The organism is Sporomusa sp. GT1 (assembly GCF_014634905.1).
Taxonomy (GTDB): Bacteria; Bacillota; Negativicutes; order Sporomusales; family Sporomusaceae; genus Sporomusa; species Sporomusa sphaeroides.
Genome location: NZ_BMBX01000020.1, coordinates 1 through 57,273, shown reverse-complemented (window position 1 = coordinate 57,273; position 57,273 = coordinate 1). Strand labels below are relative to the sequence as shown.

General features: G+C 46.7%; 47 protein-coding genes. 8 read left to right on the top strand and 39 right to left on the bottom strand.

Features of this window, described 5'->3' with window-relative positions:
- The 17 genes from GT1_RS17390 to GT1_RS17310 all read right to left on the bottom strand — a co-directional run.
- The coding region (locus tag GT1_RS17390; protein ID WP_188399764.1) for a dihydroxy-acid dehydratase at positions 1-500 on the bottom strand (500 nt) is incomplete at its 3' end.
- 34 nt (positions 501-534) lie between these two features.
- Positions 535-1,791 (bottom strand): lactate racemase domain-containing protein, encoded by a 1,257-nt coding sequence (locus GT1_RS17385; protein WP_188399763.1) that lies wholly within the window; start codon positions 1,789-1,791, stop codon positions 535-537.
- A gap of 23 nt (positions 1,792-1,814) precedes the next feature.
- Positions 1,815-3,083, bottom strand: coding sequence for a TRAP transporter large permease (locus GT1_RS17380; protein ID WP_188399762.1), 1,269 nt, complete (start codon positions 3,081-3,083; stop codon positions 1,815-1,817).
- Positions 3,080-3,559: a TRAP transporter small permease gene (locus tag GT1_RS17375; protein ID WP_188399761.1), complete on the bottom strand. Its 480-nt coding sequence runs from the start codon at positions 3,557-3,559 to the stop codon at positions 3,080-3,082. Before GT1_RS17375 ends, GT1_RS17380 begins: the two co-directional genes overlap by 4 nt.
- Before the next feature lie 83 nt (positions 3,560-3,642).
- Positions 3,643-4,647, bottom strand: coding sequence for a TRAP transporter substrate-binding protein (locus tag GT1_RS17370; protein ID WP_188399760.1), 1,005 nt, complete (start codon positions 4,645-4,647; stop codon positions 3,643-3,645).
- Between the two features lie 105 nt (positions 4,648-4,752).
- Positions 4,753-6,024, bottom strand: a complete 1,272-nt coding sequence (locus GT1_RS17365) for a four-carbon acid sugar kinase family protein (RefSeq protein WP_188399759.1) — start codon at positions 6,022-6,024, stop codon at positions 4,753-4,755.
- A 194-nt stretch (positions 6,025-6,218) separates the two neighbouring features.
- Positions 6,219-8,153, bottom strand: a complete 1,935-nt coding sequence (locus tag GT1_RS17360) for a sigma 54-interacting transcriptional regulator (RefSeq protein WP_188399758.1) — start codon at positions 8,151-8,153, stop codon at positions 6,219-6,221.
- Positions 8,154-8,340: 187 nt separating this feature from the next.
- Complete coding sequence (gene ilvD / locus GT1_RS17355) at positions 8,341-10,020, bottom strand: dihydroxy-acid dehydratase (RefSeq protein ID WP_188399757.1); 1,680 nt, start codon at positions 10,018-10,020, stop codon at positions 8,341-8,343.
- 99 nt (positions 10,021-10,119) lie between these two features.
- A complete protein-coding gene (locus GT1_RS17350; RefSeq protein ID WP_188399756.1) occupies positions 10,120-11,025 on the bottom strand; it encodes a dihydrodipicolinate synthase family protein in 906 nt (301 codons plus the stop codon).
- A gap of 35 nt (positions 11,026-11,060) precedes the next feature.
- Positions 11,061-12,629, bottom strand: coding sequence for a response regulator (locus GT1_RS17345; RefSeq protein ID WP_188399755.1), 1,569 nt, complete (start codon positions 12,627-12,629; stop codon positions 11,061-11,063).
- A gap of 67 nt (positions 12,630-12,696) precedes the next feature.
- A complete protein-coding gene (locus tag GT1_RS17340) occupies positions 12,697-14,265 on the bottom strand; it encodes a histidine kinase (protein ID WP_188399754.1) in 1,569 nt (522 codons plus the stop codon).
- A gap of 285 nt (positions 14,266-14,550) precedes the next feature.
- Positions 14,551-15,840, bottom strand: a complete 1,290-nt coding sequence (gene larA, locus GT1_RS17335) for a nickel-dependent lactate racemase (RefSeq protein WP_188399753.1) — start codon at positions 15,838-15,840, stop codon at positions 14,551-14,553.
- Positions 15,841-16,105: 265 nt separating this feature from the next.
- Entirely contained in the window at positions 16,106-16,939 is an 834-nt protein-coding gene (gene panB / locus GT1_RS17330; protein WP_075752987.1) for a 3-methyl-2-oxobutanoate hydroxymethyltransferase, read from the bottom strand.
- Between the two features lie 31 nt (positions 16,940-16,970).
- Positions 16,971-18,635: a dihydroxy-acid dehydratase gene (ilvD, locus tag GT1_RS17325; RefSeq protein WP_188399752.1), complete on the bottom strand. Its 1,665-nt coding sequence runs from the start codon at positions 18,633-18,635 to the stop codon at positions 16,971-16,973.
- 170 nt (positions 18,636-18,805) lie between these two features.
- Complete coding sequence (locus GT1_RS17320) at positions 18,806-18,991, bottom strand: hypothetical protein (protein ID WP_188399751.1); 186 nt, start codon at positions 18,989-18,991, stop codon at positions 18,806-18,808.
- Between the two features lie 39 nt (positions 18,992-19,030).
- The gene (locus GT1_RS17315) at positions 19,031-20,863 is read right to left on the bottom strand and encodes a bifunctional diguanylate cyclase/phosphodiesterase (protein WP_223226334.1); all 1,833 of its coding nucleotides are present in this window, start codon (positions 20,861-20,863) and stop codon (positions 19,031-19,033) included.
- Positions 20,864-21,120: 257 nt separating this feature from the next.
- The gene (locus GT1_RS17310) at positions 21,121-22,806 is read right to left on the bottom strand and encodes a methyl-accepting chemotaxis protein (RefSeq protein WP_188399767.1); all 1,686 of its coding nucleotides are present in this window, start codon (positions 22,804-22,806) and stop codon (positions 21,121-21,123) included.
- 95 nt (positions 22,807-22,901) lie between these two features.
- Between GT1_RS17310 and GT1_RS22575 the strand changes: the two genes are divergently transcribed.
- The gene (locus tag GT1_RS22575) at positions 22,902-23,033 is read left to right on the top strand and encodes a hypothetical protein (RefSeq protein ID WP_255430462.1); all 132 of its coding nucleotides are present in this window, start codon (positions 22,902-22,904) and stop codon (positions 23,031-23,033) included.
- A gap of 88 nt (positions 23,034-23,121) precedes the next feature.
- Entirely contained in the window at positions 23,122-23,670 is a 549-nt protein-coding gene (locus tag GT1_RS17305) for a site-specific integrase (RefSeq protein WP_181382917.1), read from the top strand.
- Positions 23,671-24,053: 383 nt separating this feature from the next.
- Here the strand turns inward: GT1_RS17305 and brnQ are convergent, their stop codons facing one another.
- The 5 genes from brnQ to GT1_RS17280 form a co-directional block, all read right to left on the bottom strand.
- On the bottom strand, positions 24,054-25,409 hold the full coding sequence (brnQ, locus tag GT1_RS17300) for a branched-chain amino acid transport system II carrier protein (RefSeq protein ID WP_223226333.1): 1,356 nt from the start codon (positions 25,407-25,409) through the stop codon (positions 24,054-24,056).
- 175 nt (positions 25,410-25,584) lie between these two features.
- The gene (locus GT1_RS17295; RefSeq protein ID WP_223226332.1) at positions 25,585-26,289 is read right to left on the bottom strand and encodes an ABC transporter permease; all 705 of its coding nucleotides are present in this window, start codon (positions 26,287-26,289) and stop codon (positions 25,585-25,587) included.
- 38 nt (positions 26,290-26,327) lie between these two features.
- Complete coding sequence (locus GT1_RS17290; protein WP_188399748.1) at positions 26,328-27,080, bottom strand: ABC transporter ATP-binding protein; 753 nt, start codon at positions 27,078-27,080, stop codon at positions 26,328-26,330.
- Between the two features lie 6 nt (positions 27,081-27,086).
- Complete coding sequence (locus tag GT1_RS17285) at positions 27,087-28,040, bottom strand: ABC transporter substrate-binding protein (RefSeq protein ID WP_188399747.1); 954 nt, start codon at positions 28,038-28,040, stop codon at positions 27,087-27,089.
- Positions 28,041-28,083: 43 nt separating this feature from the next.
- The gene (locus GT1_RS17280; RefSeq protein WP_188399746.1) at positions 28,084-29,286 is read right to left on the bottom strand and encodes an MFS transporter; all 1,203 of its coding nucleotides are present in this window, start codon (positions 29,284-29,286) and stop codon (positions 28,084-28,086) included.
- 315 nt (positions 29,287-29,601) lie between these two features.
- On the opposite strand from GT1_RS17280, the gene GT1_RS17275 reads away from it, so the two are divergent.
- From GT1_RS17275 to GT1_RS17265, 3 genes are all read left to right on the top strand, one after another.
- Positions 29,602-30,930 carry a hypothetical protein gene (locus GT1_RS17275; protein WP_188399745.1) on the top strand — a complete coding sequence of 443 codons (1,329 nt, stop codon included), beginning with the start codon at positions 29,602-29,604 and terminating at the stop codon, positions 30,928-30,930.
- Between the two features lie 175 nt (positions 30,931-31,105).
- The gene (gene hcp, locus GT1_RS17270) at positions 31,106-32,476 is read left to right on the top strand and encodes a hydroxylamine reductase (protein ID WP_223226331.1); all 1,371 of its coding nucleotides are present in this window, start codon (positions 31,106-31,108) and stop codon (positions 32,474-32,476) included.
- Positions 32,477-32,644: 168 nt separating this feature from the next.
- On the top strand, positions 32,645-33,193 hold the full coding sequence (locus GT1_RS17265; protein ID WP_188399744.1) for a hypothetical protein: 549 nt from the start codon (positions 32,645-32,647) through the stop codon (positions 33,191-33,193).
- 75 nt (positions 33,194-33,268) lie between these two features.
- Here GT1_RS17265 and GT1_RS17260 read toward each other — a convergent pair whose 3' ends face one another.
- From GT1_RS17260 to GT1_RS17235, 6 genes are all read right to left on the bottom strand, one after another.
- Positions 33,269-33,721, bottom strand: a complete 453-nt coding sequence (locus tag GT1_RS17260) for a hypothetical protein (protein ID WP_188399743.1) — start codon at positions 33,719-33,721, stop codon at positions 33,269-33,271.
- Between the two features lie 139 nt (positions 33,722-33,860).
- Positions 33,861-34,988 (bottom strand): PP2C family protein-serine/threonine phosphatase, encoded by a 1,128-nt coding sequence (locus GT1_RS17255; protein ID WP_188399742.1) that lies wholly within the window; start codon positions 34,986-34,988, stop codon positions 33,861-33,863.
- Positions 34,989-35,336: 348 nt separating this feature from the next.
- Entirely contained in the window at positions 35,337-36,113 is a 777-nt protein-coding gene (gene codY, locus GT1_RS17250; protein ID WP_075752963.1) for a GTP-sensing pleiotropic transcriptional regulator CodY, read from the bottom strand.
- A 190-nt stretch (positions 36,114-36,303) separates the two neighbouring features.
- A complete protein-coding gene (locus GT1_RS17245) occupies positions 36,304-37,128 on the bottom strand; it encodes a phosphoenolpyruvate hydrolase family protein (RefSeq protein ID WP_188399741.1) in 825 nt (274 codons plus the stop codon).
- A gap of 452 nt (positions 37,129-37,580) precedes the next feature.
- Complete coding sequence (locus GT1_RS17240) at positions 37,581-38,855, bottom strand: IS110 family transposase (protein WP_188399729.1); 1,275 nt, start codon at positions 38,853-38,855, stop codon at positions 37,581-37,583.
- A gap of 121 nt (positions 38,856-38,976) precedes the next feature.
- The gene (locus GT1_RS17235; RefSeq protein WP_188399740.1) at positions 38,977-40,194 is read right to left on the bottom strand and encodes a Tm-1-like ATP-binding domain-containing protein; all 1,218 of its coding nucleotides are present in this window, start codon (positions 40,192-40,194) and stop codon (positions 38,977-38,979) included.
- Positions 40,195-40,382: 188 nt separating this feature from the next.
- On the opposite strand from GT1_RS17235, the gene GT1_RS17230 reads away from it, so the two are divergent.
- Complete coding sequence (locus tag GT1_RS17230) at positions 40,383-41,372, top strand: pyridoxal-phosphate dependent enzyme (RefSeq protein WP_188399739.1); 990 nt, start codon at positions 40,383-40,385, stop codon at positions 41,370-41,372.
- Positions 41,373-41,952: 580 nt separating this feature from the next.
- Here GT1_RS17230 and GT1_RS17225 read toward each other — a convergent pair.
- On the bottom strand, positions 41,953-43,107 hold the full coding sequence (locus tag GT1_RS17225) for an aldo/keto reductase (protein ID WP_188399738.1): 1,155 nt from the start codon (positions 43,105-43,107) through the stop codon (positions 41,953-41,955).
- 222 nt (positions 43,108-43,329) lie between these two features.
- On the opposite strand from GT1_RS17225, the gene GT1_RS17220 reads away from it, so the two are divergent.
- Positions 43,330-44,658, top strand: coding sequence for an IS30 family transposase (locus tag GT1_RS17220; protein WP_188399737.1), 1,329 nt, complete (start codon positions 43,330-43,332; stop codon positions 44,656-44,658).
- A 225-nt stretch (positions 44,659-44,883) separates the two neighbouring features.
- Here the strand turns inward: GT1_RS17220 and GT1_RS17215 are convergent, their stop codons facing one another.
- The 10 genes from GT1_RS17215 to GT1_RS17170 all read right to left on the bottom strand — a co-directional run bounded on the left by GT1_RS17215 (position 44,884) and on the right by GT1_RS17170 (position 56,840).
- Entirely contained in the window at positions 44,884-46,098 is a 1,215-nt protein-coding gene (locus tag GT1_RS17215; protein ID WP_188399736.1) for an MFS transporter, read from the bottom strand.
- Positions 46,099-46,109: 11 nt separating this feature from the next.
- Entirely contained in the window at positions 46,110-46,748 is a 639-nt protein-coding gene (locus GT1_RS17210) for a DUF3786 domain-containing protein (RefSeq protein ID WP_223226335.1), read from the bottom strand.
- A gap of 78 nt (positions 46,749-46,826) precedes the next feature.
- Positions 46,827-47,000: a hypothetical protein gene (locus tag GT1_RS17205; protein WP_188399734.1), complete on the bottom strand. Its 174-nt coding sequence runs from the start codon at positions 46,998-47,000 to the stop codon at positions 46,827-46,829.
- 535 nt (positions 47,001-47,535) lie between these two features.
- Positions 47,536-47,715 (bottom strand): hypothetical protein, encoded by a 180-nt coding sequence (locus GT1_RS17200; RefSeq protein ID WP_188399733.1) that lies wholly within the window; start codon positions 47,713-47,715, stop codon positions 47,536-47,538.
- Positions 47,716-47,761: 46 nt separating this feature from the next.
- Complete coding sequence (locus tag GT1_RS17195) at positions 47,762-50,944, bottom strand: efflux RND transporter permease subunit (RefSeq protein ID WP_188399732.1); 3,183 nt, start codon at positions 50,942-50,944, stop codon at positions 47,762-47,764.
- 11 nt (positions 50,945-50,955) lie between these two features.
- The gene (locus tag GT1_RS17190; RefSeq protein ID WP_188399731.1) at positions 50,956-52,248 is read right to left on the bottom strand and encodes an efflux RND transporter periplasmic adaptor subunit; all 1,293 of its coding nucleotides are present in this window, start codon (positions 52,246-52,248) and stop codon (positions 50,956-50,958) included.
- Between the two features lie 28 nt (positions 52,249-52,276).
- Entirely contained in the window at positions 52,277-53,614 is a 1,338-nt protein-coding gene (locus tag GT1_RS17185) for a TolC family protein (protein WP_188399730.1), read from the bottom strand.
- A gap of 452 nt (positions 53,615-54,066) precedes the next feature.
- Complete coding sequence (locus GT1_RS17180) at positions 54,067-55,341, bottom strand: IS110 family transposase (RefSeq protein WP_188399729.1); 1,275 nt, start codon at positions 55,339-55,341, stop codon at positions 54,067-54,069.
- Between the two features lie 497 nt (positions 55,342-55,838).
- A complete protein-coding gene (locus GT1_RS17175) occupies positions 55,839-56,306 on the bottom strand; it encodes a DUF5662 family protein (RefSeq protein WP_188399728.1) in 468 nt (155 codons plus the stop codon).
- Between the two features lie 270 nt (positions 56,307-56,576).
- On the bottom strand, positions 56,577-56,840 hold the full coding sequence (locus GT1_RS17170; RefSeq protein ID WP_223226330.1) for a hypothetical protein: 264 nt from the start codon (positions 56,838-56,840) through the stop codon (positions 56,577-56,579).
- 159 nt (positions 56,841-56,999) lie between these two features.
- On the opposite strand from GT1_RS17170, the gene GT1_RS17165 reads away from it, so the two are divergent.
- Positions 57,000-57,200: a helix-turn-helix domain-containing protein gene (locus GT1_RS17165; RefSeq protein ID WP_188399726.1), complete on the top strand. Its 201-nt coding sequence runs from the start codon at positions 57,000-57,002 to the stop codon at positions 57,198-57,200.
- The last annotated feature ends 73 nt before the right edge of the window (positions 57,201-57,273 follow it).

Here is a 57,273-nt window from a genome sequence, read left to right as displayed (position 1 = left end):
TACTTGTCACCGGCTCCGTAGAGAATTTCGGAGGACATATAATTGGGACCGCTGAGCATGGAACCGCCGGTCACATGGAGAGTGGCCATATCAAGCCTCAGCATGGTCATTAATTGCGCGGGAACCGACTTGTCACAGGATGCCATAAACACAGCGCCGTCAAAGGGTGATGCCAGGGCATGGATTTCAAACATAAAGGACATGATTTCCCGGCTGGCCAGGGAGTAATTCATCCCGTCATGCGCCATGGCGATACCGTCACAGATATCAGTAACCGCATAAACCGCCGGCTTGCCTTGTGATTCGTAAACACCGATTTTTGCTTCGTCGGCCAGTCCCCCCAAATGGCTGCTGCCAGGATGGCTGTCGCCATGGACTGTATCAATTAAAATCTGGAGTTTCCCCAGATCCGGCTCGTCCCACTGCATTCCGGCCCGCAAGCCGTCTCCCTGATAATTGACTTTGCGTAATTGCTGGCTGCGGCTGCAACCACAACTCATAAAAATCGACCTCCCCCTAGTATATTAAATCTTATTAAATTGCTGCTGCCCATGATAATATTAAATTCCCATTACTATTAAACACTTCAGTTACAGCAGTATTTTCCACGACATATTCTGTCGGTATTTCCTTTATTAACGCCGGCGAAATATACATTTCGCTAAGCGATAACGTGTTTTTTATAAATACAATTCGTGCACTGTCCCAATTGACCGCACGACCACATGTTTTTAGGGCAACACGAACGGCTTGGTAATCGTCAGGCATTTTTACAGGTACGAAACACCGCTCTAAAAAACCCGACGTGATGGTGTTAATATACGTTTTTTTGAAATCTACTTTATTATACAAACGTTCAGTAATGACGTCCGGAATCCCCAATCCGACTGCGTTGCCGCCGGATTCCTTGGTTAAATCCAGCGCCACTATCCGTTTTGGCCCTCCCGGTTCATCAATTACTTCTTCGATGCGCATCCGTTTAGTAACATTGGGGTCTATCCCAACGCCGGAAATGTTTTTACCCATTTCCTGGACAACAAGTACATCTAAATTGTCAAAAGGAATTTGGGGCAGCAGTTTCTTCGATAATACCAGCAGCTCTTGCTCCCGGGCGAAAATATTATCAGCTCCTAGCACTTCGATAATTGCTGTTTCATCAAACTTGTTTTCCACAATAGCAACTGCCGCTATTAAAGGTATTCGTTTCTGCACAACGGCAGACACTTTCGGGATGAGCTCCCTGAGCCCTCTGATACCATGGCGATGGACAGCCTCGGCTTGCGCCCGTTTTCCGATGCCAATAGTTAACATTTTAACCACACCACTCTCATGGGGACCATGAAAATCGGTGTGTGCTTTTACTCTGTTAACAGGCACAACACCATCTAACGTCATCGCGTTTTTGTCAACATATACCGGATGACCGTTAACATTACCCACCTGTTCGACCTTCATGCCGGAAACAATGGGTACCCCAAGATACTCTTCAGTAATTCCATAATCAGCCAAAACAGCTTTCTGGCCTTCGGCTGTCGCCCCACCATGGCTACCCATGGCCGGCAGAACAACTACCTCTGCCCCGGCCGCCTGCAGCAGGCAGACAACATGCTTAACGATTTCCTTTATGTTACAGATCCCCCGACTTCCTGACAAAACACCGATTTTCTTACCTGCCAGTGATTTCCCCGCCGTTTGGCACCTAAAACCATCGTCAATATGGCGGAATATATCAGCAAGCTCTAATTTGTCCGGCTTCTCCATATCTTTGATTAAGTACAGTTCTTGTTTCATTTATACACCGCCTTCCAAGCCTATTACTTTCCGATTACCCAGGTAGTCATTTCAGGTACATAGGTAATTAGCATTAACACCAACAGCATAATACCGATAAACGGAAGAATGGCCCGGCTTAATGTTACTAAAGGAACTTTAGATATATTACTGGAAACATACAGGGCTGTCCCTACCGGTGGAGTCAACAAACCGATAGTTAAATTTATTACCATCATCAACCCAAACTGAACAAGGTTAACGTCCAGTGATTGAGCTACAGGTACCAGCACAGGCACCAGTAAAATGATGGCCGGCCCGCTGTCTAAGAACATACCGACAATAAGAAGCAGTACGTTAATCATAGCTAAAATAACAAGTTTATTGTCTGAAAGACTCAAGATTGACTGAGTGATTTGCTGCGGTATTTGTTCACAGGCTAACAACCAGCTAAATAACGATGCAGTGGCAATCAGAAAAGAAATTGTGGCTGTACTGATAACCGCCTTCCCAAAAATATCGGGGAAATCGCTCCAGTTTAATTCTTTGTAAATAAATTTACCAACTATAATCGCATATACAGCAGCAACAACCCCACCTTCGGTGGGCGTGAAAACACCAAAGCGAATACCAACGATAATAATTACCGGCATCATTAAGGCCCAAATAGAATCTTTAAAAGAAACCCACCGCTCAGGCCAGATCTTTTTGCCTTCAATTGGATAGCCCCGCTTGATGGCTATATAATGTGAATAAACCATAAAACCGCCAGCAATCAGTATACCGGGCACAAACCCGGACATAAACAAGTCACCAATGGAAGCGCCGGCCGACACTCCGTAAATAATCATGGCAATACTTGGCGGAATAATCAGTCCGATACTGCCGGCAGCCGCCACCAAAGCAGCGGAAAAGTCCTTGTGATAGTTACGTTTTGTCATTTCCGGTACCATGATGCTCCCAATGGCTGCCGTATCAGCAACGCCGGATCCGGAAATACCACCCATAATGACACCGGTAATTGAAACCACATGCGCTAAGCTACCGCGGATGCCACCTACCAGCGATAATGCAAAACCGATAATGCGGCTGGTAATTCCCCCTTTTTCCATGAGCGAGCCTGCCAACATGAAGAAGGGAATAGCCATTAACGGAAAAGAATCTACTGCCGCAAACATCCGCTGTAGCACTACCTGTAATGGATAATCACCGACCAATACCATAGCTGCTAAGGAGGCAATACCTAAGACAAAGGCAATTGGCACCCCGAGAAAAACTAGGGCAATAAAAGTTGAAAACAGTATAGGAGTCAATCCTCAGTACCTCCTTGCATGCAATCTTCATACAGATTTTTGGCCAGATAAAAAATTATCAATACACCGCTGACTGGCAAAATCAGATACACCCAGTACATGGGTATTTGCAAAGCTGCGCTGACCTGCCGCGATCCAAGGGTTATCATATTTATTGCGGCATAAATCATAACACCGGCAAGTGCCATCATCGTCAAGTAACCAAAAGCAATTACCGGCTTTTTCAAAGACTGCGGCAGTTTGCCTATAAGTACATCTAGAGCCACATGGGATCTATTACGTACCGCTAGGGCAGTACCCAGGAATGTTATCCATACAAACAAGTATCTTCCTACTTCTTCCGACCAGGTTAATGAGTTGCTAAACACATAGCGAGAAATCACCTGGAGGAAAATTACTGATACCATAGACAACATTAACAAAAAACTCATTCCCAAAAGGAATTTATAAAGTTTTTTTTCTAACACTGAGAACATAGGCATTTCCCCTTTCCCATCCAGAGGACTTCCCTAGCGACTCCACTGCTGGAAAGTCCTCCTTGCGACAGAATTAATTACAATTACTTGCCGGCTTCAATAATTTTATTATAGATGTCAATCCCGTATTTCTCGGCAAATTCCTTGTGGGTGGTTTGTGCGGCTTTTGCCCATTGAGTAGTATCCGGTGTGGTTACCTTCATTCCTTTGGCCTGTAGATCATTTAACAGATCCTGAGTCTTATCAGCAACCAATTTATTCTCATATTCAGTTGTTTCTTTTGCCGCTTCACTAATGGCCTTTTGCTGATCAGGAGTCAGTTTCTCCCAAGTTTTATTACTCATCGCCATAACGACATACTCATACTTATGATTAGTCATAGCAATATACTTTTGCACTTCGTAAATTTTACCAGCGTGAATGTACGGTACCGGGTTTTCCTGAGCTTCAATAACATTTTGCTGCAATGATGTATACACTTCGCCCCAAGCCATTGGGGTAGGATTTGCGCCCATAGCTTTCCAGGCTGTAACCATTGGCGGAATCTCCGGTACCCTAATTTTTATACCTTTAATGTCTTCAAGCGTGTTAACCGGCTTATTTGTTGTTAATTGACGCGGCCCGCGCTCCCAGAAGGACAGTCCCCTAATGTTCGAACTATTGAGTAATTTACTTAGCAGTTCATCGCCTATCGGTCCATAGATTACTTTGCGTAAATGTGCTTCATCTTTAAACAGATAGGGCATTTCCATAATTTGCAAGGTTGGTTCAAAGTTACCAAGAACTCCGGCAACTAACGCAAAGTCTACCGACCCCATCTGCAAACCTTCGGTCATATCGCGGTCATTACCAATTGTAGAGTTGGGAAATATCTGAACTGTTACTTCACCATTCGTCTTTTTTGCAACCAGTTCGGCAAACTTTTGGGCACCTTTATGCCACAAGTCGGATTCGCTTTGAATGTGTCCTAACTTTAGTGTAATTGGTTTCTTTCCAGATGCAGTATCGCTTTTCGTACCGGTTCCGCCACACCCCGCCATAGCAACAAGGCTAAACACTAACAGTAAAACCAAGGACAGTCTTTTCATAATTTCCCCCTATTGTTTTATTTAGTGCCAAACAAACTCTATCTCCTGGTACTTATCCCCCCTTATTCCGACATTAGCACCTTTGGCACTATATGGATAACTTTGTTATAACAGTTCCAATACTTTTCTTAGTGAGTTTTTCTTGCCAAAACCGCCGGCTTTAGTAACCAGATGCAACCCGTCGCAGTTGCCGCCAACTGCTTTGCCAATGGGAATACCGGCGAGTAATTCGCGCTCAAGATCAATTGCCGTTATATCCAGGGTCTGGCAAATCCTTGTCGCCGTCCCCCCGCCGGATATAACAAGGTTACATAAGCCATGTTGTTCTGCAGTTTCTTTGGCAATCTGACCTAATAAAGCAGTTACAGTATTGCCATGCTTCTGCACCTGTACCGACAGGCTGAGGGCATCAGTGTTGTTGCGGCTTTCAAGCAATGTATCGATAACTACTACCGGGATCCGGCCACTATGCAGTGAAGACCCTATACTTGTCATCACCCTTGCCTGTTCTTCTGCAACCTGGCCATCATAGATGACTGCTGATTGAATTATAATTAGTTCAGTATTGGGGTAATCTAACATGCTGGTTATTTGTTCTGCTGTAACCTGATTCAAAGTTCCGGCAATAACCATAGTCCCTTGGCGCATGCTCATAGTTTCCTGGTTAACAACCTTCCAGGCAATCGGCATACTACCGGCCAAACCTGATGATCCGGCAGCAAGATAAGGAACCGACAACCGGCATAAGGCAATTGCAATATTGCGCAAATCTACTTCAGTCACTGCATCAATCGCAATCACTCGGATACCAGCGGTATGTAAAGCAGTAATTTTTTGAACAAGCTTCTTTTCACCCTGGCGGACATCGTCAAGGCCAATAATAGCTACCGGTATACTGGGGCTGCATCTGATAATGGAAGGTATATAGCCGACAGGAACAGGTACACTACTATCGCCCCATTCTTGTACAAGCTGTAAATACCCATTTTCCACAATCCGTCCATGAGCCGGATAAGATGGCACTATAACCGCCAAAGTAAGCGCCAGTGCATCCATCATGGCTTTCAGTTCTTCAATAATATTGCCCCGTAACGTGGAGTCAATCTTTTTGTAAAACTGTTTAAACCCAAGTTTGTGCAATGCTGTCGCCACTTGGTTAACACGGTCATAAGCAACTTCAGCCGAAAGGGTCCGCGAATTGGTGTTGACTGAAATGACGTCTACACCTGCGCAGTGGCTGACTAATTCCAAATGATTCAGTACAACCTGTGTACTAAAACCAAATTTTCGAAATTGCACCCCCGCATCATTAGCTCCGATTAGATTGTCCGCAATAATCGCCAGGCGTTCCATTAATATATCCATCCTCACTTTCACAATATTATATATGCAAATATCGCGCCAACTTTTTTGATTAATCGTTTTATTCCCGCAAAAGCAAGAACGGCGCAGATAATTGTCTAAATATCGCTATTATTATAATTATTTGCAAAAATCCTGTCATTTCAAAATGAAAGCCTGGCATATCTTAATAGCGATATATCAGGCTTATAATTCAGGTATTATTTAATCTATTCTGACTCTTTCAAATTGTAATTGATTATTTCATTTTGAAAGAGTTTAATTTTCCGCCAAATCGTAGTCGTACTAATTCCCAGAATTTTTGCAGTGCGTTCGTGACTGCCTGTTTCCTGCAAAACCTGTCGAATGATGGAGTACTCCATTTCTTGTATTGTTCCTTTTGGCACCAATCTCATGCCACCATCCTGCCGGTCGCAATCTAAGTCTAACACTCTTTCCAGGTCTTCACCGGTAACAACACAATCTTTTTTGAGAATAAGCAGCCGCTCAATGATACTCTCCAGTTCTCTTACATTTCCCGGCCATTGATACCTGCTCAGCATATTCCAGGCTGTAGCGCTAAACTGCAGCGGTTGTTTAAACAACTTTGCTGCCAACTTAGTATTGATGTTTTCAACCAAGCAGGGAATATCTTCTTGCCTGGCCGCTAGCGGCAGCAACTTTAGTTTGAGAATACTTAAGCGGTGATATAGATCCCGGCGAAAAAGTCTTTTTTCGATTAGTTCTGGCAGATCTCTGTGTGTCGCTGCTATTATTCCAACATCTACCGGAATAATTTTATCTCCGCCAATTCGCATAATTTCACGCTGTTGAATGGCTCTTAACAGTCTGGCCTGGATGCTTAACGATATTTCACCAATTTCGTCGAGGAAAATAGTTCCTTGATTAGCCTGTTCGAACAGGCCCTTTTTCCCATTCTTACGGGCACCGGTAAAAGCCCCATACTCGTAGCCAAAAAGCTCACTTTCCAGCAAACTTTCAGGTAAGGCAGCGCAGTTAACAGCAACAAATGGCCCGCGTGCGCGCCGGCTATAATTATGGATACTTTGGGCAATAATTTCCTTACCGGTTCCAGTGTCACCATTGATAAGGATTGTAGACTCCACACTGGCATAACTTTTTGCTGCCTCTATAGTTTCCTTCATGCTTGCATTGACCGTGATAAAGTCGTCAAAATGATACACAGCCTTATACCCTTTTTGGCCATAATCCTTGCCACATTTATCCTTGTAAGCAAATGGCGCTTCGGTGATTGTTAATACGGCGCCAATCGTTTGTCCACCCACAAGCATGGGTACCACCCGGCATTCCAAAGCTTGTTCAGCGCCTCCTGCTAACGTTATAATTCTCGTCTGCCCATAGCGCAGAGTATCATCAAAGTTGATGTCAACAAAAAAAGTGGCAGCAAGATTGCCAATCAGCTGATCTTTACTTCTTTTTAGCATTTTTTCCGCAGCATGGTTCATATAGGTAATTCGACTGCGACTGTCAAGGGCCACAATTCCTTCGCCTGTAAACTCCATGATGGCTTTAAACTGCTTAAGTTTTGCCATATTAGCGCGACCGGCAGCAACTAATTCACGTGCCTGCTGCACAGATTGCAACAAGGCTTCCCGGCCTACAGTCACCGGAAAACAGGGAATTCCTTCTGTCATAAATTCTGGAATACTTTCATTTGTAGATATATCCGGAACTTCGCTGACTATGGCTGCGATTCCATTCAGACCAGCTCCCGGCAATCCGGATAAAACCATAGTCCGCAGCCCGACAATGTCAGACACGAGTGTAGCATTATCAACAACAGCATCACCCCTTAACCCTATCACCAGGTTAGCATAGTCTTGCTCCTCCTTATTTTCTGCCAGCCATTTCCGGGCCTGTTGCACACCCCGCAAAATATCCAGAACGCCAGGCCGGAGGGAAACTGTCGGAATACTGACCGTTGTTTTTACGGCTTCGGCAAAGGATACGTGACAAATAAGAACATCTGCACCTTTTTCACTGAGCTGTTGTGCGATCGAAATAACATCTTTGCCTGTAGCCATAGCCACATGGATCTTTTCTCCCCAATCGCGGAACAAATCTAAGGCACGTAAAGTAAATTCCTTGTTAGGAGCAATAAGAGCGATTTTATCTGTTTGCACTGTTAACAATCCCTCCCCCTGATTATTATACTATAAAAACCCGCTAAGACAGAATTTTAAGTAAATACCTCCATAAGCGAATAACTAAAGCAACACCCTCAAGACTCTTCTACATAATAATTCTTTTAAAATACAGAAGGAGCCCTTACTAACAGGCTCCTCCATAAAATAAAGCATGCTCATCCGTTTAAATCTCGATTACAGCACCCTTCGCCGCCGAACTTGCCAGCTTAGAGTAAACGCCCAAATAGCCGCGGGTAAACTTAGGCTGCGGTCTCTGCCATCTTGTCAGCCTTGCTTGTATTTCCTCCTCCGACAGGTGCAAATGCAGGCTGCCGTTAGGAATATCAATGGTGATTTTATCACCATTTTCCACTGCGGCTAATGGCCCGCCCTCAGCCGCTTCCGGCGAGATATGTCCGACAAAGCAGCCATTATTTGTACCGGAGAAACGCCCATCGGTAATTAGTGCCGTTTTCTTGGCCAAACCCATGCCGTAAATATATTTCATAGCTTTATACATCTCCCGCATACCGGGTCCGCCTTTCGGACCTTCATAACGGATAACAACAACATCGCCTGCGGCAATACCGCCGTTTAAGATGGCCGCTTCAGCGGCTTCTTCACAGTCAAATACCCTGGCCATGCCTGTAAATACATGCATGGCCGGATCGATGGCCGCCGGCTTGGTTACGGCAGTACCGGGCGCAAGATTTCCTCTTAAGATAGCCAGGCCTTTTTGTTGGCTGAAGGGTTGTTCCAAGGTACTGATGACATTGGGATTAAAAGGATATTTATATTTATAGGCGGCAAGGTTTTCCGCCACCGTCTTGCCTGTTACCGTAATGCTGTCACCATGCAGCAGCTGTTTTATTTCCTCCATTACTTTCGGTATTCCACCCGCCTGGTGAAAATCTTCCATATCATACTGCGAAGCCGGATTTACCTTGGCAATTTGCGGCGTCGTCCGGCTGAGCCGGTCATAGGCAGCCATCATGGCACCGGCATCAATGCCAAGTTCTGCCGCAACCGCCGACAGGTGCAGCACAGCGTTGGTTGAACCGCCGGTTGCCATTAAGACCCTGATGGCATTTTCCAGCGACTGATAGGTGATAACCTTGTCTGCCGTTATTTGGCGCTGTACCAGCGAGACAATAGCTTTGCCCGTACTTTCCGCCAGTCTCAGCCTGTCGGCATACACCGCCGGTACCAGCGCCGCTCCCGGCAGGGACATTCCCATAGCTTCCGCCATGCAGCACATGGTATTAGCGGTGCCATAGAAGGCGCAAGAGCCGCAGGTTGGACCGCAAAGCTCCTCTAATTGCTCATAGGTCTCGCCGTCTATTTTGTCGCTTTTCAGCATTCCCAAGGCTTCAGACATGGTGGTTAGGTCGGATTTCCGCCCATCAAACGTTACGCCGCCCAGCATCGGCCCGCCGTTTAGGAAAATAGCCGGAATAGTAAGCCTGGCCGCGGCCATCAGCATACCGGGAACAATTTTATCACACGAACCAAGCAGCACAATGCCGTCTAACCGGTGCGCCTCGACCATTACCTCAATATCATTGGCAATTAAATCCCTGGAAGGCAAAATATAGTGCATGCCCGCATGCCCCTGGGCGGTACCGTCACATGCCCCAATAACGCCGAATTCGGCGACGGCTCCGCCGGCCCGATAGATACCTTTGCGCACATGGTCGGCAACCTGGCGCAGGTTGGCATGACCTGGAACCAGTTCGTTCCAGGAGTTGGCAATCCCAATGACAGGCCGGTTTAAATCGTCGTCAGAAAAGCCCACAGATTTAAATACGCTCCGATTGAAACACCAGTCGGGTTTTTTTAGAATATCATGACTCCTATTGCCCATAAACCTTCCCCTCCTACTCGATTTGACCTATAAAATTTTGTTCGATATTATCAAACATTGTTCGTGTTTTTACGGAAAAAATTTTATCCCGGATTTTGGTTAACCGCACCGGGAAGTTATCCCCGCTTTATCCAATAAAATTCGAATGGTTTGCGACTGCAGAGCTGTCAGCTCAACTGCCGGTTCTTTTACCGCCGGAACAATGGGGACCCCCACGGCGGCAACAGCACCTTTAATGCCGGCAACAAAGGGCGACGTTACCTCATACAGATTCATCAAAATTGAAATTTGCGCCTGGGCTATGGCAAGCTTGCCAAAATTCCGTGCGGCATAGGCCTTCATAAAATCGGCAAAGACCTCCGGAATTACATTTGTCAGGCCACTGAGAGCCCCGTCACCGCCTGCCATTAAATTAGGCAGCAAATATTCGTCATAGCCGGAAAGAACGCTAAAATCCGGAAACTCAGACTTAACCACCTGAATCAGTTTGCGCGTGTGGCTAATATTATCCACCGTATCTTTAATGGCTACAATATGCTTAAACTCTCTGACCAGGCGCAGAACAAGCTCCGGTCCAAGGTCAAAGGCAGTTCTGTCAGGGAAGTTATACAGCATGATGGGCAAAGTGGTGCTCCGGGCCAGATTGGCATAATAGCGGTATATGCTGTCCGGGTCCAGCTTGAAATAATAGGGAGCAATGACTACCGCGCCATCGACGCCTGCCTGTTCCGCAAACCGGGTAAGTTCAATAACCTCCGCCTGCACCGTGCCGCCGGTACCGATAAGCACAGGTACCCGTTTGTTGACTGTTTTGGTAACAAAGGTAATAAATTCTTTCTTTTCTTCCAGCGAAAGGGCAAAAAATTCACCAATACTGCCCAGAAACAGAATCCCGTTAATCCCTTTGTCAATTAAGCGGTTAATATGAAGCTCGTTTCCCGGAAAATCAATGTTCCCCTGGGCATCAAGCACCGTAATGCTTGGCGATAATATCCCCCTAAACATACAAATCCTCCCCTTCCTGGTTTTGGCGAGCAACCTCACGAGCCTGCTTTGGTTATAGAGGCAACCAGCGTACTCGGTGATTGCCGGTAGTGTTTTTTAAACACACTGCTAAAATAACTGGCATCACGGAAGCCAACCATATGGGCAACCTCGGCAACGGTATATTTGCCGCTTAACAATATTTCCCTGGCTTTCTCCAGGCGCACAGAGGTCAGGTAGGCTGCATATCCTTCGCCGGCATGTTTCTTGAAAATACGGCAAAAATAGCCTGTGCTCATAAATAGCTTTTCAGCAAATTGTTCCAGCGTAAGGTCTTTATGATAGTTGTTATTGATATATTCAACCGCCCATTTCACTGCCTGCCCGGCGCTGTTTTGATCAGCAGAGCCAAGCTTGCTTTCCAGGCTGTCGATCAAACTGTACAAACATTGTTCTAATTCCGCTACCGATGATGCCTGATTAACTTCACTGATAATTTTTTTTCGAAGCAGACTGGCATCCTTGTCGGAAATAATATACTCGGCATACTTTTCAATAAGCTTATTGACTATTTTTATAACAGCCGCGTGCACGGCTTCCGGCTGACACGCCCGCTCTTTCGCTTCACTTAAAAACTGATAAAATGCTTTTTTGGCTCCGTCCGGTTTTCGTTCCAGCAGACAATCCCGGATTTGCTTTTGCACAGCCACACAATCTATTTCCGCCGACCCGTCCACAGCACTGTCGATAACCAAAAGGCCCTGCTGGCGCCAAAACAAACCGGCTGCCCGTTTTTTCTTAGCCTTTTTGTAATCTGCGCCAAGCTGTGACGGCCTGACAACCAGGCTTACCGCAGCACAAAAAGTAATGCCGTATTTTTGCTCCCACTCTTCTAACTGCTGCTGCAGCATACAGCGTTCATCATAATCCCAGCGGTTAAAAATCATAACCAATTCTTCACTAAAAGAAGTCACAATGGCTTGTCCGCCAAAAAGTTCCACCCCTTCCTGCAGCAGCCGTTTCCCCAGCCCCTCCATGTGAGAGCTGCCGGAACCGGGCCAGTAAGAAGCAGACAGTACGGCGGCCGGAAAAAAGTCCTCTTTTGCCGAAATACGCTGCAGCAAAGGCAGTGTCTGGGGATTATCACCGTCATTTTTCAAAAGTTCAAATAATTTCTGCCGGTTGACGACCGGCTTGTCCTTAGCAATTTGCCGCTCCATACGCTGAAGTCGCTGACAGGCTATGCGTTGACTCAGCGCACTGGAGATGCCTTTCCGGAGGGTATCGGCCAATTGATCCGGCTTAATGGGTTTTAGAAGATAGTCGGCAACCTGGGTTCGAAGCGCTTGTTGAGCATACTCAAACTGACCATAAGCCGTTAAGATATAAATGATGATATCCCGGTGCTTCTCCCGGATAATCGCAGCCGCCTCAAGTCCATTCAGAACCGGCATATTAATGTCCAGGATAACAAACTCCGGTTGATACTGGTCCACCAGCTGCACGGCCTGCTTACCATCTGCCGCCTCCCCGCAAATTTCGAAAGGCAGGTTATGCTGATTTACAATATAGCGCAGGTAACGGCGTACAGCAGGCTCATCGTCAGCGATAATCATCTTGTACATTTGTTCTCCTCCACTCGTTTAGTGTGAAAACAAGCCAGTAGTCCGCCAAGTCTAAAGCTGTGGACTACTATAACCGCAAGACAATCCGGGCCAAAGTCCCCCCCGCTTCCAAGCGTTCAATAGTAAATGTAAACATATCTCCATAATAATGCTTTAATCGCAGGAAGATATTTTTAATTCCGATACCTTTCAGGCTTGGCGGGTCATAATCATCGCCGGACAGCTCACGCACCGCTGCCCCAATGTGTTTAGCTATACCACAGCCATTGTCAAGCACCTCAATAATGCCGCAATTATCCTCTTTATACCCCTGCACCAGCAGTTGTCCCTGCTGAGCAACATCCTTAAACCCATGTAAGATCGAGTTCTCAATTAAAACCATGATTGTCATGAAAGGAATTTTCACTTCCAGCATAGCGGGCTCAATGTCAATGGCAACAGCAAATTTGTCGGGAAACCGGGTCTGCTGAATAAACAAGTAATCCCGGACATAGCTTAATTCCTCTTCGATGGTAACTAATGACTCGGCTTTTCCCAGGCTTAATCTCAGCAGATTGGAGAGTGAATACGTTAATGACGCCAGGGTGGTGGCACCATCCATTTCGGCCTGTTGGGAAATGGTATTTAGGGTATTAAAGAGAAAATGCGGATTGACCTGCGATTCCAGAAATTTTAGCCGCGCCTGGCTTAAGGAGTGATGCAGCCGTGCCTGCATTTCCCGCTCCTGGACTAGATTGATCCGGTAGTAACTCAGCTCTTTTTCTTTCATGGAGTCAATCATAAGCTGTACCAGTGAAGCGCTTACCAATGACAGGGTTTCGGCCACCGAATTAAGATGGTTCCGGTGAATAAAGTTCAGTTTAAAATAAGCTTCCTGCGCACTGTTGACGGCGAAATTGTCCGGAACGAGCTGGGTTAGGTTTGTTGACATTCTTCCATAACCACAGCCAAGATAGCCCAATACCTTGCCATTGACAATAAACGGGCTTTGAATGGCAGAAACACCAAATTTGCAATGAAAAATCCGTTGTCCCGCATATGCCTGCCGCTCAGTTGCCTCATGCAGGACACAATCGCCGCTTTTCTCATCCAGACAGCTCTGGCAAATTTCCGGCAGGTTGTCTTTATCTGTCAGGAAATTGCCTGCCTCATCAATAAGTGTAACCGTCATCTGCACCGATTGGGACAGCTTTTCCACAATACTGTCAAGATTAATGGCCTTAGCCACTTCTGTAAGCACAATATCTCCGGAAATACTGACTTCTTTCAACGGCTTGGGAATCACCGAGTGAACAATGCTAAGAAAAGCCGTCGGTTTGGAGGAGCGATTGGCAAGCCAATGTTTTCCACCCTCACTGATATAGCCGATTTTACCTTCACCCAGTCTTATTTCCCGTTCATTGCAATAATGCGTGGTTACGCCATCAAGACCAATGACAATTTCAATAAAACCGGTATGCACATGCGACTGCTGCCAGGCACCGGGATATACAATAGCTACAGACACTGTGGGCTGAATGCCCGAACTGTCCGGTTCCAATTGCAGCCAGTACTGTTCTCCCCAATCAAAATGCTGATCACTGACAATTTCCAATTGAAGAGAATCCTTTATTTTGTTAATAATGTCAATGGTCATGCTGCATACCTCACAACATCAGTATCGTATCACTAATAATTTATCCATTGATGTCTAAACTCCTGCATTCCCGAATTGCACAAAGGGCTGTGAGGTTTCCCCCTTCAGCCCTGGCTCCCTGCTTGGAATTAAGCTACTTTGCCGCCGCATCCGGCAAAAAGCGGCTTTATTCTTCATCGCAATTTTTCAAATTTTCATTAATTATAGTATTGGTTAACCTGCAGGTAATTACCTCCTGAATTTATTGATATTCACTATGAATTTATTGCACAACCCCAGGTGGTCTTACTTTAGAATAGGCAGTGTGTTTGCTCCCTGTGGCATTACCGTATACATGGGTTTTTCAACACCGCATTTTTCTCTGGCAATCCGGAGTGCCTCCTCCAGTGTGGTTGTGGGGATCATGCCTGTCTTGGCAACAAGCTCGGCATTTTCAGGACGTGTTACCATGACATAGGTGGCGTGGTTGCTGCATTCGACTTCTTTGAGCGCCACCCAGCCGGGTATGCCAAAATCTGCACGCAGTGCCTTTTCCATAGCCAGCGTATCATCATAGCCAAACCAGCGGGAAAATTCCTGTGGCTCATAAATATCTTCGCACTCACTCAGCAGCACTACCACACCGCCCTTTTTAACGGCATAATAAGCGTTATCCATAGTTTTACCTGTTTGGTAAAGATTGATATCTTTAGGGTAACCGCCGGCGCTGGCAACCGTAATATCGGCCAGAGCCTCAATTTCCACACCGTACAGCTGATCTACCAGTTTGCAGCCTTCCTGCCAGGCCGAAACCCAATTACCGGCAAAAATCCCGGCATACTGTCCGTCAGGTGTCGGCACCATATTAATGATAAAGTCCGGTTGAACAAAACCGGCAATCTCCATCATATCTTCATGCAGGTCATTACCCTGCGTTTTCCGGGAAGCAGCGTTAGGATTAGAGCCTGAACCCACCTCGGCGCCAAGCCCCCACAGGTGGTTCTGACGAATGGTTTTAATAGAACTGATCCCCGGAACAATACTCTTACGGCCGCCGCCGAAACCTGCCATATAATGATAAATAATGCCGCCTGTCAGGATTAACCTGTCGGCTTCGGCGGCTATTTTATTAATAGAAACCTCCGTACCCCGGCTGGTTGTACCATAATAAACCATATTGTCCGTGTCCCAGGCATCATGGTTGACGACTTTAACCCGCTCGCAAATTTCCTTGCCGCACAGTTGGACAAACTCCTCTTCGGTATTTTGGCGATGTCCGCCTACCGCAATAATAATCGTAATATTGCTGTCCGGAACCCCGGCCTGGTTAAGGGTGGCAAGGATTTCCGGCAGCACCAGCGGCATCCGCTGCCAGGCACGCGTAATATCACTGACAGCAATGGCAACAGTTTCACCCGGTCTTACGAGTTCTTTCAGCGGCGGCGCATCAATCGGTCTAAGCAATGCTTCGCGCACCGCCTGAGGGATATCTGTCACCGGCGGATACTCCCGGCCAATAATTTCGTGCAACACCTGTTCTTCAGGAACAGAAAAGCTCATGTCTGCTTTGCCGCACTTTACCGTAAAATTCCTCATGTTTCAACACCTCTTTACTTATAATTTCCTGTTTTTGAAAAGCGCTGGCGCAGGCCTTGCAACCGTCAACATTACTGAGGCGGGGGCGGCCGTTATGCATAAGCGGAGGTTAAGCGCCAGCGTCGCAGCATTGTATGACGGCCGCCCCCGCCGGGCTTTGGCATCTTTTATCAAAAAAGGCTGGAGGTTGCGCCTCACAGCCTCTTTTTCCACCTTTGCCGCTACTTATTATTTAGCCAGCAAAGTGAGAAATTCCTTTTCTTCTTCAATACAAGCGTTTCAAATCTTCATCATTCATCGTAAAGCAATGTTTTTCTTCCGGGAAGGTGCCGTCATCAATTTCCTTGCACCAGGTATCGAAAACATCTACCATTTGCTGTCCCATTTGCGCGTATTGCTTAACAAACTTAGGCACAAATTTATCAAAAATACCTACCAGATCATAGGCGTTCAGGTTGTGGCCATTGCAGTCCCCGCCGCCGCCAACGCTGATAGTTGCGCATTTCACCCGCTCGGTAATGAGTTTGCATAACCCGGCAGGCATGCACTCCAGCACCATGGCAAAAACACCGGCGTTGTCAATGGCAATCGCATCCTGCAGCAGTTTTTCCGCAGCTTCCGAGCTTTTGCCCTGAACCTTAAACCCGCCCATCATGGCAGCAGTCTGCGGCGTTAAGCCGATATGGCCCATTACCGGAATACCTGCATCAACAACGGCTTTTACGGTATTGGCAATTTTAAAGTCGCCTTCCATTTTTACACAATCGGCGCCAATTTTTAAGAGAGTGCCGGCATTGCGGATGGCCTCATCTTTATTTACCTGGTAGGACAAAAAGGGCATATCACCTACGACAAAAGTATTGGGAGCTCCCCGGCGGACCAGCTTTACATGATAGATCATATCTTCCATGTTTACCGGCACTGTACCGTCATGTCCCTGAATAACCATTCCCAGCGAATCGCCGACCAGAATAAGTTCGGCAGCCGAACGGTCAACAATACCTGCCATCGGATAATCATATACTGTAATCATTTTGAACTTTTTGCCATTATGTTTTGTCGCAAGAATCTCAGGAATTGTAATTTTTGTTTTAGCCATTGTTATTTCCTCCCACAATTTTCTTTATTTACTATTTAAAGATTGCACCATCCATTGCTGACGATACCATCTTTGCATAACGGTCAAGATAACTGCCCTTAATTACATGGTCTTGCTTCATCGGCTTCCAGGTTGTTTTGCGGCGGGCCAGTTCTTCGTCACTGACATGCAGGTGAATACTGCCTTGGGGGATATCAATTTCAATCATATCACCTTCCTCGATCAAGGCTATCGGACCGCCTTCCGCCGCTTCCGGCGACACATGCCCGACAGCCGCCCCGGCAGTCGCCCCGGAGAAACGGCCGTCCGTAATCAGGGCCACTTCCTTGGATAAGCCCATACCCACAATGGCTGCCGTAGCGGTGAGCATCTCCCGCATACCTGGTCCGCCTTTCGGGCCTTCATATCTTACGACCACCACATCGCCTGGTTTGATTTGTCCGCCATAGATAGCGGCAACTGCCGGCTCTTCCTGGTTAAAGATCCTGGCCGGTCCTTTGTGGTGATACATTTCCGGCACAACAGCCGCACTTTTACATACCGACCCTTGAGGAGCCAGATTGCCATACAGCAATTGCAGCCCGCCTTTGGCTGAATAGGGATTATCCAGCGTCCTAATGACATTGCTGTTAATTACCTTAACCTCACTTACATTCTCGGCAACTGTTTTTCCGGTTACAGTCAAAGCTTCTTTATGAAGCAGACCGTCTCTGCATAATTGCCCCATTAATGCCGTTATTCCACCGGCATTATGGACATCTGCGGGATAATGACCATTATTGGCAGGCTTTATCTTCACCAGGTGCGGCACCTTTTGCGCCAGTTCGGTAAAACAATTGATATCAAAATCAATATCTGCCGTTTTTGCCAGTGCGGTCAAATGCAGAATGGTATTGGTAGAGCCGCCGATGGCCAGATCCACAGTGATTGTATTTTCAATGGCCTCTTTGGTCACAATTTGACGCGGTAAAATGGATTTGTGGTATAACTCCATAATTTTCATACCTGTTTGTTTGGCCAATGCCAGCCGTCTGCCGGTACCGGCCAGACAGGTGGAACCAGGCAGACACATTCCCAGCGCCTCTGTAAGAAAATTCATTGTATTGGCAGTTCCCAGCAAATTACAGGCACCACAACCTGGCAGGGCATCTCTTTCCCGTCTGGACAACTCCTCACGGGTAATGATGCCTCTGGCCACATCTCCCTGCGCCGCCATCAAATCGGTATACCCTATTTCCTGTCCGTCAACACAGCCGGTAGCCATCGGCCCCCCGCTAATCATGATGGCAGGAATATTGAGGCGAACAGCCGCCATCAGCAGGCCTGGAGTTATTTTGTCACAATTAGTAATCAGCACCATAGCATCATATTGATGCCCGTTGACCATACATTCCACCGAATCACAAATCAATTCCCGGCTGGCCAGCGGATAATGCATGCCATAGTTACCCTGGGCAATACCGTCGCACAGGCCGATCGTCGGAAACTCTATCGGTGTCCCGCCTGCGGCAATAATTCCTTCCTTAACAGCCTTAGCAATGCTATCCAGATGCACATGTCCCGGCATGGTCTCATTCTGAGTATTAACAACAGCGATCAACGGTTTATCCAGGTCTTCCGGTAAAAATCCCATAGAATAGTACAAAGCCCGGTGTGTTGCCCGTTCCAAGCCCCTTGTGGTAATATGACTTCTCATGTCATTGTTTCCTCCTTTTATTAGTCCTCTATATATTCCGCGTTACAGAATCTGACAGGCGCAGGCGGGTGGTGCAAATAGTTGGCACGTTATATACATCTGTTCACACATGGGCCGGTAAACCTGCAGGTATGTCTTATGCTTATAATCTATTCCTGAAAAAAGCGGCTTTACCTTCTGAATTTTTTGACATTTCCATTAGGAATCTTGTCATCTTCGGGGGAAGCGAAAACAATATAACACCACAGCTTAGCCGCCGCTGACAACGGCAAAGGGCGCACCCCAAAACGTTTTAACAAACGCAATGCGGCACGCCCTTTTTGAGTCAGTAACCAGGAAAACAGATTGACCGGCATGCTTGAAGTGTGGCTGCCATTATCGGCAAATTGCAGCCGTTATTGGCGGCAATGCGATTTTAGCAGCGGCGCTTCCCGGCGAAACGCAATTAATAAGTCAATAGCCTGTTCCCACGGCACCGGCCGGCTCAATAAATAACCCTGAATATAATCACAACGGTACTTAAACAATTCTGCGGCCTGCTGTTCTGTTTCCACCCCTTCGGCAACAACAACCAAGCCCAGGCTATGTGCCATATGGATAATCGCACCGGCGAACTGTGCATCGTCGGAGAGGATTTTGTCGATGAACGACTTGTCAATCTTAAGCTTTTTGACTGGCAGGTTTTTTAGATAGGTCAAAGACGAATAACCTACGCCAAAGTCATCCAGTGAAAGACGCACACCGTAAACCTTTAATTCCTGCAATTTGCGAATACTGTCTTCCATCGAATGAATCAGGACATTCTCCGTTACCTCCAGTTCCAGTTGACTGGGTTGAATAGCCGCAGTTTCAATACTCCTGCGGACAAGTGAGACAAAATCCCTTGCCTCCAGCTGGCAGGGTGAAATGTTAACCGACACGCTTATTTGGCCCAGCCCCAAATCTGTCATAGTGCGGGCAAACTTGCAGGCTTCACGCAATACCCACCGTCCGAGCAGATGAATCAGATCGCTTTGCTCGGCCAGCTTAATAAACCGGTCAGGCGGCACCGCTCCATGTTCCGGGCTTGTCCAGCGCAATAACGCCTCAAAACTGATAATGTCCCGGTCCGGCAGTGACACTATCGGCTGATAATGCAAAGCCAGTTCTCCCCGTTCTATTGCGTAGCGCAGATTATACTGAATGGACATGTTTTCGCAAGCGTCCTGCTGCATACTTTTTTTATAAAACCGCCAGGAATTCTTGCCGCTTTCCTTGGCAGCATACAGGGCGAGATCCGCCTTCTTAAACAAGTCTTCCGCCTTGTCACTGTCCTCCGGGTATAGTGCCACACCAATACTTGCCGAAACGCGGATACTTGTGCCGCAGAGTGTATAATCCCGCGTGAGCGCCTGCGAAATACGCTCGGTGATAGCGGCAATTTCCTGCCGGTCAGTCCTGTTAAGCAGCAATACGATAAACTCGTCATCGCCAATCCGGGCCACTATATCTGCCGCTGCCGCTTCGTCGAAGATATAGGAGCCGGCTTTGATTATCACCTCATCGCCGCAGGTATAACCGAAAGTATCATTAATCAGTTTAAAATCGTCCAGGTCAATGAACAGCACCGCGCCTCCCGCCTGCCCCCGGCTTACCTTTTCGAGCTCCTCTGTCAGCCGTTCTTTAAGACTTGTCCGGTTTGGCAGCCCTGTCAAACTGTCGAAATAAATCAGTTGGCGCACCTGACTTTCCGCCATTTTTCGCTCCGCAATTTCTTTTTCAAAATACATAATCAGCATGCCCAGCGCCGCTGCCAGCGCCAGAATGGCCCCCAATAAATATCCCCAGGTTGCAAACCAGGCTACATCTCGCAAAAAGGGATAGTTCACTTTGTGCAACCCCCAGACAATGAAGGTGCAGCCGGCAATTATTTTCCCCGCGCCCGCAATAGGGTAGGTAAGCATGGTTCCGCCAACCCAGAGGTTGACCAACCCAAGAAATATAAAAATCGGCATATATAGCAGTGCGGCTGGCAGGGATAAGTAATTGCCCGTAACAATCCATAATCCCCCCACGATGGACAGCCCTATCCATACCCGCTTGCGCTCATGTCCCCCAAAAGCATCGGTTCCCCAGGCCAGAAAAATACCACTAAGAAGGGAAACAAACTGGTTCGCAGAAAAAAGATACGGCGTGGCCGGAGCAGAGACCAGCCCCAACTCAGAAATAAGCCGGAGAACATACAACACCCAGCCTGCTGACCAAAGGCCGACAAAATTTTCCCGATATTGTTGGTAAAGGTATAGGTTGACTGCTAAAAGAACGCTGGTAGTTGCCAGCGTGACAGATACGCTGAAAAAGATCTGTTCTATGATATCCCAACTCCGTTCCGCCGGAGGCTTAACCAGTGTTCTCCAGGTTATAACCGGTATAGCACTCCCGTATTGCCGTTAGCAGCCGATACCGCCGGTTGTGGAAGGCGGCACCCAGCCCGTTCAGGTGAGACTCACACACGAAACTTGACCACCGCTGTCTGGAGCTCCTGCGCAAGTTTTGCTAAGGCTTCACTGGAGGTTGCGATTTCTTCCATGGAAGCCAGCTGCTCTTCGGCAGCTGCCGAGACGCCCTGGGCTTCACCCGCTGATTTCCTGCTGAGTTCATCAATCTTTTTGACTGCTCCTACGATATGCTGACTGCCGGCTGCCGTCTGCTGAATGGCGGCCGAGATATCTCTTACCTGGGCAGACACTTGCAGCACTAAATCAGCAATTTCACTGAAAGCACCGCCGGCGGTATTGACCACTTCGGCCCCGGTCTTGACTTCCCGGGTACCGTCATTCATGGCCACCACGGCCTTCGCAGTATCTCCCTGGATTTCCCCGATTAAGGCGGCAATCTTTTTAGCTGCCTCCTGAGATTGTTCGGCAAGTTTTCGTACTTCCTCCGCCACGACAGCAAAGCCGCGGCCTTGTTCGCCGGCGCGGGCTGCTTCGATGGCGGCGTTCAGCGCCAGTAAATTTGTCTGACCGGCAATGCCGGAGATGGTATCCACGATCTGGCCAATTTCCTTGGACCTTTCACCCAGTTTAGCCACTACCGCTGCCGAGGTGTTGACAGTATCTTCAATCCGGGCCATCTGGCTGACCGCTTTGTCCACAGCCTCGCCGCCGTTTTTGGCTTTATCCGCCGCTTGGGACGATTGGGCGGCAACCTGATTAGCACTTGCGGCCATTTGCTGGACACCTGCCGTCATTTGCTGAATCACGGCAGAAGTTTCGTCAGTTGCAGCCATTTGTTCATTGGCGCCGGCGGCCACCTCGGTGATGGAAACAGCAATCTGATTAGCCGCCTGAGCAGACTGCTCCGAGCTGGCGGTCAGCTCCTCCGACGAGGCGGCTACCTGCTCGACATTGGCGTTAATGTGCTTGATAAGTGTTTTAAGCTCTATGACCATCGTATTAAAGGCTGACGCCAGTTGGCCAATCTCATCCTGACTTGCCACCCTTACCTGCTGCGTCAAATCTCCGCTTGCCACCTGCTGGGCCACGGCCGCCAACTGGTTGACCGGACGGGAGATGCTGCGGGCGGCAAAGATGCCGATGCCAATGCCCAAAACGGCACTTAACAAACCGGCGGTCAGAGAAGCCCTGGCACTGTTGTCGACGGCGGTTACCGATTGGTCCATAGACTTATTAATCTGCTCCCGCCGCAAATCCATATATTCCTTTGCTTTATCCCGCAATTGCCGTCCTATATCTGTAAGCTCGCCGTTCATTACCGCAAGAGACTCCTGCTCTTTGCCTGCCTGCTTTAAGGGAATGACTACTTTTTCGGCGACCTCTGAGTACTTGGCGTCCAGCGCCAATAATTCACTTACAATTTTTTTGCCTTCTGCCGTACGTGCGGCAACCAACAGCTCTTTTTCAAGCTTTTCGCTTTCTGCTGTCACTCGCCGGAAATTATTGAGCGACACTTGATCTCCGGATATAAGAAATCCTCGGAGGGAAGCAAACTTATTTTCTACGCCTCTCGCAATCTCCGCAGTTTGTACCAATCTCGGGATGTCTTCACCTCCGGTTTTAGTGATTAAATCTCCGGCAATATTAACATTGTACATTACAAAACCGAACCCAACCGCTCCTACGATTACCACCAGCATGAAGTAAGCAATCATTTTACTTAGCAAATTCATCTTCAAAAATATGTGCCTCCTTTTCTTCTTCCTGAGTTGCTCCATACAGATAACAGCCGCAAACCATGTGCGAAATAATGTAACATAATTAGTTTATGTTACATCTTTTTCCGGTTGTCCAGTATGGCATTAAACAAACGAATACCTCATATCCATTGCCCTATGATGAGCTGATGGGATATGAGGTATTCATGGTACGGCGGCAGGCTATGCAGCTGATTAGGTAAACTCTTACGCAATGTTACAAGGTATTTCCCGCTTTTCGCCATAACATATTAAATTGGTACATATATTAACAATCAGGATGTGATTAGTATGGAATGCGTTGAACCAATCCGTAGTAAAGAACAAATTAATGCCATTAAATGTTATCTGAGAAACCATAATTTGCGTAATTATTTACTGTTTGTTTTAGGTATTAACAGCGGTTTGAGAATTTCAGACTTATTATCGCTTACCATCGAGGATGTAAAAGAAGTAGATCGCATCATTCTGCGTGAAAAGAAAACCGGTAAACCAAAAGATTTCCCGCTTTCAGATACATGTAAGGATGCTATTCAAGAATATTTTACGAATACTAAAATTGATAGTAACTGGCTGTTTAAAAGCAAAAAAGGGGATCGGGCGATTACTCGGATACAAGCTTACAGAGTAATTAATAAAGCAGCACGTATGACCGGTATTACAGAGGCGATTGGCACACATACCTTGCGCAAAACATTTGGTTATTGGGCCTATAAAAATGGCGCAGATATAACTCAAATTCAAAAACTGCTTAATCATTCCACCCCTGCTATAACATTAGCTTATATAGGAATTACGAAAGATAGTTTAGATAATATTTATAAAAACTTAAATCTATAACCCAAAACTTTATTGCTGGGAAACAATCTTGTCGAAAGAGGAGGAAATTGCAATAAATGGTTGAATCTAGTATTATTAGTCCTTATGCAATTGTGTAACATAAACTAATTATGTTACATTATTTCTAATTTTATACTCAAAACAATGAGCCTGTAAAACAATTTGTTTTTTTGCTTTTTTCGGAAAAATTCAATTTACCGTGCGAAAAATCTCAAAACTGCCGTAACTGTATAACATATCTAGAAAAACTGTAAAGAAAAAGGTGTTTACCGAGGCGCGGCCTCATACCCACCTTTTGTTAGAATAAATAAGAAGGACAGAGCTTGTGCTAAGCTCTGTCCTTCTTCTATTGATAACCATGGTTGTCTGCAATCATACCGGCTTTACCGGAGCTGTTCGGGACTCACTTCCGATGAGCCCGAAAAAAGCAGGGAGATAATATATCCCAATACCGCGCCGGCGACAGCCGGTATCAGCCAGCCAAGACTAATGTCAAACAGCGGCAGATAGCTGCTAAAAGACTTGGTAACAAAACCTAGCGAAATGTTAGCCGCCTTTAATCCGTCCACAAGACTAACAACCGCAGTCAAAAGCATGCTATAGCGATAAACCTCTGTCCGGCCACCAAACAGCGGGTCCAGGAATACCAGGAAAATCAAAACAATTACCAAAGGATAAATGCCAATCAATACCGGTACAGAAAACGCAATGAGCTGCGTTAAGCCAACATTAGAAATCACCAGACTAAAGATCGACAGTATATATACCAGGTTTTGATACGTAAGACGCGGGAAAAATCTGGTGAAAAAGGTGGCACAGGCAGATACCAGACCAATACTGGTTGTTAAACAAGCAAAAATTATCGCCAATCCTAAAATCAAATTACCGGCTGAACCATAATAGATATTAGCTGCCTTGGACAAAATTATGCCGCCATTCTCTGCTTGCCCGATGGTCCCCACACTGGCGGCGCCAAGATAGGCCAAAGATACATAGATGGCCCCCAGGAAAAATGCAGCAATTAAACCGGAACCGGTGCATACTTTGGCAATCTCTTTAGCGTTCCTGACACCCTTGCTCTTAATAGCATTCACAACAATAATCGCAAAGACAATCGAGGCCAGCGTGTCCATGGTTAAATAGCCTTCCTGAAAGCCTTTGGCGAAAGCATGGCTTTGGTACTCTCCCAGCGGCGCCAGGAGGTCCCCCATAGGGTTGATGAAGGCTTGCCCCACCAGGAAAACCAGCATAATTAACAGCGCCGGGGTTAATATCTTGCCAACCCTGTCGACAATCTTGCTGGGATTTAGCGCCAGCCAGCAGGTAACCGCGAAGAAAATAACGGAATAGATAAGCAGGCTCAGGCCATCGCTGCCCATAGTTCCTGCCACAAACGGCTTAACGCCAACTTCATATGACACCGCACCTGTACGGGGAATAGCAAATAAAGGGCCAATGGTCAGATAGGTGCTCACCATTAAAGCAGTGGCAAAAAGCGGGTGAACCCTCTTGGCCAAATCCCCTGCATCATTGCTGCCGGACAAACCGATGGCCAAAACCCCTAATAAGGGAAGGCCGACACCGGTAGTCAAAAAGCCTAAAATAGCAACCCAGACATTATCGCCTGCCGCTTGTCCCAAAGCCGGCGGGAAAATCAGATTCCCGGCACCAAAGAAAAGCGAAAATAACATTAAGCCAATCGCCAATGTATCTTGGAACGATAGTTTCTTTACTTCCAACAATATGTCCTCCTTCGCAAGTACTTATACTGTTACAGTATATTACATGTTTACATTTAAATCAATCTTATGTCTTCTTGTTGTATTCATAATTCATTACCTAAAATACCAGGTATAAAAAAATAAAACCAGTTCTCCTTCGTGACAAGGAGATAGCTGGTTTCTTGCTTACCGCCTATTGATACTGCCATTTGCACAGCTTTCTTTCCAGATAATCAATGGTGCTAAACAACGTCAGCCCAATGCTGCTTAAGGCAACAATCCCTGAATACATTTCCAGATAGTTGACCCGCAGCCAGGCGTCCATAATAAAATACCCCATTCCAAATTGTGTGCCAAAGGTTTCTGTAAAAAATAACACCGATATGGCGGTCGCCATAGCCACCCGCAGCGCGGTTAAAAACTTGGGCATAGAGGCTGGAATGAGAATGTCACGGACAATATCCGGAAACCCGGCTCCCAAAGAATATAAGGGGTAGTAGGTTTCCTTGGGAATGCTTTTAACGCCATCCCTCACCGCCACAATGACCTGGAAAACGATAATCAGAAATATCATCAGTATCTTGGACATTTCCCCCAGGCCAAACACCAGCATCACAACAGGCAGCAGCGCAATCTTCGGAATGGGATAGGTTAAATACACTAACGGCGAAAATAGCTTGTCCCAACCGGAGAAATACCCCATACAGAGTCCCAGCGGGATTCCAATAAGTACGGCAAAAAAAACTCCGGCAAGAATACGCCATAGACTGTAAAAACCGTGAACAGCAATTTGCGGTACAAAAATTTCGATGAAATTAGCCATTACCGCCGCCGGCGGCGGAATAATCGGCAAATCTACCCAGTAGGCTGCCGCCTGCCACAATACAAAAAAAATCACGGTTCCGTATAGGTACCAAACTCCCGGTCCCTTTTTCCTCACTTTGACCAATCCTCTTTTATCATCTTGCGTAATTCAATACTAAGCTGGAAAAAATCCTGCTGGTTGCGAACCCCTTCTATCCCGAACAACGGATTGTCAATGATTTTACTGACCCTCCCGGGAGTGGCTGACAAAATAACGATTTTCCGCCCCAAATACACCGCTTCTTCCACATGATGGGTAACAAGAATAGTGGAAACAGAATGCTTACGCCAGACCTGTAAAAACACATTTTGGATTTCCTCCCTGGTCATGGCGTCCAGCGCCGAAAAGGGTTCATCCATCAGCAATAGATCGGGCTGCAACAGAAAGGCGCGGGCCAAAGCAACCCGCTGCTGCTGACCGCCGCTCAATTCGCCGGGATAACGATGCTCCAAGCCGCCCAGTCCCAGCAATTGAACCATAGCTGCCTGGTTTTGCTCGTTATCACCAGCTTGTTTGTTTTTAATTTTTACGCCCAGGCGTATATTCTCATAAATGGTTTTCCAGGGCAGCAGTCCGTAATTTTGGGGAATGAAGCCAATCTTTTGCTTTTGCGGTCTAACGGCTTGCCCGTTAATTTCGACAGTTCCATCAAACTTTTTAATAATCCCGGCCAGTACCTTTAACAACGTTGATTTGCCACAGCCGGAAGGGCCAATGATTGCGCAGGTTTCACCGGCAGCAAGCTCCAGTGTAATGTCTTTAAGCGCCATATTGCTCACGTTGCGGTCTTCATAGGCGACACTTAGGTTTTTTATCCTAATCATAATGAACTACCTGACAAAACGGGTGTCGACCAACTCGGAATAAGAATACTTGTTCTTAATAAGCTGCCTGGCCTGCAGCCAGGTCATCACAGCCTCAATGTCCTTGGGGTCGGGAGCAACAGCTTTTTTATACTGAGGCAAAACAAGCGCACCTTTGACATCCTGGGGGAAACCGCCTTTGGCAATAATCAAATCGATATAATTCTCCAGCGGTTCCTTGGCTAAGTAGTCGACAGCTTTATTATAAGCCCGGTACATGGCATGAATTTCCTGCTCCTTGCCATTAACAGCCTTCGCCGTAAAAAGTAATACACCGGGATTTATCCCCAGCCTGTCGGAGGAGTTTACCAGCTTACCGCCATTTTTTATGGCGACACTTGCCAGCGGCTCCGGCAAAGTAGCGGCGGCAATCTTGCCATTTTGCAGCATTTCCAGACGTGCGGGAATCTGCGGAATAACCACTTTGTTGATACCATTGGCAGGCAAACCGCTTTCATCGGCAATTTTGTCTGTTACATATTCAATAACGGTGTTTTTGGAAACAGCCACATCCTTGCCCTGCAAATCCTTGATGGAGGCAACTGTTTCATTTTTGTTAACAACCATTTTATAGCTGCCGGTTGTTAATGAAGTAATTACAGTATCAAATCCCCCGGCTTTGGCAAAAGCCTCGGCCAGCATATCCGAAATAGTCCCGTCTAAGTTGCCGCTCTGCAGGGCGCTGTCCCGTTCCATTGCACTTTTAAAGGATTTGAGGGTTACTGTTAAACCTTCTTCCTTAAAATAGCCTTTTTCCTGAGCAATGATAAAGGGAATGGAATCTACATCAGGCATAAGCCCGATGGTAAGGCCCTGCAACTGAGAATGCTTGGGGGAAGTATCTTCTGTTTTGTTGCCGGTGCAGCCTGTCAGGGCAAGCGCCAGCATAGCAACAAGCAGGATAATTGTAACCTTTTTCATGGACAAACCTCATTTCTGTTAATTATCTTCGCAGCGGAAATCCTTAGGGTTTCAGCGTAGACCGGCCATAAGTTTGTCTAACTAAATATAGTATATATAATACAATAAAACAGACAACAACATTGGCAGAATAAAAATATATCGATTGATAACCCGATTGTCCGGCCAAAATGCCAAGCACAATAGCCCCCCCGCCAACACCCGTATCCAGCGCGTTAAAAAAAGTGGCGTTGGCAATACTGCGCCTCTCCGGCGTTACCATGTTGATCATCCATGTCTGTAATGCCGGAAACATTGAGCCGGTACCCAGACCGTAGCAGGCTGCCGCCCATAAAAACGCGTCCGGGGACGAAACCTTTGACAAGATCATTAAACCCAGAAACAAAACTACCGCTCCGGGAATAATGACCCAGGCAGGACCTTTTTGATCAAAAATCCGGCCTGTTACCAGGCGCGCTAAAAATACATTCGAGGTAGCTACCAGGAAGAAATACCCGGCGTTAGCAACATGCACCTCCCTTGCCAGTAATGTCACAAAACTTAACACCCCGCCGATACAAATGCCCAGCAGCAGGCTAAGAACTGCGGGGAAAATCGCTTGCCGCTCAATAAGCCGGCCCACTCCCGGGCTGCCTGCCTCAGCATGGCTAACCAGAGCGGCAGGCATACGTGAAGCCTGTGTCCACACAAACGCCAGCACCTGGCTTGCCGCGGCAACGGCAAACAAAACAGCGAAACCGTAACTGTCCACCACCCATACGCCGATAGCCGGAGCCAACGCCATCAACAGGGTACTGCCAAGCCCGAAATACCCCATCCCTTCCCCTCGGCGCGAGCCGGGAATAATATCAGATACTATGGTGGCGTACATCGTCGTCGCGATGCCGAAGCCTACCCCGTGAAGTATCCGTGTTGATAACGACAGGGCTACATTTGTCGCCCAATAATAACCAGCTATCGCAATCATGCAAATAACAATACCCCATAGCAAAAAATTCGTTTTTCCCAGCCTGTTAATTCCCTGCACTGTATAAAAGCGAATCAATACGGCGGAAAAAGTGAAGCTCCCCATAATCAGCCCGATTTGCGCGTCTGTTCCCCCAAAACCGGCGATAAACAGCGGCAGAGTCGGTATCAGCATGTGAAAGCCTGAAGCCAATAACGCATTGGAAACTGCCAGATAGATAAATGCCCTGGTCCATAACGGTTCTTTTACTACTGCCGGATTCATTCTGTCTATGTTCACTACCTCTGCTTCCCTCGTGGTCCACCAAGCCAAAATTCACAGTGTTCTTTCACCCTATGACTTTAGACCTGGCAGACGACTGGTCCAAAATTTTAAACACCATTGCACTGTAAAGTTAACCTTCGTCAAGCTATATCCTCTTCGACACCTACTGTGCTCTTACCTCCAAAAAGTTTGGATTCTTCGTACTTTGGTGAGATTATCCGGCTGCCAGGATATCTTTCCCAGAAAAATTTGCGTTACCCAATTGATCCTCCGGCGTTTAACACTATGAAGGCGCCAATACAAAAAACAATTTCGGGAGGAACAATACTCATGAACTTGAAGCATAAAAAATTAATCGCGGCAATAACCGGAGCTGCAATTATCTCCGGCGGTTTTGTACCAATGCTGTCCCCGCTGGCCCTGGCGGCTGCAAGCCAATCGGCTCCGGCCGCAAACGGGCAGCAGACAGCGGCAGAAGTATTTGCCACAGAAGCTGTAATTACAGAAAACAACGGAGCCACGCGCCGTGTGGTTGTAAACAACACCGGGAAACAAACAATTGCGGTTGCACTGGAAAAAAACATCGTAGACCAACTGCAGCAGGAGGCAAATAAAGGCAGGCAGCAATGGCTCCTGGACCCGGTAAAAGTAGTCAAGGCTAATGCTGCCAAATACGGGTTTGATGCCAAGCAAGACAGCTTCACCCTCATATTTAAACACTACAACAACTCTGCCGGCACCGGCAAAGCCTATGTCCTGGTGGGACACGGCCCGGCATTTTATTTAGTGGAACTGTCCCAGCCGACAGGCTATGGCAATAACAAAATCTGGCAAATTACCTCCATCAAAGAAGCCAAGGTAACCGAGCCGAACAAGCCTAATAAACCTGATGTAGGTCCTGGCGTCACCGGCCTTGATTATAGCAAGGTAATCAAATGGCAGCAGGCGGTCGATGCCGGACGCGAGTTGTGGCGGCTTGACCCAATAAAAGTTGCTAAAAATGAAGGCAAAAACTATGGTTTCTCAGACAAAGACAAATTTACTGTTATCCGCAAAGTAAGCAGCAGCTCCCTGTCACGGCATGGACAAACCGACGTTGAGGTAATCCACAACGGCAAGAAATATACTATGATTCTGGTTAAACCCTTCGGCGGACGTGATGCCATCTGGACAACGTACAAGGTAACAGGCACTGCCGTTACACCAGGTACCCCCAGCGGCGAACAAGTACTCTATTCCACCAGCAAATACAAAAACTGGCAGTGGAACCTGCCTAAATATCCCCAGGGTACCGGCGTAGCCGCTATCTACAATTATGAACTGCATGCCAGAAGCTTTCAGCAGCAAGTCCCCCAGGCAGTTCTTGATAAACTCAATAAGGTGGATCTCACCAACAAAGTGGCTTTAGTGGCCTACCTTGGCGGAACCTCTTCCACCAATGAGATTGGCATTGAAAAGGTCACATTGAAGGATAATACGTTGACTGTCAATGTAAGAACAAAAAGCCCCAAGCCTGGTGCGCCGATGACTATGGATTATGTGAATCCTTCGGCCCATGTACTTGTTGACCGCAGCATATTCGAAACCGGCAAGGCTATTAATGTAACCTTTATCGACCAAGCCGGAAAAGTATTAGGAAAAATGACCCTGTCCCTTTAGCAAACCGGAAGCCGCCTAACCAGGCGGCTTCTTATCATTTGCCCAGGTCTTCTCTTTAGACCGGAAAAAATTTAGCAGCAATATCACAGGGTTATATGATTTATATCACAGGCAGCCACGCCTCTTTTCTTTATACTGTAATTATCAATACTACTAAATACGGAGGTTTAACGATATGAGTATGTTTTGTCATCAATGTGAACAGACCGCCAATGGAACCGGCTGCACCAAAGTGGGTGTATGCGGTAAAAATGAAGACCTGCAAAGCTTGCAGGATATTCTGACCTTTGGTCTTAAAGGCATTGCCGCCTACGCTTACCATGCCCGCGAGCTGGGAGCCCGCGATGAACAAGTTGACGCATTTGTCCATGATGCCATGTTTTTTACGCTAACCAATGTTGATTTTAGCCTGGAACGCCATATTGATATGGTAATGAAATGCGGCGAAATGAATTACCGCGTAATGGAGCTGTTGGATAAAGCGCATACCGAACGCTTTGGCAACCCGGTGCCCACTAAGGTATCAACAGGCACCAAGGCAGGTCACGGCATTTTAATCACCGGCCATGATATCCTCGACCTCTACGAACTACTTAAACAAACTGAAGGTATGGGAATCAATATCTACACCCATGGTGAGATGCTCCCCGCCCATGCCTACCCGGAACTGCAAAAATTCCCGCACCTGGTAGCTAACTATGGTACGGCCTGGCAAAACCAGCAAACCGAATTTGCCGCCTTCCCTGGTGCTATTTTGGTCACAACCAACTGCATCATGCCTGTCAAGGAGTCTTACCGGGAACGCCTGTTTACCAGCGGCGTAGCCGGTATGGAGGGCTGTGAGCATATTACCGGCCGGGATTTCAGCGCCCTGATTGCCAAGGCCAAAGCCTCGCCCGCCCTGCCGGAACAAGCCGGTTCCAGCCTCATGACCGGCTTCCACCACACTGCCGTTTTAGGCTTAGCCGACAAAATCGTGGACGCTGTAAAAAGCGGCAAAATTAAACGCTTTTTCCTGGTTGGCGGCTGTGACGGCGCCAAACCGGGCCGCAATTATTACACCCAGCTGGTGGAACAAATTCCACAAGACTGTGTGGTATTAACCGTAGCCTGCGGCAAATACCGTTTCAATCATCTTGATTTGGGCGACATTGACGGCATCCCGCGCCTGCTTGACCTCGGACAATGCAACAACTCCTACTCAGGCATCCAGATTGCGTTAGCCTTAGCCAAAGCCTTTAACTGCGGTGTTAACGACTTGCCGCTCACACTCATCCTATCCTGGTATGAACAAAAAGCGGTAGCCATCCTGCTGACACTGCTGAGCCTTGGGGTCAAAAACATCCGTGTGGGCCCTACACCTCCGGCTTTCATGTCCCCTAACGTGCTAAAGGTATTGCAAGATAACTACAATTTGCAGCTTATCACCACACCAGACCAGGATCTCCAAGCCATATTTGGCTCTACCCCGGCTGCTGCTAATCCGGAGCCTGTGGCAGAACCCTCCTTCTGGGGACGTATCGCTGCTTTTCTGGGATTTAAGTAATTTGCGCCAGCCTTGAACAGTTTTTGCCTCATCCGCTTTTGACAGCAAAGAGCCCGACCCTTGCGGCCAGGCTCTTTGCTTTGTTTATTATATTGCTATATTTACCTAGAATTATGCTCTTAAAAATCTGAAACACTAGATACAAATAAAGCTGAAGGAGGGAAAACCTTGGGAATTAACTCCGTTAAACGCAAACAACTGAGACGCAAATACAAACGCCGGGCTGCTGCCTTAATGAGCGCCGCAATTCTGACAGGAGCAGCATTGTCCGGTATCCCAGCCACTAAGGCTCTCGCTGCCGAAGCACCATCCAACACGCCCCCGCAAAAACAAGAACAGACATTCAAACATTCTAAGGATTCCCGCCCGCCAGGCCGTGGCTGGCATCAGCACAAGCATAGCTGGCCAAGTCCTGATGAGAGCCAGGCCTGGTATCAGGACGGGAAAATTTATTACCGCAGTACCAACAGCTCAGCCCGCGATTACCACTATCGCAGCGACTATGCCTACTCTGTCAATAATCCGGTACAATACCTCAAAGACCGGGCGGCTACCTATGGCTTTGATGCCTACCGTGATTCCTTCTCGCTGCTGAGCGTTACCAACCAGCGGGCCTTTATCGAAGTCCGGAAGCAAGACACGGGAAAACTCTATAACGTATTATTAGAGCGGGATTACAACAATGCATGGAAGATTACCAGCATTCGCGCCTTATAACCCAAGGATAATACAAGGGGACGGTTCTAGTGTATCATTTTCCTTCGATACGCCATAACCGTCCCCTTGCATTATTTAATTATTCGCTGAACCAATGGCAATACCAATCAGCAGGGCAGCAATGGTGCGCATTTCCCTGTCATGACGCTGTTTCTCCCGTTCCTGACGTTCACGCCATTCCTTGCGGCTTTCATGCGCCCGCCGTCTCATTTCCCGCTCATGGCGTTCATTTTCGATACGTTTACGCTCATTATGGATACGCCGGCGTTCCTGTTCGCGGCGCTCCTGTTCGCGGCGCTCCTGTTCACGGCGTTCACGCTCACGACGGTCATGGTCACGGCGGTCATCATGCCCGGGTCCGCGGCGATGGTCGCGGTCAGGTCCATGGCCGCGGCTAAGATATGATATTTGTTGTGAGTCATTATTATATAAAGAAACAGGTGCAGCCGCAGCAACCGATGAAAACATGCCAACTTGCATTAAGCCAAGCATGGAATAAATAATCGTCTTTTTAAGCATGCAGTTCATAACGCATTCCCCCTTTATTTTCTAATCTAATCATAATATGGGAATATGACAAAAGTATGACAAAACATGAAAATAGTGCATCACTCACCAAGTTTTGTGAGGATGCACTATTTGAAAATTCTCTGGGGATATTTCATTTTCACTTGATAACGATCTTCAAGGCTGATGCATCATCGGTTCCTTTATGTTCTGCAACCAGTGCATGTAAGAACGACCAAGTGCTGTCTGGCATAGTGACGGCAAAGGCTTTACGGTCTGCAATCAGGTCAAACAGCCCGTCTGTGAGAAACAAAAATACATCACCCGATTGAAAAGCTATTTCATGTTCCTCATACTCAGGGTCTGGCAGCAAACCTAGAAATATGCCTGGTTTAGAGATCAAGCCGGTCTGCTGAGCCGTCCAGGCAAACAGATGATTAATACCCGCAACCGCAAAAGACAGCACCTGTCGTTTAAAATCTATTTGAAAATAAATGGCTGCGGCAAACGTATCCTCGGCAACATATGGCGACACCTTCGAATTGATCCACCGCAAAGTATCGCCAGAGGATAGCCGCTTTTCTTTCGCTTGACGAAATAAAACCCGCAAGGCCATTGCTTGCAGCGCCGTCCCAACTCCGTGGCCCATGATATCAGCCACATAGCCGGAAAGGGTCTGGGTCTGCTCGTTCCATAAATAATCAAAGATATCACCGCCGACATGTTCATGCGGCTGATAGATATTGCTGATCGTCAAAAATGCATTATCCAGGTCTGACGGCAGGAACCCGCGTTGGATACTGCCTGCATAGCGGATGTTGTCAGTCATCAATTTATTTTGTAAGCGAACTTCCTGCTCGGCTTTTTGCCTGATCAGAATTTCTTCTTTTAAACGCCGTTCCCGCTCGTCGAGTTTGATAACCATAGAATTGAACGCAAGTGAAAACTCTCCCATGAAATCAATTCTTTGCTCGTAATCTCCTTTGGCAATTTGCTGTGCCTGCCAGGTTAAATGATTCAGTTTAGAATGGAGTTCTTTTATGCCGGCGGCTAAAAAATTCATTTTCCCCGGACGCTCTATATTTAGAATTCCTCTGGCCAGCGGCACAGTGTATTCGTATAGTTCCTTCATCTGTCCGGCCAGGCGATTGAAGCAGAGAACGACTTGAGCCAACGGCTTGCTGCATTCTTCGGCAGGTATTTGTTCCGGATATTTGCCCTGCATCAGCAGTTCGAATCCGGTCTGTAATTGCTCTAGTACCAGTAAATCCTGCTTATGCAATGTCAATTTTCTGATTCATGTTAGCGAATCCCCTTCCGGTTTATTTTTTGAGCAGACAATCAAGCAGCCTTATCACCGCTGCTGTCATAAGCAACAGAATCTGTGCCAAGCCGCATGATAGCCAAAAAAATCATATCTTTAGCCAAACGGGTGATATGTCATGGTATCTATTCGGTAAATTAGGATAATTATCCTCTATCCATGATTGTGTCTTTGTCATACCGATAAAGAACCGCTCTCTATATTCAAAAACATAAAAGTCCTGCAATTTGTTAATTGCAGGACTTTTATGTTCGCCTGATGATAGCTAAGGCAAATATTTATTCCCGTGAGCCCTAAATTTCCTGGGGCGGCTTAGTGCTTTTTCTTATTTAATTCTCCAATAAGCTGTTCATTGAGAATCCTTATATTTGTGCCTTTCATTCCCAGTGACTTGGACTCAATCACACCTGCACTCTCAAGCTTTCTCAAGGCATTGACAATGACCGATCTGGTGATTTTCTCACGGTCAGCAATTTTGCTGGCCACAATTAAATCCTCATTGCCATTGAGTTCGTCCATGATAATCATAGCTGCCTCCAGTTCAGAATAAGAAAGCGTATTTAACGCTACCTGGACGATGGTTCGCTTACGCATCTCTTCCTCCAGCTTATCCACGCTGCCCCGGAGCAAACCCATGCCAAGCATGGTAGCGCCATACTCGGCCAACACCAGATCCTGTTCAGTAAATTCAGCATGAAACTTGGCAATAACTAACGATCCCAGGCGTTTGCCAATACCAACAACCGGAACTACCAGGGAATACTTTTCATCAATAGGGCATTGCAGCTGCTCACTAAGCACACAATTGCCGTCTTGGAGACGTATATTGCTGCTGGTTTCACGCACCCGCCGCAGTATCTTCACATATTCTTCCGGAAACTGACCCTGTTCCAGTACATCTTCCAATATAACTCCACATTCAAATTCCTGCTGCAAAGCATATCCGAGAATTACCCCTTCTTTGTCAACCAGATACACATTGGCTGCCATAAATTCACTGAGAAGCTTGGTAACCTTATTATAATCCACCTTTTCGGATTCTTGCAGCAAATGATTGATTTCCCGCGTTTGTTTTATTAATGCCGTCACGACACAAGCCCGCCTTTCCTATATAATATATTCTATTTCTAACTAAACCCCTAATACTCGGTTTTTGTACCCCTTTCCAATTTTTGATTGCAGGTTATTATTTATTTCTCACAAACGGACAGAATTCCTGCCACATCCGACAGGATTTAGCAGGAATTCTACTATTTTTCGCTATTACGGTGTGATATGTCTATTTTTTTATTGCTTTGAAGGCCTCGGTTTGCTGCTTTATTCCCACTTCTGTGGCAAACCGTTCAATACTGGAAGCACCAAAGAAACCTGCCACATCACGAGTGTTCGCAATGATATACTGTGCATCTGCCGGTTCAGCGATAGGACCGCCATGACATAAGACAAGAATATCCGGCTTGACCGCCTTGGCAGCATCACAAATCGTCTGAACTTTGACAACACAATCATCCAGCGTTAATGCGGTTTTAGCCCCGATTGTGCCTTTGGTTGTCAACCCCATATGAGCCACAATGATATCGGCTCCGGCTTTAGCCATTTTCACGGCTTGCCCGGTATCAAATACATAAGGGGAAGTAACCAAATCCAGTTCATGCGCTTTTTTGATCATTTCGACTTCCAAATCGTATCCCATGCCGGTTTCTTCCAGGTTCTGCCGGAATACGCCATCAATGAGCCCAACGGTAGGGAAGTTCTGGACACCGGCAAACCCTTGCTCTTTTAGCTGCTTTAAGAACACTTCCATAATCCGAAACGGGTCGGTACCGCATACGCCGGCTAAAACAGGGGTATGCTTCACAACAGGTAATACTTCGGCCCCCATCTCGACAACAATTTTATTGGCATCGCCATAGGGCAGCAAGCCTGCCAGTGACCCCCTGCCTGCCATTCTATATTTCCCGGAATTATAAATAATGATTAAATCGACACCACCGGCCTCACCGCTTTTAGCCGATATACCGGCCCCGGCTCCGGCGCCCACTATAATTCTGCCGGCAGTGATTTCCGCTCTCAGCTTCTTTAGTATTTCGCTTCTGGTTGGCATAAAAACGCCTCCCTTAATAGTCTAACGAAATTCTTCATTTATCTCGTTCAATCGCAGTATTTCACATTGGACAAATCGAACCTGCTCCTCGGATAGACTTAACTTTACTGGTCGCGATGTGTTTTAGGGTATGGTAAATAAACCGCTTCGTTTTTTCCATATCCTGGCCTATGGGATTCCACATCAGCTCCAGGCGGCAAACCTCCCATGTCTTACGGCATCATTGTGCCTAATTCCTTCGTTCTGCCTATCCCGGAGATGGAACGTCAATCATGCTCCTACGCTGGGTCTGTGCCCTAAAGGTAAAATTCAACTTGACTGCCCCGGCTCTACGTTGTCAATGTACTGTTCATGAATCAATTAATGTATCTTGCTATCTTTTTGCGGCGATCCCTTGTCCGTTGCGGCACTCGGACAGCTTTGCGCGCAACTTTGTGCGTGTCTCCAGTGGCTTACGCTGCTTTCATCGACGGTTGCATATCCTGAGTCATTTTTGCTGCATCATAGGCACATCCCTTGGTCAGTAACGCGTAGAGTACGCGCACCAATTTACCACAAAGCGCGATTATTGATTGCATCTTACTCAGCGGATTCTTTTCCCGCGTCAAGTTGCGCTGATGCATAACTCTGAATTCTTCATTCGTTGCTAATATCGGTATCATCACCCGGAACAAGCCTTCGCGCAGTCGCCTTCTTCCTCGCTTACTTATGGTAGTTTTTCCTTTGTGCTTACCTGAACTGTTTTCTTTCAAGCTCAAGCCTGCCATTTTTTGAATCTGGCGCGGATCCTGAAACCGCTGAATGTCGCCAATTTCACTGACGATAACAGCCGCCGTCATCATTCCGACACCTTTAATCTCAAGTAGTTTTGCCGCATTAGGCACCCTGAGCAATAGCTCTGCCATCAGCTCTTCTATTTGCTGTCGCTGCGTTGTAATTATCTCATACTGTTGCAGCAGATTCTTCAGCGATGCTTCAGCTGCTTCGCTGCCAGCAGTCCGCCCAATTGATTCAGTGGCCGCTCGAACCAATCGTTCGGCTTTTTTCAGACTACTTCGCTTCAGGTTCTCTTGCCATATTTTCATCACGCCTTGTGCTCCGACTGCACTCACTTTTGCTGGCGTTGGCATATGCTTGAGCGTTGCTATGGCCGTTTTGGCACTCCAGTCTTTGAATATGCTTGTGAATTCTGGAAAGCGGATGTCCAGCCAGCGGACGACTTGGTTGCTGATTCCGATGAGCTGCTCTTGCAGGCGCTCGCGCTCAGATACTGCTTCTCGTAGTTCTTGATACAAATCAGCCGGAATATATACGTCACGGTATCGACCGTCTTTGATCAGCATGGCAATTGTTTTCGGGTCTTTGCGGTCGCTTTTTGTCTGGCTATTGTCATCAAGTTCTCTTGTACATTTGACATGAAAAGGATTTACTATACCCAGCCTGTAGCCTTTATCTCTTAGGTAATCCCCTAGCGTAAACCAGTAGTGCCCTGTTGGCTCAAAGCCTACAATGGCCTCGGTTTTCTCTTTTTGCTGCATAATATTTTGCATCCATCCCTCAAATGCTTCATAGCCCTGAGCTGTGTTGCTAAACCGCAGCAATTTTGCTTGCTCGACTCCCCGATTATCAAAGGCTCTGGCATAGTGCGTCTCTTTGCCGATATCGATTCCTACCACTAGCGTTTCATTTTTGATTTGCAAAATCTTCTCGTTTTGTGTATTCTTCATAGTGAGATGCCTCCTCAATACTTTTGCCTTGTGCCTTTCTTTGCTCGGATCAGCACATTGCTATTGTATTGCCGGGCGTCTCTTTTTTCAAAGCCTATTTTTACTGATTACAGGAATGCTCCTACCTGTGTTTTTCTGTTACTAGTTCAATTAATTTTTGCGCGGCCGCTGTGGAAAACTCAATATCATTGATATTCGCATTGATTTCGATAATTTCAACAAGTGGATTGGTAATATTGTCTTTGAGCGTTTTAAATAACATGGCATCCTCTTCCGGGCCATAGAAGGGCTGACCGGGGGAATCAATCATGGAGACCCCCTGCAACGGCAGCAATAACGCCGCTTTGGCTGTACACATATTTAGTTTTTCGGCAATCATCAGTCCCAGCTGCCTATTTTCCTCAACCGTGGTGCGCATCAAGGTCACCGTAGGATTGTGTTTATAAAAATTACGCCCGTTATATTTGCCCGGAACGGTGCTAATGGGCCCGAAATTCACCATATCCAAAGCGCCGACAGAAACAACTTGCGGTATTTGATTTAGGGCGGCGGCTTCCAGTCTTTTATCTCCGGCTGCCATGTTGCCCCCCATGAGCTCATCACACCACTCTGTTGTGGTAATGTCAAAAACGCCTTCAATATAACCGTCTTTAATCAAACCTTCCATGGCTTTACCGCCGGTTCCTGTCGCATGGAAGATTAAAACCTCATAACCTTGCTGCTCGAGATATTCTCTGGCCTGATCTACACAAGGCGTCGTCACCCCGAACATGGAAGCGGCAATCAGAGGGTTCTTTTCAATCGCTTTATTTACTTCAAATTTTACCATTCCCGCGATAGCCAGTGCCGCATTGGCAAAGATTTTCGTTGAGATAGAATTTAAGCCGGCAACATCCACAATGGAGGGATACATAAAAATATCACTGGTTCCCACGTACATGGATACATCGCCTGCCGCTACGGTTGAAACCATAACTTTCGGCACACCGATCGGCAGAGCCCGCATGCCGGGAGTGACCAGAGAGGTCCCGCCGCTCCCGCCACAGGAAATTACGCCGTCAAACTTACCTGCCGCATACAGCTGGGGAAGCAATTTCTCCAACCCCCGGGAGAGTACATCGGTTGCCAGCGCTCGGTCTTTGTTAGCCGCGATGGTTTTAATATCGGCTCCCACAACGCGGGCAATGTCTTCATTCGAAACATCTGCCGCCAGTTTTGACTCAAATACCCCTGTATGAATCATGAAGGTCTTCAAGCCCAGGCTGTGAATGATTTCTTGCAGATAAGCAAACTCAAGACTTTTGGAATCGAACGTTCCGGCAATAGCAACCGTTTTCATGATAACCCCTCCTCGCGATTCGTGAGTTAACGGGATGACTGCACAGCTACATTTTCCTGTTAACAAAATGATACCGTATTTTCAGATAAATTCATATATTTATTACATTTATAGTTTTTATTTTTCCCAATTATATTATGATAGATACAGGAGTGTTCAACATACTTATGTAGAAGGGGTGGGCGTTCATGCATTTTTATTGTTCTGATTGTAAAAAGGTATATCCCATTAGTGGCCTTGCGTATCAATGTGAATGCGGGGGACTTTTTAAGCTCTATAAAGCAAAAGAAGAAGTAATTCCCAAAGCGGTGTCCCTGGGAGAGGTTGTGACTCCGGTTGTAAAACGCAAGCTGGAGAACATAGAGGTTAATTTAAAGCTTGATTATATGAATCCCACCGGTTCCTTTAAAGACCGGGGGGCTTTGGTTACAATTAATATGCTCAAGGAGTTAGGTATCACCGAAGTGGTTGAGGATTCTTCCGGTAATGCCGGGGCAGCTTTCGCCGGTTATTGTGCGGCAGCCGGCATTACCTGCAATATCTATTTGCCGGAAAATACATCGGCAGGCAAGATTAAACAGATTAGTGCCTATAAAGCCAATATCGTTAAGATTCCGGGAACACGTGATGACGTGGCGGCAGCAACCCTGAAAGCAGCCGAGAAAACCTACTATGCTTCCCACGTTTATAATCCATTGTTTTTCGAAGGAACTAAGTCGCTTGCCTATGAAATCTATGAGCAAGTCGGCATACCCGACTATATCGTTGTGCCTGCCGGTAACGGCACTATGCTGCTGGGGGTATATATCGGTTTTAAAGAACTGGGGAAACTCCCCCGTATCATTGCCGTGCAAAGTGAGAACTGTGCGCCTGTGTACAGCAAATTTAAAAACCAGCCAAATAAGGAAATAACACCAACTGTCGCCGAAGGCATCGCTGTTGGAAAACCCAGGAGAATTGATGAGATGATAGCCGCCGTTAAAGACAGCAATGGCGATGTTATTACCGTCGATGACGAAAGGGTAATACAAGCTCAGCAAATGCTTGGTAATATGGGCATTTATGTCGAAGCCACTGCCGGCGTGGCCGTCGCCGGCATGCTGCACTATTTTCAGGGACAATCTGACAACAAACTTACTATTGTCGTCCCTTTAACCGGTACAGGGTTAAAGAAATAGGAGAAGCCGAAGAAAAGAAAAACCACCATCCAAAAGGATGATGGTTTTTCTTCGCCATATATATTTGTCAATTCACCATGTCTCTCAGCAACTAAATTATGCCAGATACGTGAACTAAGTTTAGTACAAATAACGAAACTGCAATAAAGACTAGAGCGGCCCCTCCAAGTTGAAATGCCATAGTATCATCCCTTTCCTTACCCTATTTTTAGTTACTGCTGCACCAAAGAAAGCGTGAATAAAATGAAAATATTGAATTGACATAATATAAGATGACTTTATTCTACTCCGATTAAATTGTCCTTGCAAGGAGGATTAAGGAACATATAGCCTGAAAATGAGCGCTAAGCCGGACTAAGGATTACTTACATACCCCATAAGTAAAATAACTCCTGATTAGGAGCTTTTAAGGATATGTCGGCCTGCCGGCCGCCATACAAAACTTATACATGCAAAAACCTCCCAAGGTCTTTTTTCATCCTACCCTGAAAGGCTTTTGCTTTTGCTTTCTTTTTCACTGCACCGATACACATGGTACACATCAAGCGCACTCCTTGATAATTCCGCGCCTGCCTGATGTTTAATGACCAAAAAGTTTAACCGCCTGTTTCATTTTGTCTATAACATTTACAGCAAAAGGACAGTTCTTCATACATGACCCGCATGCTATACATTCATGTGCATGATGATCCAGTACGGCATAATGATTCTTCACTGTTTCCGGCACATCGGCTTGAATTAAAGCTAAATCCAAATATTTATTTACTAATGCAATATCAATTTTTTCCGGGCAGGGGGCACAATGTCCGCAATACATACAGTGTCCGTGTAAGGTACTTCTTGGTGCACTCACAAGAACTTCACTATAATCCTTTTCTTTATTGCTTGCAGTGTTGTAGGCAGTTGCTGCCAATATTTCCTGCAGATTAGCCACGCCAACCATTACGGATGCCACTGCCGGTCTGGTTAAACAGTAATGTAAGCATTGCACCGGGGTCAGTGCTTTGGCAAAAGGAGATGCCTGGTCACTGAACAGCACTCCGGCAGCATATCCCTTCATAACAGTTAAAGCGACACCCGCATTGCTGCAAGTTTGGTATAATCTATTACGCTTGGGGTCAATGCCTTCATAAATCCGGTCTTTAAAAGTACTTTCTTCAAACAGGATATTTACATCCTCATTAGCTGGCAACATATCATAAGCCGCATTGATGCTAAATAAAATTACATCAATGAGTCCTGTTTCCACTGCACTAAAAGCAATATCCGGATTATGTGTTGATATTCCTAACGATTTAATAACTCCTTTTGCCTTTAACTCTTTGGCATATGTGATTATTTCTCCCGTAAAGATGTTATCAAAATCTTTTTGATCATCCACATAATGCAACATGCCGATATCAACATAGTCTAACTGCATTCTGCGTAAAAAATCTTCAAATGCACCGACAACTTCATTAAAATCCCTGGTGCGCCGGTATTGTCCGTTATCCCAGACAGAACACAGATGCCCCTGAATAACAAAACTGTCCCGGGGATATTTGCTTAACGCTTTGCCAACATTACTTCTGACTTCCGGATTGGAATTGTATATATCAAGAAAATTAACGCCTTCAGCAAAGGCACAATCAATAATTGCTTCACAAGCCACAGCGTCTATATTTTCAAGTCCGCCGCCGCCAAGACCAATGGTACTTACTTTAATCCCAGTTCTCCCTAAAACCCGATATTCCATACTAACCTCCCTGTCACAAAGTTATCAACCCCCGGATTTCCCTAAATCTAATCTAGCACTTGGAGCCCAGTCCATGTCAAGCATTTTTTGGGGGAAGTACCGTAAAATGAAAAGGTAACTTCGTGATTGTAAGGGTAAATTCGTGTTTCATGATGTTAGTCTTGCACTACTTTTTGGTACAATGAATAGGCAGTGGATTCCTCCTCAAGCTAGGAGGTCATTATGGCTAAAACTAATTATGATGGCAAACATTTGACAACCACCCATCGCATTAAGATTGAGAAAGGGTTATTGGACGGTGAATCTCTAGCTTCTATTGCTAGAAAAATCACTAAACATCCCAGTACTGTGGCTAAGGAAATCAAAAAATACCGCTACTTTCCCGAGAGGGAATGTTCTGCCAAAAAGCTTCCCTGTCTTTTTAAAAAAAGCTGTCAGCTTCGTTTTCTCTGTGACAAAAAGGACTGTGTTAAACTCTGCAAGACCTGTTATGATCCCTCGCGTGAGGCTGATTGTCATGAAATCTGCCCCGATTACGCAGCTACCGTCTGCTCTAAAATCCAGAAAGCACCTTATGTCTGTAATGCTTGCTCTAAGGTTAAACGCTGCTCGCTTCAGCATGCCTTCTATTCCGCTCAGCAGGCAGATGAAGCAGCCCAGGATCTTCTGGTTTCCTGCCGCAGTGGAATTAACCAGTCTCCGGCCGACATCGCCCTGCTCAATGACCTCATTTCACCTTTATTAAAGCAAGGGCAATCTCTGGCTCACATTTATGCCCATCACGGACATGAGATTCCTTGCTGCCGCAGAACACTTTACAATTACATCGATCAAGGAGTCTTTACCGCAAGAAATATTGATTTAAGACGCCGCGTCCGTTATCAATGCAAAGAACGGAAGAAAGCAACCCGAGTGAGCCTCTCGGCCAGAGAATTCCGCATCAACCGTACGTATGACGATTTCTGTGCCCTAATGAAAAAAGCTCCTTCTTCTCTGGTGGTCGAGATGGACACTGTGGAGGGCGGACGCGGGAATAGTAAGCAGGCTTTTTTAACTTTATTTTTCCGAAACTGTTCCCTGATGCTTATCTTTGTTATCCCAGAAAAAACGCAGGAATGCGTCATCGAAGTCTTTGATACCCTTTCAGAAAAGCTGGGGATCCAAATCTTTCAGGAACTTTTCCCGCTCATCCTTACCGACAACGGAACTGAGTTTCAAAATCCGCAACGCTTAGAATACGATCGTCACGGCGTAAGTCGGACAAGCATCTTTTACTGTAATCCAAACAGTTCCTGGCAGAAAGGGATGCTTGAGAAGAACCATGAATACCTGCGCTATGTCATTCCCAAAGGGCAAAGCCTAGATACTTATAACCAGCGTGATGCTACTCGTTTAATGAACCACATCAACAGTGAAGCAAGAGACAGCCTGAACGGTTGCACTCCGTTCAGGCTGTCTCTTTTGCTGTTAAATCCAAAATTGCATGAACTTCTGAAACTAGTTGCAATTCCTCCGGACGAGGTTACTCTAAAACCCTCACTCTTAAAATAACACTCATCATACAGGAAAATCCACTGCCGAATTTAGTCTTGCACGAAAACGACATGTGGAACTGAGTTTTGCACGCTGTTTCAGATGTCTGTTTTCCCTGTGTAAAAACAGGAAAATTAATCTCTTTAATGGCATTATACCAGATTTTTTTCTCTTTCGTAAATAAACTGAATTGACCTTAGCCTTGCATTCTCAATGCTTTGATCGATTCTTGAAGTTACCTTTTCATTTAACCTTTGGGGGAAGTACAGCGTCCTCGCGAATCGGCAGGTTAACCAGTGCCGCTAAAGCTGCCAGCACAATATCCACATACCACATCCAGAGGAAATTACCATCATGCGCCATGGCAAGACCCCCCAGCCAGGCACCTAAAAAACCGCCAATCTGATGGGTCAAGAGCGTCAAGCCGAAAAGGGTAGCCAAATATCGTGTTCCGAACAATTTTCCCACAAGACCGGCGGTTGGCGGTACTGTCGCCAGCCATGTAAACCCAAGCGATGCAGCGAAGATATAAAATGTCAAAGCCGTTTTGGGAGCCAGGAGATATAGTCCGATCATTACAGCGCGACTGCCGTACATAACAGCAAGTATATACTTCATCCGGTAGCGTGAGCCCAGTGAGCCGGCAAATAAACTACCTGCTATATTAAACAAGCCGATTATAGCTAACGAGGCCGCCGATACATTGGCCGAATGCCCGCATAACGCAACTTCTCCCGGCAAATGAGTCACCAGAAAGGCAATGTGAAAGCCGCAGGTAAAAAATCCTGCATGCAGGCACAGATAGCTTCGGTCCTGCATCGCCAGCCGTAATTGCTGTACCAACCCCCCGGCTGGCTGTTCTGCTGCCACCGCCATTGCAGGTGCCCGTTTGCCGCATAGCAGTGAGGCCAGAGGAATGGTAAGCAGGGTTGTTGCCGCCATGGTAAACATGGCGGCAACCCAGCCAAATCCACTAATAACGGCCTGGAGTAAAGGAGCAAAGATAAATTGGCCTAACGAGCCTCCCGCATTGATAAAACCGCCGGCAAAAGCCCGGCGTTCGGCAGGTATCCGCTGCGAGGTAGCACCAATGAGTATGGAAAAGCTCCCCGCACCGGCTCCTGCCGCACTTAAAACACCCATAGTTAACACCAGCGACCACTCTGAATTAGCGAAAGGAGTAAGGGCTAAGCCTCCTGCAAGCAGGAAAGTGCCAAAGACAATCACTCCATAAGAACCTCTTTTGTCAGCAATCGCGCCAAAAACAGGCTGCGCCAACCCCCATATAAACTGCCCTACAGCGAGAGCAAAGCTAATGGAAACAATACCTAAGCCGGTTGTTGTATCGATTGGTGAAACAAAAAGCCCCACCGATTGTCTGGCACCCATGGTAATCGCCAAAATTGCAGCTGAACTTAGCATGATCACCCATGCTGCCCTGGTTGAATTGACTTCCATATATGTCTCCTTTAGTTACCAGGCACCATGTCCATGCCGGCTAATTTAATCAGTTTGTTGGCAAGATAGCTGCCAACGCCGATAACACTCTCAATATGCAGGAAATGTTCGATAGACGGGTCAAATAAAACTGTGGCGTTTGCCGGAACTTCTTCGTCTCCCTCCCAGATAATCACACACAGCGGAATCTTGGGAAATACCTGGAAAACAGCGGAGGCAGTGCCAAACCCGGCCGGCTGGCCGCCCATCTGTTTGGCGCAGGCCAAGAGGAGTGCCGACTGCCGGCCAAAGGCTTTAATGAGACCGCGGATGGAATCTTTATAGAAAGCGGGATAGAAAAGCATGCCGCCGCCAGGTATTTCCTTAAGGCTGACCCACTTGCAGACAGGTTCTTGCCTGGATGCAAAAAAGGTAAGATAATGCAGGATGAGCATACGCGCACCGATGCCGGGAACCAAGCCATCTGCCGCATTATAAATGGTTTGCCGGCTGCAGTCGACAATAACCTTTTCATTAAAAAACGGGACAATAAACTGCTGTCTGTCACTAAGGTAAGCTACCTGCATGATCTCGGCAACTTCAGCAGGATCTTTGAGTTTTAAATCCTCCCAACCCTTATCAAGGGCGACACGGTAATTAGTCTTTTCCAGATAAATTCCTCCCCCGTAATCCCTGTATTATGCATCTTCTCACAGGTTAAAGCGGCAACAACGCTTACGCTGCTATATCTAGTAAAACAAAATATTAATATTCGGCAGATATTTACAGTAATCCTCTGCTGTTTCCAGCATGGCAAAGTCAGAAGATACCAGCCCAATTACATTTGTATTCACCTTGCTTTGATAACCGGTACAGCCTGGCCCAAACTTACTTGCCCCATCTTGGAAACTTCTCTCTGCCACCTTCGCAGACCTGCCTCCCGCCAATGTGCCGGAGTGTTTTTTGTGAATTGTCATTGCAATATCGTCCTTTCTTTTCGTGAATGTACTGGCTTACTAACATTCGTATTAAATTTGTGTGCATATACACGCAAAACATTGTACTACCAGCCGGCTAGCTTCTTGTGCCTCTTTCCCTGGCACCATCCCTGAAGCAAGTACCGTTTTCTCTCTTCGCCAGCATTTGCCGGACACACGAATGTTGCCCAGACTAAGCTCTACAAATTCAGCAGCAAGCTATCCGTCTTTCACTGTAATTAATTATTAGTGTATATACACATATAATATTTTAAATATACTACCTTGCCTCATACTATGTCAAGCCTTTAAAAAAATATTACCGTATTGCGTACCTGGCAGCCAGGCAAATAAATTTTTATCCCATCTCTAAACATAGTAAACCAAGTGCAGCAAAACAGCCAGCCCAACAAGGCTGACTGTTTGTTTTTTTGGGGACTACACAAAGGACAATCACGTGTGAGCCGCTCGCAAGCAAGTTCTAATGGTGACCGGAATGCTCGTTTGACTGGTTGTTGCCACTTTCTGCAGACGGTACTTGTTGATGATCTTGTTGGGTATTGGCTTGTTCAGCCAATACCAGTGCGGAACTCACTCCGGATGTTGCCACAAACGTACCCAGCAATAAAGCAATAACTAATTTTGATACCACTTTGTTCATAATGTCATCTCCCTAAAAACTATATTATTTGTATATAATGTCCCGTTTACGTATTGAAGGTATCAGATACGGGAGGGTTTTTGCGCTCACGCCATTGATTCCAGACCAGATAGATACAAGGCAATACGAGCAGGGTCAAAATTGTGGAGGTAATCAAGCCGCCAACAACTACTGTAGCCATCGGCCGCTGTACCTCGGCACCGGTGCCGGTGGCAAAGAGCAACGGGAATAAGCCGAGACTTGCGACCAGTGCCGTAATCATGACCGGCCTTAGCCGGGTGAATGCGCCCTCCATAATGGCTTCTTCCAGCGAGCGGTGATCCCGCAGGTGTTTGATATAGGTCACCATGATCACCCCATTTTGGACCGCAATCCCGAAGAGCGCAATAAAGCCGACAGCTGCCGCAACCGTAAGGTAGGTACCGGTAGCGTACATGGCTACAATACCGCCCACTAAAGAAAACGGAATGTTCATTAGAATGAGCAAGGCATCACTGGCAGAGTTGAAGGCCATATACAGTAAGAAAAAGGTGAGCACAATGACTGCCGGTACCACTATCATCAGCCGGTCTTTTGCCCGTTGCTGGTTCTCATACTGGCCGGTCCATTTCATGGAATACCCAGGGGGAAAGTCAACTTTTTCTTTAATAACTTGATTGGCTTCATTAACAAAGCCAACGACGTCCCGCCCCCGGGTATTCATCTGAACGCTCATCCAATAGACTCCATTTTCACTGCTAATCATGGATGGTCCGTCCACTACCTGGAATTGAGCGACTTCACCGAGAGGCACATAGGCACCGGTCGCCGGAGCAGCCGCGGCAGTGGCTTCGCCGCCGCTCATACCGCCCATACCGCCTGGTGATGTTGAGGCCGCAGCAGTGCCGCCACCGGTTACAGGAACGAGGATGTTTTGCATGGCATCAATGGTTTCGCGGTTTTCCCTGTTGTACCGTACAAGAACGTCAAAGCGCTTGCGCCCTTCAATAGTGGTTGTGGCAGTTTTGCCGCCTACCGCTAATTCGATAGCATCTTCAACGTCGGCGATGTTAAGACCATACCTGGCTGCTTTTTCCCGGTTAACCTGAATTTCTAAATAGCTGGCACCAAAGACTCTTTCGGCCAGTAAATCGCTGACACCGGGTACTGCTCCCAATGCCGTTTCAATGTCAAAGGCCTTTTGCTGAAGCACCTTAAGGTCTTCTCCGTAAAGCTTAATACCAAGTTCGGTGCGAACCCCGGTGGTCAGCATGGACAACCGGCCGGCAATCGGCTGAGTAAAGGCTAAGTTGAGTCCGGGGATGTTGGCCAGTTTGACCATCATTTCCTGTTCAATCGCCTCCTTGGTCATACCTGGCCGCCACTGCTCTTTGGGCTTTAGGGTGACAATAGTTTCAATCATACTGATTGGCGCCGGGTCCATTGCCGACTCGGCTCGACCCACCTTGCCGACCGACATATCGATTTCCGGAATCTCCATGATGACTTTGTCCATGGTCTTTGCCGATTCCAACGCTTCCGTGAGTGATACACTAGGCAGCATGGTCGGCATAACCAGGAATGTCCCTTCATCTAAAACCGGCATAAAAGTGGTACCAAGGAGCGGTAAGAGTGAGAATCCGGCTATCATTACAATTACGGCAATAACAATAGTAGTTTTGCTGTGCTTTAGTACTGACTTCAACGCAGGCGTGTACCATTGATGCATTCTGGCAACAATCCAGGTGTCTTTTTCCTGAACCTTACCTCTAAGCAGAAAAGTGCAGAGCACCGGCACCAAGGTGAATGCCAGTAACAATGAGCCGGTCATGGCAAAGCTTTTAGCCCAGGCCATGGGGGTATACATCTTGCCTTCGGTACCTGTCATGGTAAATACCGGCAGGAAGGTGACGATAATAATGGTGATGGAAAAGAAGATGGGTATGGCCACCTCTTTAGCCGCTTCCAGCGTCACGTCAATAATACTCCGCCGGCCGCGATCCTCGGCTAGATGCCGGTAAATGTTTTCCACCATAACAATGGCCGCGTCTGTCATAACGCCAATGCCGATAGCAATACCGCCAAGTGACATTAAATTGGCCGATAGGTGAATCTGTTTCATGGCAATCAGCGCAATCAAAATACCAATTGGAATGGCGCTGGTAACAATCAGGCTGGACCGGACATTCCCTAAAAAGGCGATAACAATGATAGACACTAAAATAAACTCTTCAATCAGCGCCCGCGTTAGTGTATTAACTGCTTTTTTCACCAGGTCAGTCTGATCATAAAAGGGTACAATCCGCATACCTTCCGGTAAGGTTGGCTGAATTTCTGCTATCTTGGCTTTCGCTTGGTCAATGACGTTCAGCGTATTCTCGCCCATGCGCTGAATAACAATCCCCCCGGCCGCCTCATAACCGGATTTGGTCAGCACACCCCGGCGAAAATCCGGGCCTGCAGTTACACCGGCTACATCTTTGATATATATGGGGACATTGTTGTTTTGGGTAATAACAACATTCTTAATATCATCAATGGACTCGATTAATCCCAGCCCGCGAATGATATATTCCTGACCGTTTTGTTCGACAACTTTCGCCCCAATATTGGCATTGTTAGCGTTAAGCGCCCCAATTACCTGATTAAAAGTAACCCGGTAGCTTTGCAGGAGCTGCGGATCAAGATTGATCTGATACTGCATTACATAACCGCCAATACTGGCAACTTCGGCTACTCCGGGCACAGCGCCCAGTTGTTGCTTGATGGTAAAATCCTGAATGGTGCGTAATTCAGCAAGATTGTGGCGATCACTTTCCACGGTATACATAAAGACTTGTCCCATCGGGGTGCTGACTGGGCCTAAAGCTGGCTGCACACCGCTTGGCAGACGGGGAATAGCCTGCTGCACTTTTTCATTTACCACTTGGCGGGCAAAGTAGGGATCTACTCCGTCTTCAAAAATAACTGTTATCAGTGACATGCCAAAAGATGAAGCTGACCGTACTTGTTTAACATTCGGCAGTCCCCGCAAGGCCGTCTCCAGGGGATAGGTGACCTGATCCTGGATTTCCTGCGGTCCCCGGCCCATCCAGTCGGCTGAAACAAGCACTTGGTTCTCACTAAGATCAGGAAAAGCATCAATCGGGGTATCACGTATGACAAAGATTCCCCATACAATAACCAGTGCGGTTAACACCAGGACAATCATTCGGTTTTTCAGGGAAAACTCGATTATTTTATTTAGCATGCCAGTCCTCCTTAATGCCCGCTGTGGCCGCTGTGCTGGCCTGCGTCAGCCGGAGCACCAGGTATGGCCGGCGCCGGGACCGGCGCTGCGCTACCGGCAGCCGGTGCCGATGCTGCGGCTCCCTTACCATCGCCCCCGCCGCCATGACCGGCATGGCTGCCAAAGCTGCCTAATTTAGTTTGGGAATCAATAAGGAAGGCAGCAGCTGTAACGACGGTTTCACCAGGCTGCAGCCCGGACAGGATTTGGACATAACCGTCGGCATATTGTCCTATGACTACATCGCGTCTGATGAAGGTATCTTCACTTTGAGCGACAAAGACAATTTTACGGCTGCCGGTATCCAAAATACTGGATTCCGGGATGAGCAGACTGTCTCCCAGAGGTATTTGAATCATAGCGTTAACAAACATGTTAGGTTTTAATTTGCCGACGGGATTGGCCATTTCTACCCGTACTTTAACCGTTCTGGTTGCATCATCAAGTATCGGGTTAATAAAGGTGACCTGTCCGTTAAAGGTTTCTCCCGGATAAGCGCCGCTAGTTACCACGACCGGCTGACCCGGCTTTATTCCTGCTATGTCTTTTTCGTAAATATCCGCATACAGCCAAACGGTAGATAAATCCGACAGGCTATACATTTTATCGCCGGGCATAATGAAGGTACCTGCCAGGACTTGTTTTTCCAGCACGGTTCCGCCAAACTGAGCATAAATGGTCATATGATCCTTGGGTTGTCTGGTATGCTCCAGATGAGCGATTTCATTGTCAGGTACATGCAAGAGTTGCAGTTTACGCCGGGCAGCCTCTAACAGGCGGTTGTTGATCTGGACTATATCTTTACTGGCATTTTTTAGTTTTTGAACATTTTCCATTGCCAATAAATATTCCTCCTGGGCCGCAATGTAGGTCGGGCTGTATACGGCGGCGATAGCCTGGCCGGGAGCAATCGTTTCTCCTTCGGCGGTTACGTAAAGCTGGTCTATCCGTCCTTCAACCCGGGAAGTGATGTAGGTCCGGCCGTTTTCATTCATAGCAATCTTGCCGGTGGTTTTAGTTTCTTTAGTTAACGGCTTAACAAACGCTTGCGCCGTTTGCACCCCAGCCAATTGCCGCGCCTTGGCGTCCAAAGTCACGGTATCTCCCATGGCCATAACCGGGGCATTTGTTTGGTGGCCGGTATGGTCTACAGCCGCCGGTACATTATGTTGAGCAGTATAGTAGTAGCCCACACCACCAATTACCAGAATGCCAGCAGTCACACCAATAATAAGTTTCTTTTTGGTCTGTAATGTTTCGATCATGCTGTCCTCTCCTTTTACGGTTTACTCATTATGGCTGCGTTCCACTGGTGAATAAAGGCTTCCCTACTGCATTTTCCAGATTGGCCGCCGCTTTCTCATAATCCACTTTAGCTTTATATAGTCCCAATTTAGCATTACGGAGCGTATTAACCCCGTCCAGAACAGTCATAAAATCGGCTTTGCCATGGGTATATCCAACGACCGCAGCCTGGTAGCTCTGTTCAGCCTGCGGAACAATGGTACTCTCATATAGTTCAATTTGACGCCAGCTAGTTTGGGCTTCGGTAAGCGCCATTTGGACGTCAAGTTCAGCCATATTCCTCATATTCTGAAGGGCAGCTTGCGAAGCTTCATAACCGGCTTCCGCTGCTTTGATTTCGGCTTTATTTTTCCCTTGCCAAATAGGGAACATTGCCATTACTTCAATACTCCAGGCAGGCTTGCGATCTTCAACCATGATTTTCGGGTCCATGCCGCTCATAGGCATTACGTCAATCATGGGTTCCTTATTCTTCTTGTACCCTAAACTGACTTCAAAATCAGGTAATTTTTGTTTTTTGGCTAAATCAATCCCGTTTTGGGCCATGTCCGCTTGATACTGCATCCCTACCACAGATGACTTACTTTCAGTAGCGGTTTTAATAAGGCCGGCCAAATCAAAATTGGGCGGCGGAGCTGTAAATTCTTCTTTAACTTCGAAAGCGGTATTCGTGCTGCGTCCCATCAAGTTGTTAATCTTTGCTTTCGCCACAGCTTCCATCGACGCCATATTTAGCAGATCAATTGTCATCTGTGAAAACTCAGTCTGAGCTTTTAGTGTATCCTGAAGCGGCACCATGCCTGTTGAGTAATTGACTTGAGCCAGCTTCGCAAGCTGACCCATAAGCTGCTGGCTCTCTTTGCCAATTGCCAGCGCTTGCTTAGAATAAAGGTAGTCATAATAGGCCTGTTTTGCTTGTACATAGACTGCGACCTGTTTTTCATCCCAGCTTGTTTTGCTCATGTTTGCTTCATTTTCTGCCATTTTACCCATTAACTTAAGTTTAGACGGGTTCATAAACTCCTGACTGATAGTAAACTCGGTCATCATGCCGTCACCGGGATTCAAACTGGATGTTGGAATATCGTCTTTCATAAAACCGACTTTGAGATTGGGTTGTGCTGTGGCAACAGGAATGCGATTGAATTTTTCTTCCCACCTTTTTTCGGTTTCTGCTACCGCCGGATTGCTTTTGATGGCGGTGTTTACGATTTCTTGCAGGGTTAAGGACTGTTCCGCTGCAAGGACTGGCTGTAAATTTGTTGCGAGCATAATACTGCCTACTACGAATGCTCTTATAATGCCAGTCGTTGAGATATTGCGCATTGTTCATCCTCCCTTAATAGTCTAACGAAATTCTTCATTTATCTCGTTCAATCGCAGTATTTCACATTGGACAAATCGAACCTGCTCCTCGGATAGACTTAACTTTACTGGTCGCGATGTGTTTTAGGGTATGGTAAATAAACCGCTTCGTTTTTTCCATATCCTGGCCTATGGGATTCCACATCAGCTCCAGGCGGCAAACCTCCCATGTCTTACGGCATCATTGTGCCTAATTCCTTCGTTCTGCCTATCCCGGAGATGGAACGTCAATCATGCTCCTACGCTGGGTCTGTGCCCTAAAGGTAAAATTCAACTTGACTGCCCCGGCTCTACGTTGTCAATGTACTGTTCATGAATCAATTAATGTATCTTGCTATCTTTTTGCGGCGATCCCTTGTCCGTTGCGGCACTCGGACAGCTTTGCGCGCAACTTTGTGCGTGTCTCCAGTGGCTTACGCTGCTTTCATCGACGGTTGCATATCCTGAGTCATTTTTGCTGCATCATAGGCACATCCCTTGGTCAGTAACGCGTAGAGTACGCGCACCAATTTACCACAAAGCGCGATTATTGATTGCATCTTACTCAGCGGATTCTTTTCCCGCGTCAAGTTGCGCTGATGCATAACTCTGAATTCTTCATTCGTTGCTAATATCGGTATCATCACCCGGAACAAGCCTTCGCGCAGTCGCCTTCTTCCTCGCTTACTTATGGTAGTTTTTCCTTTGTGCTTACCTGAACTGTTTTCTTTCAAGCTCAAGCCTGCCATTTTTTGAATCTGGCGCGGATCCTGAAACCGCTGAATGTCGCCAATTTCACTGACGATAACAGCCGCCGTCATCATTCCGACACCTTTAATCTCAAGTAGTTTTGCCGCATTAGGCACCCTGAGCAATAGCTCTGCCATCAGCTCTTCTATTTGCTGTCGCTGCGTTGTAATTATCTCATACTGTTGCAGCAGATTCTTCAGCGATGCTTCAGCTGCTTCGCTGCCAGCAGTCCGCCCAATTGATTCAGTGGCCGCTCGAACCAATCGTTCGGCTTTTTTCAGACTACTTCGCTTCAGGTTCTCTTGCCATATTTTCATCACGCCTTGTGCTCCGACTGCACTCACTTTTGCTGGCGTTGGCATATGCTTGAGCGTTGCTATGGCCGTTTTGGCACTCCAGTCTTTGAATATGCTTGTGAATTCTGGAAAGCGGATGTCCAGCCAGCGGACGACTTGGTTGCTGATTCCGATGAGCTGCTCTTGCAGGCGCTCGCGCTCAGATACTGCTTCTCGTAGTTCTTGATACAAATCAGCCGGAATATATACGTCACGGTATCGACCGTCTTTGATCAGCATGGCAATTGTTTTCGGGTCTTTGCGGTCGCTTTTTGTCTGGCTATTGTCATCAAGTTCTCTTGTACATTTGACATGAAAAGGATTTACTATACCCAGCCTGTAGCCTTTATCTCTTAGGTAATCCCCTAGCGTAAACCAGTAGTGCCCTGTTGGCTCAAAGCCTACAATGGCCTCGGTTTTCTCTTTTTGCTGCATAATATTTTGCATCCATCCCTCAAATGCTTCATAGCCCTGAGCTGTGTTGCTAAACCGCAGCAATTTTGCTTGCTCGACTCCCCGATTATCAAAGGCTCTGGCATAGTGCGTCTCTTTGCCGATATCGATTCCTACCACTAGCGTTTCATTTTTGATTTGCAAAATCTTCTCGTTTTGTGTATTCTTCATAGTGAGATGCCTCCTCAATACTTTTGCCTTGTGCCTTTCTTTGCTCGGATCAGCACATTGCTATTGTATTGCCGGGCGTCTCTTTTTTCAAAGCCTATTTTTACTGATTACAGGAATGCTCCTTAAATTAATGTACTAGCTCTTGCTGGGGCCTTATGTAGCAGTACAAATACATATACTGCCAGCTACTGCCTGGCTTTAAAGCCAAGCAGCCCTCCTCACTCAGAGGGCTGTTTGTAACTTTGGATTTGTTTCAGTATAACAAGTCATTATGAATTACTTATGAATACTTCTTGAAGAACTTGTGTGATTTCACTCTGGACAAATTCAGTTAAAAACAAAACTGGCACCGTATGAGAAACGGTGCCAGTCTGCTTAACTTTGAAATATTCTATTATGATAATGTACAATAAGTTTCGCAAATTGAATTAAGAGAAAAAAGGACCAGTTTGCAGTCCAAAAGGTAAAATCAAGTCACCACAACAGCATTACACCTCTTATAGACCCAGCTTTTGTTCAAGCCACTGTCTTGTAACGGGATGAAGCAGCAAGTGCTCCTTATTCTGCTGATACCAGGGGATCATATCCAGCCGGTCCGGCTGGCGGGAAACAGCAAGCCAATCGGCCAGCATTTCGCGCCGGTCTGCATCAGGCATAGGCAGCGGACGGACTGTGCCATTATCAAGGCAAACTACCCAGTGCTGCCAATGATGAGAATTGCGGTGATAATGGCGCAGCCAGCACAGAGCAAGCTCATCATTCGCCCGGTTCAGATCTATACAGCCATCTTCGCCACGCAAATTGCCTGCCCGCATCGCCCGAACCCGCGGCCCCCATTCACCAGACGTAAACTTAGTAAAGTCATGCAGCAGCCCCCGCCAGGGAATCCCCAATTTGCAAGCTTCCAGAAAAACATAACATTTATGACGTAAAACCGCAGACACATATTGAAGATGATATTTCATACTCAATAAATCACTCTCTTTTTCATCTGTCCAGCAGGAAAAATCTTAGCTGAGTATCCATCTTTACAATTCCTTGCTTCAAGCTAAATTCCTGCATTTTTTACTTTAGCTATATATAAGCCAATGTTTTAAACTGCCAGCTGATAACTTGCCTTAAAGTACTGCTATAAGTAAAAGAGCAGATTCCTTTCTTTTTTTCCATCATGCTTTTATAATTCATTGGTAAATAGGGACAGGCTGTGCCGTCAGTACACTTACCGATTAAGATCGTTAAGGTATAAAGGTTTTACCCTTAAATCGCCAAAGCTCACTTAATGCCATTTCCAGTTGCCAGAGAGCTTCGGTCGTATCTATTCCCGCTTTATTAAGCCGAGCAACCTCATCGGACGCTTCTCGTATTTTATCACATAGCTTGGTTTCCTTTTGTAGATACTCCGGTGAGTTTCGCGGTGTTACCATGGAAAACCTGTTATCATGATTAAACCACGCTTCAACCCTTTGGCTAATCCTCTCCATAAACTCATATTCCTCCATTAAGAAAACACCGGCAAAGATACCAGTACAAAATTATATCCCATATTATACCATATTGTTCAGTATTTATGCAATAAAATGTCAAATATTATGTACAGATATTTCACTGTTTCACCTCTATAATTTTAGACAGTTCCATTTCTTGTGAGGTGAGGCATTATGAGAGGCAAACATTTAGCAAAATATAGAGAAATTGGCCGCAAAGTTGCGTTTTACCGCAAGCTTCGCAATCTAACCCAAGAAAGCCTGAGTGAACAGATCGACAAGTCAAGGTCGTACATATCCAAAATAGAGGCGGAAAATTCTGAGATGGAATTTAGTCTAGACATTCTTTTCGATATTGCGGATGCCCTAAAGTGAATAATCCGGGGCAGAATTCCCACCCTGTCCGTACGTTGGTTCCAACTATTCCGGCATAAAGTTCCAATCGTTC

Bases quoted from the DNA above. Each gene is read 5' to 3' on its own strand.
- GT1_RS17385 (WP_188399763.1), bottom strand. From the start codon at position 1,791: ATGAAACAAGAACTGTACTTAATCAAAGATATGGAGAAGCCGGACAAA.
- GT1_RS17375 (WP_188399761.1), bottom strand. From the start codon at position 3,559: ATGTTCTCAGTGTTAGAAAAAAAACTTTATAAATTCCTTTTGGGAATG.
- GT1_RS17370 (WP_188399760.1), bottom strand. From the start codon at position 4,647: ATGAAAAGACTGTCCTTGGTTTTACTGTTAGTGTTTAGCCTTGTTGCT.
- ilvD (WP_188399757.1), bottom strand. From the start codon at position 10,020: ATGGGCAATAGGAGTCATGATATTCTAAAAAAACCCGACTGGTGTTTC.
- GT1_RS17350 (WP_188399756.1), bottom strand. From the start codon at position 11,025: ATGTTTAGGGGGATATTATCGCCAAGCATTACGGTGCTTGATGCCCAG.
- GT1_RS17345 (WP_188399755.1), bottom strand. From the start codon at position 12,629: ATGTACAAGATGATTATCGCTGACGATGAGCCTGCTGTACGCCGTTAC.
- GT1_RS17340 (WP_188399754.1), bottom strand. From the start codon at position 14,265: ATGACCATTGACATTATTAACAAAATAAAGGATTCTCTTCAATTGGAA.
- larA (WP_188399753.1), bottom strand. From the start codon at position 15,840: ATGAGGAATTTTACGGTAAAGTGCGGCAAAGCAGACATGAGCTTTTCT.
- panB (WP_075752987.1), bottom strand. From the start codon at position 16,939: ATGGCTAAAACAAAAATTACAATTCCTGAGATTCTTGCGACAAAACAT.
- ilvD (WP_188399752.1), bottom strand. From the start codon at position 18,635: ATGAGAAGTCATATTACCACAAGGGGCTTGGAACGGGCAACACACCGG.
- GT1_RS17320 (WP_188399751.1), bottom strand. From the start codon at position 18,991: ATGCCGGTCAATCTGTTTTCCTGGTTACTGACTCAAAAAGGGCGTGCC.
- GT1_RS17310 (WP_188399767.1), bottom strand. From the start codon at position 22,806: ATGAATTTGCTAAGTAAAATGATTGCTTACTTCATGCTGGTGGTAATC.
- GT1_RS22575 (WP_255430462.1), top strand. From the start codon at position 22,902: ATGTTACATCTTTTTCCGGTTGTCCAGTATGGCATTAAACAAACGAAT.
- GT1_RS17305 (WP_181382917.1), top strand. From the start codon at position 23,122: ATGGAATGCGTTGAACCAATCCGTAGTAAAGAACAAATTAATGCCATT.
- GT1_RS17290 (WP_188399748.1), bottom strand. From the start codon at position 27,080: ATGATTAGGATAAAAAACCTAAGTGTCGCCTATGAAGACCGCAACGTG.
- GT1_RS17285 (WP_188399747.1), bottom strand. From the start codon at position 28,040: ATGAAAAAGGTTACAATTATCCTGCTTGTTGCTATGCTGGCGCTTGCC.
- GT1_RS17275 (WP_188399745.1), top strand. From the start codon at position 29,602: ATGAACTTGAAGCATAAAAAATTAATCGCGGCAATAACCGGAGCTGCA.
- hcp (WP_223226331.1), top strand. From the start codon at position 31,106: ATGAGTATGTTTTGTCATCAATGTGAACAGACCGCCAATGGAACCGGC.
- GT1_RS17260 (WP_188399743.1), bottom strand. From the start codon at position 33,721: ATGAACTGCATGCTTAAAAAGACGATTATTTATTCCATGCTTGGCTTA.
- GT1_RS17245 (WP_188399741.1), bottom strand. From the start codon at position 37,128: ATGCCAACCAGAAGCGAAATACTAAAGAAGCTGAGAGCGGAAATCACT.
- GT1_RS17240 (WP_188399729.1), bottom strand. From the start codon at position 38,855: ATGAAGAATACACAAAACGAGAAGATTTTGCAAATCAAAAATGAAACG.
- GT1_RS17235 (WP_188399740.1), bottom strand. From the start codon at position 40,194: ATGAAAACGGTTGCTATTGCCGGAACGTTCGATTCCAAAAGTCTTGAG.
- GT1_RS17230 (WP_188399739.1), top strand. From the start codon at position 40,383: ATGCATTTTTATTGTTCTGATTGTAAAAAGGTATATCCCATTAGTGGC.
- GT1_RS17225 (WP_188399738.1), bottom strand. From the start codon at position 43,107: ATGGAATATCGGGTTTTAGGGAGAACTGGGATTAAAGTAAGTACCATT.
- GT1_RS17220 (WP_188399737.1), top strand. From the start codon at position 43,330: ATGGCTAAAACTAATTATGATGGCAAACATTTGACAACCACCCATCGC.
- GT1_RS17215 (WP_188399736.1), bottom strand. From the start codon at position 46,098: ATGGAAGTCAATTCAACCAGGGCAGCATGGGTGATCATGCTAAGTTCA.
- GT1_RS17200 (WP_188399733.1), bottom strand. From the start codon at position 47,715: ATGAACAAAGTGGTATCAAAATTAGTTATTGCTTTATTGCTGGGTACG.
- GT1_RS17195 (WP_188399732.1), bottom strand. From the start codon at position 50,944: ATGCTAAATAAAATAATCGAGTTTTCCCTGAAAAACCGAATGATTGTC.
- GT1_RS17190 (WP_188399731.1), bottom strand. From the start codon at position 52,248: ATGATCGAAACATTACAGACCAAAAAGAAACTTATTATTGGTGTGACT.
- GT1_RS17185 (WP_188399730.1), bottom strand. From the start codon at position 53,614: ATGCGCAATATCTCAACGACTGGCATTATAAGAGCATTCGTAGTAGGC.
- GT1_RS17180 (WP_188399729.1), bottom strand. From the start codon at position 55,341: ATGAAGAATACACAAAACGAGAAGATTTTGCAAATCAAAAATGAAACG.
- GT1_RS17175 (WP_188399728.1), bottom strand. From the start codon at position 56,306: ATGAAATATCATCTTCAATATGTGTCTGCGGTTTTACGTCATAAATGT.
- GT1_RS17170 (WP_223226330.1), bottom strand. From the start codon at position 56,840: ATGGAGGAATATGAGTTTATGGAGAGGATTAGCCAAAGGGTTGAAGCG.
- GT1_RS17165 (WP_188399726.1), top strand. From the start codon at position 57,000: ATGAGAGGCAAACATTTAGCAAAATATAGAGAAATTGGCCGCAAAGTT.